Source organism: Streptomyces tricolor (assembly GCF_002155905.1).
In the GTDB taxonomy this organism is placed as follows: Bacteria; Actinomycetota; Actinomycetes; order Streptomycetales; family Streptomycetaceae; genus Streptomyces; species Streptomyces tricolor.
The window spans coordinates 1-43915 of sequence record NZ_MUMF01000144.1 but is presented as its reverse complement, the minus strand read 5'-3'; the positions used below and the strand labels follow the sequence as shown (position 1 = coordinate 43915).

The 43915-nt window shown below is 68.8% G+C and carries 38 protein-coding genes and 3 pseudogenes; 22 read left to right on the top strand and 19 right to left on the bottom strand.

Features of this window, described 5'->3' with window-relative positions; translation table 11 throughout:
- From CCN44_RS11845 to CCN44_RS11830, 4 genes are all read left to right on the top strand, one after another.
- A partial coding sequence (locus tag CCN44_RS11845; RefSeq protein ID WP_086697618.1) for a hypothetical protein occupies positions 1-495 on the top strand: 495 nt, incomplete at its 5' end.
- Positions 441-1745: a DNA cytosine methyltransferase gene (locus CCN44_RS11840; protein ID WP_167403971.1), complete on the top strand. Its 1305-nt coding sequence runs from the start codon at positions 441-443 to the stop codon at positions 1743-1745. The genes CCN44_RS11845 and CCN44_RS11840, both read left to right, overlap by 55 nt.
- Positions 1746-2876 carry a DnaB-like helicase N-terminal domain-containing protein gene (locus CCN44_RS11835; RefSeq protein ID WP_086697616.1) on the top strand — a complete coding sequence of 377 codons (1131 nt, stop codon included), beginning with the start codon at positions 1746-1748 and terminating at the stop codon, positions 2874-2876.
- 61 nt (positions 2877-2937) lie between these two features.
- Complete coding sequence (locus CCN44_RS11830) at positions 2938-4308, top strand: SPDY domain-containing protein (protein ID WP_086697615.1); 1371 nt, start codon at positions 2938-2940, stop codon at positions 4306-4308.
- A 154-nt stretch (positions 4309-4462) separates the two neighbouring features.
- On the opposite strand, the gene CCN44_RS11825 is transcribed toward CCN44_RS11830, so the two are convergent.
- Positions 4463-5359, bottom strand: a complete 897-nt coding sequence (locus CCN44_RS11825) for a DUF5655 domain-containing protein (RefSeq protein ID WP_107502064.1) — start codon at positions 5357-5359, stop codon at positions 4463-4465.
- A 751-nt stretch (positions 5360-6110) separates the two neighbouring features.
- Between CCN44_RS11825 and CCN44_RS11820 the strand changes: the two genes are divergently transcribed.
- Positions 6111-7334, top strand: coding sequence for a hypothetical protein (locus tag CCN44_RS11820; RefSeq protein ID WP_086697614.1), 1224 nt, complete (start codon positions 6111-6113; stop codon positions 7332-7334).
- Positions 7335-7615: 281 nt separating this feature from the next.
- On the opposite strand, the gene CCN44_RS11815 is transcribed toward CCN44_RS11820, so the two are convergent.
- The gene (locus CCN44_RS11815; RefSeq protein ID WP_086697613.1) at positions 7616-8299 is read right to left on the bottom strand and encodes a DUF6308 family protein; all 684 of its coding nucleotides are present in this window, start codon (positions 8297-8299) and stop codon (positions 7616-7618) included.
- Between the two features lie 709 nt (positions 8300-9008).
- Between CCN44_RS11815 and CCN44_RS46110 the strand changes: the two genes are divergently transcribed.
- Positions 9009-9263 (top strand): helix-turn-helix domain-containing protein, encoded by a 255-nt coding sequence (locus tag CCN44_RS46110; RefSeq protein ID WP_106974253.1) that lies wholly within the window; start codon positions 9009-9011, stop codon positions 9261-9263.
- A 567-nt stretch (positions 9264-9830) separates the two neighbouring features.
- On the opposite strand, the gene CCN44_RS11800 is transcribed toward CCN44_RS46110, so the two are convergent.
- Positions 9831-10928, bottom strand: a complete 1098-nt coding sequence (locus tag CCN44_RS11800; RefSeq protein ID WP_167403970.1) for an IS110 family RNA-guided transposase — start codon at positions 10926-10928, stop codon at positions 9831-9833.
- 428 nt (positions 10929-11356) lie between these two features.
- On the opposite strand from CCN44_RS11800, the pseudogene CCN44_RS48020 reads away from it, so the two are divergent.
- Together CCN44_RS48020 and CCN44_RS11785 are read left to right on the top strand one after the other, a co-directional pair.
- A pseudogene (locus CCN44_RS48020) lies at positions 11357-12430 on the top strand (IS630 family transposase).
- A gap of 385 nt (positions 12431-12815) precedes the next feature.
- Positions 12816-13652 carry a pentapeptide repeat-containing protein gene (locus CCN44_RS11785; protein ID WP_086697611.1) on the top strand — a complete coding sequence of 279 codons (837 nt, stop codon included), beginning with the start codon at positions 12816-12818 and terminating at the stop codon, positions 13650-13652.
- 26 nt (positions 13653-13678) lie between these two features.
- Here CCN44_RS11785 and CCN44_RS11780 read toward each other — a convergent pair whose 3' ends face one another.
- From CCN44_RS11780 to CCN44_RS11765, 4 genes are read right to left on the bottom strand one after another with little or no spacing between them, the layout of a single operon-like run.
- The gene (locus CCN44_RS11780; RefSeq protein WP_086697610.1) at positions 13679-14443 is read right to left on the bottom strand and encodes a TatD family hydrolase; all 765 of its coding nucleotides are present in this window, start codon (positions 14441-14443) and stop codon (positions 13679-13681) included.
- A complete protein-coding gene (locus CCN44_RS11775) occupies positions 14427-15698 on the bottom strand; it encodes an adenine nucleotide alpha hydrolase family protein (RefSeq protein ID WP_086697609.1) in 1272 nt (423 codons plus the stop codon). The genes CCN44_RS11780 and CCN44_RS11775 overlap by 17 nt, the downstream gene beginning before the upstream one ends.
- Positions 15695-16528 (bottom strand): hypothetical protein, encoded by an 834-nt coding sequence (locus CCN44_RS44400; RefSeq protein ID WP_086697608.1) that lies wholly within the window; start codon positions 16526-16528, stop codon positions 15695-15697. The genes CCN44_RS11775 and CCN44_RS44400 overlap by 4 nt, the downstream gene beginning before the upstream one ends.
- Positions 16528-18216, bottom strand: a complete 1689-nt coding sequence (locus tag CCN44_RS11765) for a KAP family P-loop NTPase fold protein (protein WP_158103094.1) — start codon at positions 18214-18216, stop codon at positions 16528-16530. Before CCN44_RS11765 ends, CCN44_RS44400 begins: the two co-directional genes overlap by 1 nt.
- Positions 18217-18715: 499 nt before the next feature.
- On the opposite strand from CCN44_RS11765, the gene CCN44_RS11760 reads away from it, so the two are divergent.
- The 3 genes from CCN44_RS11760 to CCN44_RS11750 all read left to right on the top strand — a co-directional run bounded on the left by CCN44_RS11760 (position 18716) and on the right by CCN44_RS11750 (position 23197).
- Positions 18716-20773: a serine/threonine-protein kinase gene (locus CCN44_RS11760; RefSeq protein WP_086697606.1), complete on the top strand. Its 2058-nt coding sequence runs from the start codon at positions 18716-18718 to the stop codon at positions 20771-20773.
- A gap of 223 nt (positions 20774-20996) precedes the next feature.
- Positions 20997-22247, top strand: a complete 1251-nt coding sequence (locus CCN44_RS11755) for an IS701 family transposase (protein WP_107502062.1) — start codon at positions 20997-20999, stop codon at positions 22245-22247.
- A gap of 132 nt (positions 22248-22379) precedes the next feature.
- A protein-coding gene (locus CCN44_RS11750; RefSeq protein ID WP_086020240.1) for an IS5 family transposase occupies positions 22380-23197 on the top strand; the annotation gives its coding sequence in 2 pieces (ribosomal slippage) (positions 22380-22722 and positions 22722-23197; 819 coding nt in all).
- Here CCN44_RS11750 and CCN44_RS46100 read toward each other — a convergent pair.
- The 3 genes and pseudogenes from CCN44_RS46100 to CCN44_RS47625 form a co-directional block, all read right to left on the bottom strand.
- Positions 23187-23402 (bottom strand): IS110 family transposase, encoded by a 216-nt coding sequence (locus tag CCN44_RS46100; RefSeq protein WP_237480860.1) that lies wholly within the window; start codon positions 23400-23402, stop codon positions 23187-23189. The genes CCN44_RS11750 and CCN44_RS46100 overlap by 11 nt on opposite strands.
- Positions 23403-23611: 209 nt before the next feature.
- Positions 23612-24067: a GNAT family N-acetyltransferase gene (locus tag CCN44_RS11740; RefSeq protein WP_086697605.1), complete on the bottom strand. Its 456-nt coding sequence runs from the start codon at positions 24065-24067 to the stop codon at positions 23612-23614.
- Positions 24068-24124: 57 nt separating this feature from the next.
- A pseudogene (locus CCN44_RS47625) lies at positions 24125-24289 on the bottom strand (VapC toxin family PIN domain ribonuclease); the annotation flags it as partial.
- A gap of 265 nt (positions 24290-24554) precedes the next feature.
- Here CCN44_RS47625 and CCN44_RS11730 point away from each other — a divergent pair.
- Entirely contained in the window at positions 24555-27932 is a 3378-nt protein-coding gene (locus tag CCN44_RS11730; RefSeq protein WP_158103093.1) for a type ISP restriction/modification enzyme, read from the top strand.
- A 930-nt stretch (positions 27933-28862) separates the two neighbouring features.
- Here the strand turns inward: CCN44_RS11730 and CCN44_RS11725 are convergent.
- Positions 28863-30086, bottom strand: a complete 1224-nt coding sequence (locus CCN44_RS11725) for a PP2C family protein-serine/threonine phosphatase (protein ID WP_086697603.1) — start codon at positions 30084-30086, stop codon at positions 28863-28865.
- A gap of 434 nt (positions 30087-30520) precedes the next feature.
- On the opposite strand from CCN44_RS11725, the gene CCN44_RS11720 reads away from it, so the two are divergent.
- The 3 genes and pseudogenes from CCN44_RS11720 to CCN44_RS44990 all read left to right on the top strand — a co-directional run.
- Positions 30521-30982, top strand: a complete 462-nt coding sequence (locus tag CCN44_RS11720; RefSeq protein ID WP_237480845.1) for an SPW repeat protein — start codon at positions 30521-30523, stop codon at positions 30980-30982.
- A 189-nt stretch (positions 30983-31171) separates the two neighbouring features.
- Positions 31172-31600, top strand: a complete 429-nt coding sequence (locus tag CCN44_RS11715) for a hypothetical protein (protein WP_086697601.1) — start codon at positions 31172-31174, stop codon at positions 31598-31600.
- Between the two features lie 86 nt (positions 31601-31686).
- Positions 31687-31827 (top strand): annotated as a pseudogene (locus tag CCN44_RS44990) (IS5/IS1182 family transposase); the annotation flags it as partial.
- 218 nt (positions 31828-32045) lie between these two features.
- On the opposite strand, the gene CCN44_RS46090 reads toward CCN44_RS44990, so the two are convergent.
- Complete coding sequence (locus CCN44_RS46090; protein WP_237480846.1) at positions 32046-32213, bottom strand: hypothetical protein; 168 nt, start codon at positions 32211-32213, stop codon at positions 32046-32048.
- 421 nt (positions 32214-32634) lie between these two features.
- Complete coding sequence (locus tag CCN44_RS11705; RefSeq protein WP_208639756.1) at positions 32635-33210, bottom strand: RNA polymerase sigma factor; 576 nt, start codon at positions 33208-33210, stop codon at positions 32635-32637.
- A gap of 153 nt (positions 33211-33363) precedes the next feature.
- Between CCN44_RS11705 and CCN44_RS11700 the strand changes: the two genes are divergently transcribed.
- From CCN44_RS11700 to CCN44_RS44985, 6 genes are all read left to right on the top strand, one after another.
- The gene (locus tag CCN44_RS11700) at positions 33364-33846 is read left to right on the top strand and encodes an Asp23/Gls24 family envelope stress response protein (RefSeq protein ID WP_086697623.1); all 483 of its coding nucleotides are present in this window, start codon (positions 33364-33366) and stop codon (positions 33844-33846) included.
- Between the two features lie 108 nt (positions 33847-33954).
- Complete coding sequence (locus CCN44_RS44395; RefSeq protein ID WP_158103092.1) at positions 33955-34125, top strand: hypothetical protein; 171 nt, start codon at positions 33955-33957, stop codon at positions 34123-34125.
- Complete coding sequence (locus CCN44_RS11690; RefSeq protein ID WP_086697599.1) at positions 34122-34529, top strand: Asp23/Gls24 family envelope stress response protein; 408 nt, start codon at positions 34122-34124, stop codon at positions 34527-34529. The genes CCN44_RS44395 and CCN44_RS11690 overlap by 4 nt, the downstream gene beginning before the upstream one ends.
- Positions 34530-34641: 112 nt before the next feature.
- Positions 34642-35268, top strand: coding sequence for a DUF6286 domain-containing protein (locus tag CCN44_RS11685; protein WP_237480848.1), 627 nt, complete (start codon positions 34642-34644; stop codon positions 35266-35268).
- Between the two features lie 21 nt (positions 35269-35289).
- A complete protein-coding gene (locus CCN44_RS11680; protein WP_086697598.1) occupies positions 35290-35898 on the top strand; it encodes an alkaline shock response membrane anchor protein AmaP in 609 nt (202 codons plus the stop codon).
- Between the two features lie 84 nt (positions 35899-35982).
- Positions 35983-36138 (top strand): DUF6131 family protein, encoded by a 156-nt coding sequence (locus CCN44_RS44985; protein WP_086697597.1) that lies wholly within the window; start codon positions 35983-35985, stop codon positions 36136-36138.
- Between the two features lie 199 nt (positions 36139-36337).
- Here the strand turns inward: CCN44_RS44985 and CCN44_RS11670 are convergent, their stop codons facing one another.
- The 6 genes from CCN44_RS11670 to CCN44_RS11645 all read right to left on the bottom strand — a co-directional run bounded on the left by CCN44_RS11670 (position 36338) and on the right by CCN44_RS11645 (position 42627).
- Positions 36338-36817 (bottom strand): DUF5994 family protein, encoded by a 480-nt coding sequence (locus CCN44_RS11670; protein WP_086697596.1) that lies wholly within the window; start codon positions 36815-36817, stop codon positions 36338-36340.
- 284 nt (positions 36818-37101) lie between these two features.
- Positions 37102-37629, bottom strand: a complete 528-nt coding sequence (locus CCN44_RS47620; protein WP_308406196.1) for a hypothetical protein — start codon at positions 37627-37629, stop codon at positions 37102-37104.
- On the bottom strand, positions 37626-38096 hold the full coding sequence (locus CCN44_RS11660; protein WP_308406197.1) for a DUF5994 family protein: 471 nt from the start codon (positions 38094-38096) through the stop codon (positions 37626-37628). The genes CCN44_RS47620 and CCN44_RS11660 overlap by 4 nt, the downstream gene beginning before the upstream one ends.
- A 484-nt stretch (positions 38097-38580) precedes the next feature.
- Positions 38581-39726, bottom strand: coding sequence for an SGNH/GDSL hydrolase family protein (locus CCN44_RS11655; RefSeq protein WP_086697620.1), 1146 nt, complete (start codon positions 39724-39726; stop codon positions 38581-38583).
- Between the two features lie 151 nt (positions 39727-39877).
- Complete coding sequence (locus CCN44_RS11650) at positions 39878-40897, bottom strand: CE1 family esterase (RefSeq protein ID WP_086697619.1); 1020 nt, start codon at positions 40895-40897, stop codon at positions 39878-39880.
- Positions 40898-40962: 65 nt separating this feature from the next.
- Positions 40963-42627: a glycoside hydrolase family 27 protein gene (locus CCN44_RS11645; protein ID WP_086697594.1), complete on the bottom strand. Its 1665-nt coding sequence runs from the start codon at positions 42625-42627 to the stop codon at positions 40963-40965.
- Between the two features lie 321 nt (positions 42628-42948).
- Here CCN44_RS11645 and CCN44_RS11640 point away from each other — a divergent pair.
- The coding region (locus tag CCN44_RS11640) for a glycoside hydrolase 43 family protein (protein WP_143649703.1) at positions 42949-43915 on the top strand (967 nt) is incomplete at its 3' end.

Sequence of the window (43915 nt, the reverse complement as noted above, 5' to 3'; positions counted from 1 at the left end):
ATCTCCACGGACGAATTCCACCGCGCCAAGGACGCAGACGTCAAGTACATGCGCAACCGGCATCCTCTTCTGGACCTCTCTTGGAGCAGGGCCGACTGCGTTCGTTACCTGACCTCGCTCGGGCTTGCCGATACGCCGAAATCAAGCTGCCTGGGATGTCCGTTCCACGGAAATGCGCAGTGGAGGCATATCAGGGACACATCGCCGTCCGAGTGGGCGGACGTCGTTGAATTCGACGCGGCCATCCGGCAAGGCAACGCCCGCGCCAACGCGGCGGGCAGCCGACTGCTCGGCGAGGCTTTCCTGCACCGCTCTCGCGTCCCGCTGAGCCAGGCGCCGATCGACCACGTCACCGCCGCGGAACGGGCCGCTCTGCGCATCGACGCGGACGAGGCCCACGCGCTGGAGAACGGCGTTGAGGACGGCTGCTCGCCCTGGACATGCCGCGGAGATGCGGATGCGTTGACGCAGGACGACTTCGGGCTAGCCACGTGATACTCGACCTCTTCGCAGGTCCGGGCGGCTGGAGCAGAGCACTGGGCGTCCTCGGCGTACGGGACGTGGGTCTGGAATGGGACGAGTGGGCCTGCAAAACCCGTGCCGCTGCCGGGCAGTTGACGATCCGGACCGACGTGGCGATGTATCCGACGTGGCCCTTCATCGGCCGCACGCGCGGGCTGATCGCTTCCCCTCCGTGCCAGGCGTGGAGCATGGCCGGCAAACGCCTCGGCCTGGTGGACCAGCCGCTGGTGCACGCCGCGGTCGAGGACCTGGCCGCCGGACGCGACACCCGCGAACGCCTCCTTGCCGCGTGCCGTGACGAGCGCTCCCTGCTCGCAGCCGAGCCGATGCGCTATCTGCACGCCCTCAACACGGTCGGCGAGCCCGACTGGGTCGCGATGGAGGAGGTGCCGGACGTCCTGCCCCTGTGGAAGCAGTACGCAGCGATCCTGCGCACCTGGGGCTACTCGGTATGGGCCGGGATCCTCAACGCCGCCGACTACGGCGTCCCCCAGACGAGAAGGCGGGCGATCCTGCTCGCGTCACGCACCCGTACCGCCGAACCTCCCCCGCCCACGCACGCCAAGACCGCCGAGCCGGAGAGCCTGTTCGGGCCGGGCCGCGCCCGGTGGGTGTCCATGGCCGAGGCCCTCGGCTGGGGCGCCACCGACCGCCCGGTGCCGACCGTGTGCGCCGGCGGCGGCCCCGGTGGAGGGCCCGAGCCATTCCCATCCGGCTCCCGCAAGACCCTCATCGACGCCCGCAACCGCGGCACCTGGACACCACAGCCCGGCCCGGACAACGTCCTGCAACGCCATCGCGACGGTACTGGCCGGGCACACCCGCATGGTCCCGGGGTGAACGGTCCGGCACCGGCGCCCACCTCCGCGAAGCACCGCTGGTCCTGGTCTCTGCGCAGCAACAACCAGTCCAACGCCACCATCCGCAGCGTGGACGAGCCTGCCGGCACCTTGTTCTTCGGACACCGCGCGAACGAGTGCACCTGGGTCGCCGAACCCACACTCGCCCCGGACGGCAACTCACCGGCACCGGATCCGATCCGGATCACCGCCCAGGAAGCCGGCCTCCTGCAGTCCTTTCCCGCCGACTACCCGTGGCAAGGCAACAAAGGCCAGGTCTTCAGCCAGATCGGCAACGCCGTCCCGCCACGGCTCGCAGCCCACCTGCTGGCCCCACACCTGGGCAAGACCCTCACCCCCGACGACTTCACCCTGGCCGCCTAGATGCCCCACCCCGCCGACCCGTACGAGGATGACGACCTCGACGACCTGCCCGACACTCATCCGCCGCAACCCGTGCGCTACGCCGAGCAGGCCCTCCTCGGTGCCCTCCTCCTCGATCCGCACCGCCTCGGCGAGGTGACCGGCATCGCCGCCGACTCGTTCTCCACCGCCGCACATGCCGCCCTGTTCGACGCGATCAGCACCCTGCCGCCGCCCGACCCTGCCGAGCACGCGAGGAACACCACCTGGCTCAACCAGGTGCTCGCCACGGGACGCGAGCAGGCGCGCGGGCTGACCGCCGCCTACCTGCACACCCTCATCCAGGTCTGCCCCTGGCCCCGCCACGCGTCGGCCTACGCGCGGATGGTCGAGGCCGAACGCGCCCGCCGCCGTCTGCAGAGTGCCGCCGAACACCTCGTCCAGACCGTCCACGACGCCTCTCTCCCTCACCCCGTCCAGACGGTGCTCGCCGCAGCCGACGCCCTTGCCGCGGTGGTGGACGACATCGCGAGCCGCTTCCCCCCGCGCGCCGGCGTCCTGCCCCGCACTGCGGCACCACCGCCGGCCCTCGCGCCCGACTACGCCGAGGCGGTCGAGGAGGAGCAACTGCTACTCGCGACCGCCACCGCCCACCCCACCGACATCGAGTCCGTCCGGTGGCTGCTCCCCGACGACTTCCACCTGCCCCTGCACGCCGGCCTTTGGCAATGCCTGACCGCCCTGGCCCGGCGCCGCGAGCCCGTCGATCCCGTCACCGTCCTGTGGGAGGCCCAACAGCGCGGCCTGCTGAACGGCGGCAGTGAACCGGGCGAAGTGCTGCGCATGCTGGCAGACCCGGCTGGTTCCGTGGAGCACTGGGGCGAGCGCGCCCTGAAGCGTTCCCTCCTGGCCACCGCCGATTACACCGGCCGGCGCATCGAGGCGTACGCCGGCGACCCGGCGAACACCCCGTTCCAACTCGTCGTCGGCGCCCGCCGCTCCCTCGCCGACATAGGCGCCATCCGCACCCGCTGGCAGCACGCCACCGGAGCAGTCCCGACGCCACGACTGCGCCCCGCGCCCACCACCCGCGCCGGCCCACCGACCACCACAGCCGCGCACACCGCCCGCACCGCGCGAGCAACCCGATAGCACCCCGCATACGCGGGTGGCCGGACCCGAAGGCCCGGCCACCGCCAGAGACGACACCCACATGACTCCCACCATCGACGCCCACGTATGCCTCGACACCCACCCCACCCATCCCAGCGCCGTGACCGCCGTCCTGACCGGCACCCAGGCACACGTTGCCCACCTGGGCCTGGAAGCAGCCGACTGGACCGTCATCGCCGACAACACCTTGGTCCTGGTCCGCATCGACCACGAGGAGACCTACTGGGCCAAGGACGCGGCCAAGCACCTGGCCGCCGAAGGCATCACCGTCGAGATCACCCCTCGGCTCCAGAAGGCCATGGACGAGGAATGGACCTGGGCGAACTACCCCATGCCCTGGTGCACCCGCAGCGAAATCCGCGAGGTCTCCAATCAGGCGCAGAAGATCCACGACGACATCCGCCACGGCCAGCTCCTCATCCACGCCCACGCCCACGACGGCCACACCACCGTCGCGGTCGGCACCTACCTCGGCCGCAGCGGCAAGTCCGTCTACCTCCACGGCGAGGACCACCTGCGCCAGGTCGCCGACACCTTCCACTCACCCGCTGGGGCCATGCTCGCCTTCGAGAAGCTCCACGGCTCAGAGATGCGCCCCGGCCCGGCGCCCCTGACCGACACCGAACGCGCCGCCGCCGAAGCCCGCGCCCCACTCGCCCTCCCCGCAGCCAAGCCCGAACCGGCCCGCCCCGAGCCGGAGACCGTCCCGGCCTACCTGGCCGATGCCGACGACCACGACGCCCTCCTCGACGCCTTCCTCGATGCACACGGCGATTGGGAGAAGTGGCGCACCTGGTCGGACGAGACGACCCACGCGATCCACGAGTCCCAGACCCTGCGCATCGAGCGCGCCCACGAAACCCCCGCGCACGAAACGGCATGGACCGTGGCCGCCTACGAGACACCCGTATCCGACCGCATGTGGGTCCTCACCGCGACCGGCGCCACCCCCGCCCCGGTGATAGAGGAGCTTCTGAATCACCTTGCCGACGGCGACGGCTGGGACACGGCCATCGGCGCCCCGGTGGACGAAAAGATGGTCACCGCGGCCACGCAGCCCCTCACCGACGCCGGATGGAAGCACACCGTGGACGGGCGATGGATCCGCTGGACGTCCCCCGGCGGAGACGCGGGCGTCCAGTTCGACGCCTTCACCGCCCAGCACCCGAGCCAGAACCTGGCCACCTGGACCGTCTGGGCCGGTCCCGACCCTGACCGGACCACCTGGGCCGTCACCGCGTCCCCGCACACCCCGAGTTCGCTGCTGGCCGATCTCTCCGAGACGCTCGCCTATGGAACCGGCCTTCGCCGCCCACAGCCCGCCAGCCCCGAACGCAGGACGAGCCTCATCACCAGCCCGCCGGCCCCTCCCGTGGACGCTGCCAACCCCGCTGTCAGCCGTTCACGCTGATCATCGGCACACAAGAGCGGGGCAACATAGCGCGGGATCGCCGGTTAGCCAAACCGGCGATCCCGCGCATCATTGGTAGTCCACCGCCACGCCCGACTCGCACGTCGAAAGGCATCACCCCACGACCACAGAGCAGCCAGAGGCCGGCAGGCGATCACGCCGCCGCGTAGCTGGCCCGGAACAGATCCTGCGCCCGCTCCACGTCCTTCGGAGTACGAAGCTGCACCTCCAGATCACCCGTCCCGTGGTGACCGAGACCGGACACGTCACGGGTGAATCCCGGAACCAGGTCGACGTCCTGCGGGTCTACCTTCAGGTAGACCAGCAGCTTGCTGCGCTGCGGCGGGCAGAGGCAGGCGAAGTTCCGCAACCGCTGATACGCCCGGTACTGCTTGCGCTCGACACGGTTCACACCGTCCCCGAGCCCGAGCAGCGCCTCGTCGACCGCGCCCGCCAGCTCCACCATCGACGCACCCTCGGCGTCGGCTGCCGCCCGAGCAACTGCCTGGCGGCGCGCCCGGCGTGCCACCTGCATGCCGCCACTCACGGACGCCACGGTCTCAAGCCCGAGCAGGTCGCTGCCGAAGAGTCGGTAGCGGACCAGGTCGATCGACCGCCGGTGCTCACGCACGGCATGCACGTCGTAGCGCGTGAAGTCGCCGGCGATACAGATCAGGCGCGGGCCGCTCCACAGCACCTGGGACGCGGCCGTCACCCCGAGCCGGTCGCGGACCAGGTGCTCGAACTCGGCGCGATGGTCCATCAGCCAGGCCAGGTAGAACAGGCCCTGGTTAATGACGCCGGCGTCGACACCGCGCTTGTACTCGACAATGACGGGCGATCCGTTCTCGTCCAGCCCGAGCGAATCGATTCGCCCCCCGTGGACTGGCCCAGTGCCGTACTCGCTCGCCAGGAACCGGACGCCCAACAGCGTCTCCATATGCGCCTCGACAAGGCCCTGCACATCTGCCTCGACCTCAGCAAGACGCGGCGTGACCTCGGTCACGCCGCTATTCGTCGTATCCGTGCGGAACAGCTTCAGGCCCGACACCTTCCCCTCCTCGGCTCGGAGATCGTCAACGCCGAGCCGGGGCAGGATTGTTTCCGCGAGGGGCTTCGGGAGAGTGAAGACGGTGTGAGAAGCTACCTCCGGGTCGCCGCGAGGAACCCGTCGTCCCACGGCTCCCAGGGATCGCCCAGATCCCACATACGTCCCACAGGATCGCGGGACGAGCGCCTGGAAGACTGCGTTTGCGCAGGTCAGCCCCCGTAGCTCAGTGGATAGAGCACGTGCCTTCTAAGTGCTTGGCCGCCCGTCCACGCAGCTGAAGAACGGGCGGCTAGCGGCCCCCTCCCTCCCCTCTTCCGCCTGCAGTTCGAAGCCGTAGCGAGAGGAAGAGGTGCCGCCGGCCACCTCGATTGACCATGTTCGCGCTCGGCCGAGGGCAGGCCATGGTCTCGGACCTAACGGCAAAATCGTCAGGTCGCTCGGTTCGGTCCGAACATCCTGTTCGGCGATCAGTGCCCTCGCCCCAGCGGAGCGGAGTCGCCGCCTTGAAAGGAGCAAGGACGCGAAGCGAATAGCGAACCGTCAGGGCGCCCGCCGGACCGATCCGTTCGATCAGCGAGTCGGACACGAGTAGAAGATCCGGAGGAAGCGCTGCGAGCTGTGCGGACCTGACCGCAGTAGGCCCACTGCCCCCGTGTCTCCCAGTACGCCCTGTTTCCGCAGGACAGCCCCGATTGTCAGACCCTCCCCGTAGCGTTGTGAGTCCTACTCGTGGCGGCTGCGGGGAGCACCAATGGACGACGAGATTCAGATCGACAGCGACGAAGACCTCTTCCGCAACCCCGTCTTCTACGAACCGGCCGGCCGCAACCTCGACCTGGACCGCCCCGACCTCGGCGTCCCGCAAGGCCAAGACCTCCTGAACGTGCTCCTGCGCATGCGAGGACGTGTCCCCGTCGAAAAGCGCGGGCTCATCTGCCCCGACTGCCGGGATCTCCGCGGCCGGCGCGTCCCCATGTACCTCGTCCAGCGTGACGGCGTATGGCGTGCCTCCCACTACCGGAAACCCGGGGAGAAGCCCATCAGCCACGAGTCCGACGAGCACCTCGCCCGCAAGGAACGCGTCGCGAAAGACTCCGAAGATCACGGCTTCCACGCCGACATCGAGTCGCAGACCGCCGACGGGCACGCGCGCCTCGATGTACGCATCAACGGCGCCAACGGCATCGTCCTGGGCTACGAGCCTCAGCTGAGCGCCCAGACAGCCCGCGGAATGCGTGCACGGGAGAGGTTCCGACGCCGCGGCGGTATTCAGTCGGTCTGGGACTTCGCCGACCCCGACCACGCAGGCATCGGCACCGTCCCTTACGTCCGCACGCCCAACCTGCCGGCCTCCGTCATCCGCGTGCAGAAGAACCCCATCGCGGTCCAGGACGGCAACTTCGTCCTGGAGGAGGGCCAGTGCAGCCAAAACGGCGCGCTCACCCGGTGCCCGGAGAAGCCCTACGACCCGGAGAACCCCACCGACGCCGGGTACTGCGGGGGCTGGCACCGCGTCCTCATGCCCGCCCATCAGTCGAGCGCCTTCACAGGGGAAGGCGGCCTGACCCTCACCCGGTTCATCGTGGAAGCTGCGGCCGGTGAGCGGATCCCGTTCCAACGGGGCGGCCACCACGGTTGGCTCCCCGCACAGCAGTGGCAGCAGTACCTTGAGGCGAACGGGCCCGCCCTGGACGACAAGGAGCGCCAGCCATCCGTACGACAGGGGGACCGGCGCGACAGGTGCACCGAGGACCGTCCGGCTTCGGAGGAGCGGGCTGAACCGAAGCAAAGACGTGGCAGCCGCGCGATCGTCCTTGAGTCCCGCCCCCGGGAAACCGAGGCCGCCAGGGTTCCGGTCGACGCTTCGGGTCGAGCGATCCCGCTCTGCCGCTTCGGCTGCGGTCAGCCCGCAAGCCTTCCAGGACCCGAAGGGCTGCCCGAGCACTTCTCGTGCCGCAGGAAGCATGAGGCGTGATCTATTGGCCACCGCTGACCGCCCCTCGCTGCGACACCTCGTGCCAAAGCCCCTATCCGGTTCAGGTGGGGTGTGTCGTGTTTCCGCCCGACACGTCAGTCCCCGGTGCCACAGTCGGCGCAGCACACCCAGCACCCCTTTCGTGGCAGCTCACCGCGCTGGCTGGTCTCTTCCGGAACATCTGACCTGCAGGGCTCAGTAGGTCTGCGCTCAGCGTCGCCCGCCCTCGGCGCCCCATCGGCCTCCGCATGCGCCTCCCCCGCCGTGCTCCACCTCCGAGCTCAGCTCCTCGCGACCTGACCCTGCCGGCCTTGGTGCATCCAGGCGACGACGTCGAACACACGCAGGACGCCGATGTCCTCACCGATACCCGCCTGATCGCGGAGATGGACCAACTGATCATAAAAAGCACCGTTGTCCACCCGCAGGGTCGCAGCCAGCGCGGTCCAGAAGGATTGGTCCGTCTTCGGTCGCTCGAACAGTTGCTTGATGCGGATGTCGTAGATGGGGATGAGGCGCGGCCGCTTGCGGGCCAGCAATTTGCCTGCGACAACCGGGCCGCTGCCGTCGGGTTTGCCGGGGTACTGCTTGGTGCCGGCCAGGCGTTCCCACAACTCCCATGCGGGTCCACCCTCCTCCATGAGCGCATCGCTTCCAGGATTCTCCAAGCGCGCGTCACGAGGGATGAGCGACAGCAGACGCGCCCAGTGCCCCTCAGGGTCGGTCAGCAAGTTCATCGCCCCGTGCGGCTCGAGGGACACACTGAGCGTGGTGATGGCCACCAGATCGTTGCTGTCAAAGGAGTCCGCGACGTGCTCAGCGTCCCCGCCCCCGCCCAGGCGCTCGAAGTGTGCGCCGGAATAGAACAGGTCACCGCGTGAGCGTCGTCGGGTGAAGTACTCAACCAGCAGGCTCACGGCGGCCTCGTCATCCCAGTAGATCTCCGGGATCTTCAATTCGATCACCGAGAGGCCCCCAACTCCCTTGCCGTCCAGCGATAAGTCGGTGGACTGTACACCAGCTGAGATCATGCAGTGGCTCGGGCGGAATGCGCCGCTAACACGCGCACCTGTGCTGCGCCGTTGAGATGTGGGCTGGCTCCTGGAGTTGGTCCAGGCATAGGCGTCGGTGTCGTTGCCGACGGAGCAGTGGAAGGCCGGACCGGTGGCGGAGCCAGCGCTGCAACAGTCGACTACACGAGCGGACGCACATTGCGCGGGCATGTTGCGAAGCGAAGCAACATAGCGCGGGATCGCCGGTTAGCCAAACCGGCGTCTCCCCGGATCATTGATGGTCCACCGCCACTACCTGCACCTACGTCGAAAGGAATCGCCAAGACGGCTGTCAATTCAAAGCGTCGCACGGCTGTCAGCTCTCTGCGCTGCCGCAGAGCTCCTGTGGAACAGGTGCCGTGGGCGCTCAAGATCCCGCGATGCGCGTAACGGCATCCCCACCTTTCCCGTACCGCACGGGACCGGTTTCTATCGCATCCGGGAGTGCACCCGGGAATGAAGTTGACATGCAGCTGTTTTGATCATTCGGGTCGGCACTCTACTGGCCCTGCCACAGGCATTGGCGCCAGACGTTTTCAGCAGCATCAAACGCCATCAGCTGCGCGCAAGCCGCACCGCCTTAGCAACTGGAGAATCCGAATTGCACGGACAGACCAACGAGGTGCAAGGCACCCGTTACAGCCCTACACACATCCGCGCCACCTGGGACGGAACGGGCAGCGTGGAAGACGCTTCCAGGGCGTTGGGGTTCTCTCGGGCGAAGGGCTACGACCTCGTGCGTCGCGGAGAGTTCCCGTGCCGCGTGCTACGCATCGGACGTACCACGCGTGTCGTCACTGCGTCCTTGCTCCGCGTGCTCGAAAGCGGAGAGCCGGAGTACAACGGTGCCCACACCAGCCGCTGCACTCCGTCGTAGCCCCTGCGCACAGAAGCCCCGCCGAGCCGGCGGGGCTTCGTCGTGTCATGAGCCCCTACAGCGAGCGCCTACAGGAAGCGGACCGCACTGTGGCACAACTGCCCTGACGTTCCAGGCCAGGTCCCGGGTTGCGGGCAGCGTTCGACAGCGGGCGACGTGTAGGGATGCCACCCGCTACAAGGCCAGCGGAGCGATGCGGCCGCGCGGTGAAGCGGGCAAAGTCCTCCGCGGTGACGCGTGACAGGCTGGCGACCGTCGCCTCCGGCAATGCCGTCGCGGTCGCTCCGGGCGGGCCGCGCAACATCGGAGGGAACAGACAGTGCCGCTGGCGCCTCCACAGGCGTTGGGCTTTGCAGACGTGAAGGCTACAACCTGATTGGGCGCGAAGAGTTCCCGGGTCGGATGCTGCGCGTCGACCGTAAGACGCGTGTCGTCACCGCGTCCTTGCTTCGGGTGCTCGAGAGAGGAGAACCCGAGTGCAACGGCGCCCACGACGGACACTGAATCCCACCTACTCAGAAGCCCCGCCGGGCCGCACCTGCGGGGCTTCTCGTCGCACGGACGCCCCTATAACGCGGGGGCGAGGGAGACCGGTCTGACCAGGTTGAAGACCTCTCGGGCGGCATACCGTTTGAGGCATCGGATGATCTCGCGTCGGGTCTTGCCTTCCTGGGTGCGGCGTTCGTAGTACGCCTGGGTGCGCGGGTCGTGACGCAGCCGGGTGAACACGATGCGGTGCAGGGCGGCGTTCGCCTGACGGTCGCCGCCGTAGTTGAGCCGGCGCGTGCTCCGACGGCCCGACGAATACTCGACGGGGCTGACTCCGCAAAGGGCAGCAAAGGATGCCTCCGTGTTCAGCCGCTCGGGGTTGTCCCCCATGGTGATCAGCAAGGTGACTGCGCTGTCCGGGCCGATGCCCACCGGGACGAGTAGCTGTGGGGCGTGGTGTTCGACGAGCTGGGTCAGGCGTTGGTTCAGCTCATTGATCTGCCCGGTGAGCTGTTCGATCCGCTCCGCGAGCATTCTCAGAGTCATATGGGTGGCCTGGACCACCGCGCTCTCGCCCTCCTCACCGTCGTCTGGCCCGAGGCGTGCGCAGGTGCGGAACAGCTCGCGGTTGCCCAGGCTGGACAGTCGTTCCCGCAGTACGGGATCGGCGATGACCAGGACGGCTTTGAGCTGGTTGATCGCCTGGGTACGGGCCTTGACCGCGGAGTCCTTGGCGAGCTTGAAGATCCGGGCGCTGTGCACCGGACCGTCGCCGGACTTGGCGCGGGCCCGGGCGCGGCCACTGAGCACGGCTCGCGCGGCGGCTTGCGCGTCGAGCGGGTCCGACTTCCCGAGCAGCCGGCGGGCCGAGCGGTCGGGCCGGTTCACTTCGTACACCTGGATCTGCTGGGCCAGCAGGTAGCGGGACAGGCCCGCGCCGAAGGTGCCGGTGCCCTCCACACCGGCCCGGCGCACCGTACCCCGCTTGCGGGCCCACACGAGCAACTGTCGGTAGCCGGCCGCCGTCGCGGGAAAGCACTCCGTTCCCAGGCTCTTCCCGAGCGGGGAGATCACGGCGGCAACATGCACCTCGCCGTGCGTGTCCACGCCCAGGACGACCTCGCGCCGAACGGGCGGATCCGTGCTCGAGGAGGTGCTGCGCTGTCGGGTCGTCATGATGGTTCGCCTCCCACGTGGCGTGCTGGCTAGGGTGAATGGCACCGGCCTGCTCGGGCGGTCTGAACCGTGATGGCGCCTGAAACTCGGCAAGGCCCCTATGGGGACACGCCCTGTGGCTCGGTGGCAGGCAGCATCCCGCAACGGCAGTCGACAGGTCCGTGACTGGACACTTCGGTCATAGATCTCACGAGTCAGACCCCGTCCGGGATGGCACTGCACAACCGTCCCATCGATCCCGGTACAGCGGCATGACTCGATCACTGCCGGAAGGCTTCGAACGAACCGGCCCTCAACCTGGCCATGACGCACTGAAACGGCGTTGACTCTCCGTCTACTCGTGACCGGCATTGACGGGCAGCCGTGTGGCCCGCCTTATCTTTGCGAAGCCTCTGATGGGTGTGGGTGGGCGGCTGTATCCGTGTGGTGTGCGATATGCGGATGGGGGCGGGCTGCCTCCTGCGGGACGTCGGCGCCGTGAGTCAGTACGGATGCAGGCGGCTGAGTGGTTCGAGCAGGAGATCAAACCGTCTGAGGTCGCGCGGCGGCTGCGGGTGAGCGTGAAGTCGGCTAACCACTGGCACCAGTTGTGGCGGGTCGGCGGTCGTGAAGCTCTTGCTTCCCGTGGCCCGAGCGGATTCCGTTGCCGGTTGTCCCCGCGCTGCCTGGAGAAACTGGCTGCGTACCTCGATGAGGGCCCCGGCTGCCCACGGCTGGGTGGAGGACCAGGTGTGGACCGCATCGAGGGTGGCCACGCTGATCGGCAGGAAGTTCCACGTCTCCTACAGCGTCTCCGGCGCGAGGAGGCTGATCCACCGGCTCGGCTTCAGCCCGCAGGTCCCCGCGCCGCGGGTCGCCAAGCGCGACGAGCAGGCCGTGACCGCGTGGAAGGAGGGGACCTGGGCGGAGGTAAATGGGCCCGGGCGGCCTGCGGGGGCTACATCTGCTTCGAGGACGAAGCCGGGTTCACCCGCCGGCCGCCCAAAAGACGAACCTGGGCTGGCGCGGTCACACCCCGGTCGTGACCGTCAGCGGGCGCCGCTCGGGGCGTCTGTCAGTGGCCGGGCTGATCGCGATACGGCCAGGCTCGCGCACCCGGCTGTGCCACCGTCTGCGCGTTCACCGGGCGGGCAGCAGCGCACGCCGCAACATGGGCGAGCGGGACTTCATCGCGCTCGCCGACGGCGTCCACCAGCTCGTCAAGGCACCGATCGTGCTGGTCTGGGCGTCTGAACACCCACGTCTCCCACGCCATGCGCGAGCTGATCGCCGAGCGTGAGTGCTGACGGTGTTCCTGCTGCCCGCCTATGACCCGACCTCAACCCCGTCGAGTGGGTACGGGCACACGTTACGCGCAGCCTGACCAACCTCGCCGTGGTCGCGCTCGACCGGCTCGAAGCCCTCGTCCGTAACCGGCTCAGCGCCTTCAGTACCGGCCCGGCACCCTTGACGGCTTCATAGCCGGTACCGGCCTGATCCTCGACGAACCCACGTCACCCTGACCAGCCGAAGTCAGTAACGGGCGGCGGTGCTTGCCGAACCCGTGCAGTGCCCCGGTGTTCTCCATGGGCTCTCCCGTCACAGGCTCGCTCCCTGGCAGTCACAAACCCGCCGCACGGAGACAGATCTTGCTGTAGCAGGCACGAGCGGGCCCAGCTCTCCGTCGACCTCGACATCGCGGGCGCCCACCCTAACTCGAACTCGCCCGCCCCCTGGATCTGCGCCTCCTGCTCGCCGACCGCCTCGACGCACTGCTGTACTTCTTCGGGACGAACGTCGACAAGGGCACGATCGCGTGGCGGCACGGGCACGGTAGTGACCACCTTCCGTATTCCGTACGCGGCTTGCAGTCGCCCCCGAGGGGGTGGGCGCGATAGAAACCGGGGCATGAGGTTGAAGAAGGTATGGTCGGCAGTGATTGTTGTGCTGGGCGCGGCCGGGCTGGCGGGGGTGCTGGCCCTGATGTTCACTCCGCTGAGCCAGCGCCTGGCACGCTGGCTGGCCGGGCAGGACTGGTCGTCGATGGATGCCACGGCCCGGTCTGCGGCGCTGGGGCAGGTCCGGCTGGCCGTGGTGCAGGCCGTTGCGGGCGTTGGTGCCGGCATCGCCTTGGTCTATACGGCCCGGTCCTACCGGTTGAGCCGTCGCGGGCAGGTGACAGACCGTTTCACGAAGGCGCTGGAGCGGCTCAGTTCGGCTGAGCCGTATGTGTGCATCGGGGGCGTTCTAGCACTGGAACAGATCGTCCAGGATGCCCCTGACCAGGGAAGGCATGCCGCGCGGGTGCTGAATGCGTTCGTGCGCCGCCATACGCAGCCTGCCGGTGCGCCGGGCGGTCTGGCGTCCGTGCAGCTTCCGGAGGAACCCGACGAGATGGTTCAGGAGGCGCTGCGGGCGCTCACCGCACCTGGTTCACGGCGTCGAGGAGGTTCCTGGCCTCCGGTCGATCTCGCGGGGCGTCATCTCGCGAAGGCCCGGCTGCCGGGGGCTGACCTGCGGGGCGCCCTTCTTCGAGGGTCAACGCTCAGGGGCGCCGTTCTGTGTCGGGCGCGGCTCGACGGTGCGGACCTGGCGGATGCCGATCTGGTGCGGGCGGACTTGTCCGATGTGCGGGGGCTGAGGGTCGAGCAGGTTCTCGCAGCCCGCGGTCTGCACAACTGTGTGCTGCCGGAGCCCGTGCGCAGTGATTCCCGGGTCGTGGAGCGTGTCAGCCGGGGTGAGTGACGTCGGTGGCTTACGAAAGCTGTGTGTCAGGCTTCAAGAGCCCAGTCCGCGACGTGTTCGGGAAGCCTATCCAGGACGTGGGTGCGGGTGGTCAGTTCGCGCAGGTTCTGCCAGAAGCGCCGTCTGACGTCTTCTGGTGTCATGCCGTGGAGTTGGGCGAGCCGCTGTTCGAGCCGGTCGACGTGGCCGGGGCGTGATGCGCCGGTGGCGCGCCGGCTAGCCGGGAAGTCGGTCTCCGGTAGCACGCGCGTCAGGGGCAGGGAGGTCAGGATGTCGTCGGGCATGGCGGCGTTGACGGAGAAGTAGGCGCCCAGGTCGATAGCATGTTGCCGCTCGGGGGGGTTGCCGAGGAACCAGTGCAGAATCATTCCGGGGTGCGGCTGGTCCGTCAGCAGGTCGAGGAGGGGACCGGTGCGTCCGGTGCTGTGCAACGACAGCAGAACGGCCTCGTCCTGTGCGGCATGGAGGATCTGGGCGAGTACGGTGCGTTGCCGCTCGAGGTTGCCTCGGCGGTCGAGGCCGACTTCCCCGATAAGGCAGCTGTTCCGCAAGGTAGCGCGGAACAGCTGCCGATCGAAGGCATCGAGCGCTTCGGGTACTCCGGGGTGTACGCCGGATCCCCACACCAGGCGCGCGTCACGGCGCCGGCCGACGCGGTGTGCTTCGGCCGGGGTGCGGGTGACGGCGAAGACGACGGCTCCCTGTAGGGCCCCGATCTGCGCGGGGGTCACATCGGGTGCGATGTGGGCGTGGCAGTCGAGCGGTGGCAAATCGTCAGGGAAGGGGGACATGGTTCAGCTCCTGCAGACCTCGTCGGCACATGTCCACGACGGCGTCGAGGTCAGTGTCGGGGGGGAGTTCACCGACGGCGAGGATGTCGGTGTCGTCGATGCCGCGGGCGATGGCCTGCCGCACGTCGTGGACGTCTTTACGACGGCGGTCCAGCAGCAGCTGGTGTGCTGCGCCGGTGAGGTGGTGGACAAGGTAGGTGGTGGCGTCGTGGTGGGGGGTTGCGGTGAATGATCCCCTGCGTACCAGGCAGGCCAGGCACAGGCCGCAGTTGAGGGTGGGGTCCCCGCCGGAGTACCAATTGCCGTCGAGTTTGCTACACGAGAGAGTTTCCGCCCCCGCCAGCAGCAGGGACTGGCCCGCACGGTCCAAGGCTCGCGCCAGGAGCTGTCCCTTGGTGAGGTAGGCGTAGGGGTTGGCCACCGTCACGGGGATGTCCAGGCTCGCCAGGAGCTCGTTGATGCGAGCGAACGTGCCCGGGTGGGTCGAGCGGGTGGACAGGGCGCCGCCCCGCGCTGCGGTCAGGGGCGGGTTGATGCTGGTGAAGCCGTTCTCGGGCACGGTCACCTGCGGGCTCGAAGCGCCAGCGGCGACCGCTGAGGCCAGGGCGGCGAACAACAGGCTGCGGCTGCGCGAGGAGGATTCCGCGGCGGAATGGGTCTGGCAGAGCTTCACGCTGAGGTGGTGCAGCGGCTGCCGCCCACGGCCGTTGAGCCAGGCACTGGTCTGTTGCTGGGCGTGGCGGATGACGGTGCTGCCGTCGTAGTGGCTGAGGTGGATTCGCTCTGCCGTGTCACCGAGGTGGTCCGCGGCGCCGCACAAGGAGTCCAGTCCGCCGCTGAGGAGCATCACGTCGTCGGCATCGGGAATTGGTGCCGGACGGTGGCCGCCGGGAACGGCGGGTACGGCGTGCAGGTGCCAGGCATCGCCGGTGAGCCAGGACAGCAAGTCTTCGGCGAGCCGGCCGGATGAGGCGGTCCAGGGGTCGGGGTCGACGGTGTGGACGGTGAGGTCGATGGTGCGCGCGAAGGTGGTGGGGCGGCGGGCGCTGCGGTCAGCGAGGTAGGCGGAGGCGGCGATCCGGACGAGGTCGGCGGCAGCGGCCGGTGCGGGGCCCAGGAGGTCGAGGTCCCAGCCGAGTGTGCAGGTGACGGTCGGCGTGGGGCTGTGGGCTCGGGTGCGGGGCCAGTGCAGGGCGGTGGCGGAGGGCTCGTGCTGCTGTCCGTCGTGCGGCAGTACTTCATAGGCGGTCGTCATGAGCGTCCTGCGCGCAGAATGCGCAGTGCCTCCCTCGTCACTCTCGCTGCTGTGGCGGTGAATTCCTTGACGGTCATGCGTCGTGTGTCGGGCACGGAGATGTGGCGCACTCGGCGTTGCAGCCAGGACCGCAGCCAGCCCTGTTTGCGGACGGCTTCCTCCGGGGTGAGGTTGTCGCTGGCCTTTTGGGACTGGAGCTCGACCAGGCCGAGTTCATAGATCCATTCGGCGACGAGGCCCCGCAGGCTGTCTTCCGGCGTGGGCGGCTCGACCGCGAGGAGGACATCTTTGACGTGCTTGACGGTGGCCCTGCGCAAGGCCGCCTCGTCGGGGTGTCCGGCGTCACCGAGGACGGCCTGCAGGATGCGGGAAATCTGAGTGCGCCGTGGCAAGCTGCTCAGCTCGCGGAAGTCCAGGCCGAGTTCCCGCAGTTGCGCGGCGTCACCGTTACGCAGTGCGTAGGCTCCCGCGAGGGCTGCGGCACCGCGGGAGGAGCCTTTGAGCACCTGGCGCTGCGATCCGCCGCCGATACGGCCGGGGCCGGCCGCGCCCCCGGCTCCTCCTCCCCCGCCGCCACCGCCGCTGCCGCGGGCAGTGGCGATCAGGGCAGAAAGGGGATAGCCACCGGCCGGCACCGTTCCGTGGTCCGCATCGTCCTTGCTCAGCGCGGTGGCCAGCGCCTGCACGACATCGTCGAGGAACTGCTGGCCGTCCGGCAGATCCAGAGTGTCCGCAGGTCCCGTTCCTACGCCGGGCAGGGCGTCGAAAGCGTCATGCGCCGCGCTCCACTCCGCGGAGCCGCTGCCTCCGTAAGAGCCCGATGTCCCCATCAGCGGCCCTCCTGTTCCACCTTGGCTGCTTCCTGCACCATCGGGTCAATGTCGGTGGCGCCTGCCAAGCGTGCCGCCAGGTCGCGCAGTTCCTCGCTGTCGCTGTCGGCGATGTCCAGGGCGGAACCGGGGGTGAGGTTGTGGCGCATATTCCACAGGCCGTCGGCGATGCGGCGGCGTAGGTCCTCGGTGGCCTTCGCGATGTACAGGAGGGACTCCACGAGCGGCTCACTCTCCTGTTCCCGGCGGCCGCGCTCCAACAGGGCCTCGACGACGGCCTGCTGCTCCGTGACCGGGCGTGCCGTCACTTCCTGCTGCGCGCTGCGCCGGTGCGGCTCGGCCTGACCGGCGAGGTGGGAGACCCAGGTGACCTGCTCCTGGGTGAGGGACGCAGCCGCAGTGAGGCTCACGAGAGAAGCGGCCAGGCTGAGATAGGGGCCGATCGGGGCCGTGGTGAGGTCGGGTTCGGAAGCGGCCCAGTGCCTGCTCGCCTCACTGACCTGGTCCGGCCTGTCGTCACGTTCCCCCTTCCCCCATGCCTGCCAATGCTCAAGGAGTTCACTGCGCGGGACGTCCTGGAGTTTGACGAGGGTCTCGAAGTCCTTGCCGGGGCTGTCTTCCAGCAGCATGAGCTTGACGATCACCGAGGGGTCGATGCTGATGCCCTGGCTCTCCGCGATCCGGGTCCGCAGGGCGAACGCGTTGAGAAAGCGTTTGATGCTGCGCGGGCTTCCGGACCGGTCGGCAGACAGACCGGTGGCCAGCCGGCTGGCCAGAGCGAGCGAGGCCCCGTCGGGCTGCCACGGAAGACTCTGTAGATCCGACAGAACCGGCGACTGCCCAGCGGCCCGCCGCTGCTGGGCGTGCTCAACCAGCCGTGTGTAGTGCTCCGGCGAGCACTGGTGGGCCGAAAGCAGCAGAGTGATGAAGGTGGCCGCCTCGTCGGCGCCGATCCGCGGCAGCGACAGGGGCACCTGGACGATCTTCTCCAGATAGCGGTGGGCGAACCGCTCCCCCCTGCCCGTGGCGTCCAGACTGGCCGCGATCGACTCGCGCACCATGTCCTGGTCCGCCGCTAGGACGAACGCGACCTTCTCGACGGACAGGAACAGCTTGATGGCCTCCAGCGTGGCCATCACCGCGTCGGGCAAACAGCGGTCCAGATCGTCGACCAGCACGACCAGACGCTTCAGCTGCGTCAAGTCCCTGAGCAGGCAGGCGAACTCCTCCCGGAAGCCCGCCAGGCTCCTGGCATCGCTCTTCGAACGCGGCGTGAGGGCCTCGACCAAGTCCTCGGACTGGGCGACCAGCGATCCCCTCGCCATACTGACCGCAACACGTGACCAGCTCACACGCTCAAGAAGCCCATTGATCTTCTCTGGCAGGCCCTCCTGCGCCCCGTAGGCCGACAGAATATCCTGCAGGACTTCACCGATGACGCCACCGCGCACATCGAACTGGTCGTCGAACTCCCAGGGATCGAGACGGATCACCCGGTACCCGTCTCGCCCGTCCAGCTCCTCATGCAAAAGCCGCAGCACCGTCGACTTCCCGCCGCCCCAGGGCGCAGCGATCCCGATCGTCACCGGGTCCAGATACGGGATTTCGAGCGTGGCCACCACCGTGTGGACGATGGATGCGAAGCCCAGCAGGTCCACACCCGTGGGATTGTCGTCCCACAGTCTCATGTCGCTCATCACACGCCCCCCAGCCCGCTGCAATGCTCCGCCGACGCCGCGCGCACAGCGCAATCGGTGATCGGGCGGTCGGCCAAACGGCCGCTGCATGTACCGTCGGCCCCGGGCCGTCAACGCCCCAGCGTCACCCGAGAGCGGACACCCCGACCGCATCGCGCGGCGACTCCCCTTCGACCGTCATACTTACCACAACAGTAGCAATGACCACAGCAGCTGACATACTGCAACAAACACTTCCCCCTGTCACAGGATCACTCCGTACCCTCCCGGCGCCGACACCATAAGCGCCACATCGCGTCCCCCACTTCACGCACCGGCACCCAGGGCCTTCGACGTGGTACGGCACTATCGCAGGTGTGTCGCGTCAGGTAAGGGCGAACCTGCGCCCGCCTGGAAGCGGCACCGAACTGCCGAGCGACCGGACTTCCAGTGGACGCCCCGGCGATACGCTGGAGAGCCACAACCAGCCTCTCGCGTAGGAGACTTACCCTTGCCGCAGCTCGCCTTCGTGCACACTTTCTGGACCGACTACGAGCAGTTGGACAAGCCCGTCCGGGCCGCGGTTCGCAAGGCGATGGCCAAGTTCCAGTCGCTGACGGTGGCCGAGCTGTACGCGGACAAGGGGCTGGGGTTGTCCGTCGCGCGCACGGCCCGTGATCCGCGGATGAGGACGATGCGCATCACGGCCTTCTGGAGGGGCGTGCTCCTCGCGCCCGACGACGGAAGTGAGACCTTTCTCCTCCTCAAGGTGTTGCCGCACGACGAGGCCCTGCAGTGGGCCGCCACCAGACTCGCCTCTGTGAACTCCGCGATGGGAAAACTGGAGTTGCGGAACGTCGCGGCCATGGAGCAGCTGGTCACTTCGCGGCCCGCTTCCCACGCTCCGACGACTCTCTTCGCTCGGTTCTCCGCCACCGAACTCGCAAAGCTGGGTATCGACGGCCAGACCCTGGAGGCCATCCGCACCATCGCGGACAGGGCACAGTTCGACGCCTTCCAGCCACTACTTCCCGAGGACCAGAGCGAGGTGCTCCAGTACCTCGCGGAGGGGTTCGATCCTGCGGAGGTCTTCCAGAACGTCGTCGCTCCCCGGCAACCGGCTGACGCTAACTCGAAGGCTTCGACGAGCATCGCGGACGCCATCGCCCACACGAGCGACCGGATCACCCTCTTCTCGGAAGCCGGGGAGCTGGAGGAGCTCGCTGGCAAGCCGCTGGTCGCGCCAACGAGAGAGCTGGTAGGCCCATCCAGGCGGGGCGAGCGCCAGGATTACCGGTGTGAACGGCTGCCCCTCGCCGATGGCGGCCAGGCGGACGTCTTCAAGGCGGTGCATAAGCCGAGCGGCGAGGTCGTCATCCTCAAGAAGCTTAAGGACAAGTACCCGCCCAGACGTCAAGTGGCCCGCATGCGACGGGAGATTGAATGCGGGCGCAGTCTGGTCGGGAATCCGCACGCGATGCCAGTCCTGGACTTCGATCCCAAGCACACCTGGTTCGTCATGCCGTACGCAGAGGCCACCGCCGAAAGCTGCCTAAAGGAATTCTCTGATGATGCGGCCCTGCGAGAGCTATTGGAATCCCTATGCTCGGTCCTCGCGGTGGCGCACCGTATCGGATGGATCCATCGGGACATCAAGCCGGCCAACGTCCTACGCCTGAACGGCCGCTGGGTTCTGGCGGACTGGGGGATCGTACGGCGGCCCCTGGGGCAGACAACCGATCCGCAGCGGACCCGCGTGGGGGTCTTCCTCGGCTCCGAGGGGTTCGCGGCACCTGAGCACTACAGCGACGCCCATCACGTGGGCCCCGCTGCCGACATCTACAGCCTGGGACAGCTCATCGGGTGGGCCGTAACGGGCGAGACACCCCTCGTGAACGTCCCATTGCTCCCCAAGTCGGGACCCTGGCGTGCGATCGTCCGGGAGGCGACCCAGAGGGACCCAGAGCGACGCCCAGCCACGGTGTCCGCCTTCCTCGACTTCGTCGCACATGAGCTGGACGGGCCGACGGAGCCCGTCGCCCTACGCGGCGAGCACCTCCAGGAGGAACTGTTCGCCGGGTCGACGGAAGCGGGGGCCGACCTCCTGACGCTGGCCGCTACGCATCCCGATGACACGGCTCTCTACTTCGACGTGCTGATCAAAATCCCCGTCGCCTCGATAATGACGGATCTGCTGGCCGACGCCGCTCGCGCGGTCGAGGTCGTGTCCGCGATGGCGACACTCTTCGGTTCGGACGTCTCCCACGGTTTCGAGCAACTCGACGCTACCGTCAGGTGGCTGGCCGGAATCGCCGAGGAGGCGGCCCGCGTAAGGGAGCTCGATCTCCTGGAAGCGTGCTGCGGTGGCGCGTTCGAATGGATCCCTCTCCTGGACGACCAGAGCGGCCAGGCCGAGGTCTTCTCCTGGTGGACGACCCTGAGCGCGGACGCCGCCAGCTCGGTGGCGGCGATGCTTCGACAGCATCCGGAGTGCGTGACGTACTTCGGTCACCTGGCGCACGACATCCGCGTCGACCACCGGATTCGCGCGGCCATCGCCCAGCAGTAGACCGGTACGGCAGTGCCCAGGATCTTCCAAGCAGATCTCGTAGTAGTGGCGAGCGAGAGTGAGCGTCGGCACCAGACTCGTTTGGGGCCGATAGGGTTTCGGGGCAGGTTGGGAGGCTCCGACTCTTGCGTCCGCGATGTTGCGTTGTCGGCCTCCAGGCAGCGACGGCTTAGTACTCCAGCAGCGGATCGTGTCCTGAGCTGGCGATTGTCGTTGACCTGGTATGGAGGGCATGACTGAAGTCAGTTGCTGGGCTGCGGAGTTGGAGTCGGTGTTCGCCCGGGTGGCGGGCCGGTTCGCTCGGGCGGATCTGCGGTGGCGGATGCGGGACTACGTCCGCGGTCTGCTGGGCCAAGCGGCACGGAAGAACGGCTGGCAGCTCGCGGAATGGGCAGGTCACCGCACGCCGGACGGCTTCCAGCGGCTGCTGAACAGCAGCGTCTGGGACGCGGACGCCCTGCGCGACGATGTCCGTGCCTACGTCGCCGAGCGGCTCGGACCGGACGGAGTGCTGATCATCGACGACACCGGGTTCATCAAGAAGGGCACCACTTCGGCCGGGGTGGGCCGGCAGTACACCGGTACCTCGGGGAAGATCGACAACTGTCAGATCGGGGTGTTCGCCGCCTATGCCACTCGTTCGGGCCGGGCCCTGGTGGACCGGGAGCTCTACCTGCCCAAGGCCTGGACGTCCGATCGTGACCGCTGCCGGGCGGCGAAGATCCCCGACGAACGCGGCTTCGCGACCAAGGGAGAGCTGGCCCGGGACATCGTCCGCCGGTGCCTGGCCGCTGGCCTGCCCGCCACGTGGGTCACCGCGGACGAGGCCTACGGGCAGGACTGGCACTTCCGCCGCCTGCTCGAGCAGCTCGAGATCGGCTATGTAGTGGCGGTGCCCAAGTCGCAGCAGATCAAGTCGCTGGCCGGCATCTGGCGCATCGACCAGCTCATCGAGGACGCACCTGCCGATGCCTGGCAACGGCTCTCCTGCGGCGACGGGGCCAAGGGCCCGCGCGTCTACGACTGGGCCGCGGCCAAGCTGCCCGCCAACCTCATCTTCGACCCCGACCCGCCCACCCACCACCGCTGGGTGATGGCCCGCCGCAGCATCTCCGACCCCGGCGAACTTGCCTACTACCTCGCCTACGCACCCGTGGGTGTCGAGATCGCCGAGCTGGCCCGCATCGCCGGCTCCCGCTGGGCGATCGAGGAGTGCTTCCAGGCCGCGAAGAACGAGTGCGGCCTCGACCAGTACGAGGTCCGCCGCTATATCGGCTGGTACCGGCATATCACCCTGGCCATGCTCGCCCACGCGGTCCTGACCGCACTCGCCGCCCAGGCCGCCGCGTCCGCAAAGGGGGTTGCAGAAACGGATCAGCCCTCGTCCCGCTCACCGTGGCAGAGATCCGGAGACTCCTGGACGCTCTCCTGCCCCACCCACGAGCCGACCGCGACCCCGTCACCCATGCACTGAACTGGTCGGCCTGGAGAAGACACCACCAAGCCGTCGCCCGCCGCTGCCACTACCGAAAACGCAGCTCAGGACACGATCCGCTGCTGAAGTATTAGACCGTGTCCTACGTGGTGAGGCGTCGTTGTTTCGTTCATGGGGCGGGGTACGTGGAGTTGGATTGTTCCGGACGGGTTGTGGGAGATCGCGAAGCCGCTGATCCCGCCGTCGAAGGTGCGGCCGCAGGGCGGCGGAACACAGGACACGCCTGATGAGACGCTGTTCGCCGCGATCATCTACGTCCTGGTGTCCGGCTGCGCCTGGCGTGCGTTGCCGCCCTGCTTCGGCGTCTCGAAGTCGACCGCCCATCGGCGGTTCCTGATCTGGTCGAGAGCCGGTGTCTGGGGGCGGTTGCACGAGGCCGTGCTGCATCGGCTCGACGACGCCGGCCTCCTCGACGTCACCCGCGTCGTGCTCGACACCGCCCACGTGAGGGCGAAAAAGGGGGCGAACACACAGGTCCGAGCCCCGTGGATCGGGGCAAGCCGGGTTCCAAGATGCACATCCTGTCGGACACGAACGGACTGCCCCTCCTCGTCGGCGTCTCGGCCGGCAACATCCACGACAGCGAAGGTCTGAAGCCGATGGTGGAGGGTCACCAAACGAGACACGACCCCTACCGCGGCCGGTACTTCAAGCCCCAGCGCCTGCATGCGGACAAAGCCTACGACCGGGCCGACCTGCGCAGATGGCTCCGGGGCAAGCGGATCGGCGTGCGCATCGCCCGCAAGGGCATCGAGTCCAGCGAACGATTAGGGCGTCGCCGCTGGGTCATCGAGCGGACGATGTCCTGGCTGTCCGGCTACCGCCGCCTGAGTCCTCGCTACGAGCGAGATCCCCGCAACTACCTGGCCTTTCTCGGACTCGCCGCCACCCTGTGCTGCTACAAGCGGCTCGTCCGCCTCACCACGTAGGACACGGTCTTAGTACGCCTGGGCTGCGGGGATCGACGCGTAGGCGAGTGAACACGATGCGGTGCAGGGCGGCGTTGGCCCGATGGTCGCCGCCGTAGTTAAGCCGACGCGTACTCCGCCGGCCGGAGGAGCACTCGATGGGGCTGGCTCCGTAAAGGGCAGCAAAAGACGCCTCGGTGCTCAGTCGCTCGTGATTATCCCGCATGGTCATCAGGAGAGTGACGGCGCTGTCCGAACACATGCCCGCCGGCGCGAGCAGCTGTGGGGCGTGACGTTCGACGAGCCGGGTCAGGCGTCGATTTCTCCGCCACCGTCGAGTGGGCCGAGGGTCGCGCAGGTGCGGAAAAGCTCGGCATTTCCCAGGCTGGACATTCGTTCCCGCAGGAAGGAGTCTGCACGACGATGCCTGATTCTTCAGGACGAAGCTTCTACCGGTGGGCGCACCATGTCACCGGGGTAACTGTGATCCTCTGAAATTTCGTCGGATTCAGGGACGTATGTAAATCCGAGCTTAAGCCAGACTCCGTACAGCTCCCGGTCCCACGCAGACAAGATGATCTCTTGATCGGGCACCCGAGCGAACAACTCATCGACCAAGGCTCGTGCCACGCCCCTTTGTCGGAACTCGGGAGAAACGTGGAGCTTATAAAGCCTGACGTAGCCGGGCTCGCCGCCTGCCGCGCGCTGCAGACTTGAGTGAAGCCATCCCATACGCACGCCTTGGTCGAAATCCTCTGCGATCAGAGCGTGCAGCGCCTCAGCCAGGGAGGCGGCCCCCTCCTGCTTCTCGACGGTGACCGTCCAGCCCTCGGTGTTGTTGCTCATCCATTTGACGTCCGCTGGATGAGCGTCCCGGACCCTGATCTTCATGCTTCGTAGCCTACGACTGCATTTTTAGTGGGCATCATGGCCGTGTGAGCCTGACCTCAGATGATCATCCGTGGTCTCGGACAGAACGGCACGGCCTCGTCGCACCCAATGTCGGATGTCGTCGATCGCGCTGAGCGCCGCTTCACGGCCGAGCTCGCGCGTGGCGACGTGGTCGATCTCCGAGAGCAGCGGCGGGGACATCACCAGGAGCCCCGCAGCCATGATGGCTTCGTTTGACGCACGCACGCTGCCCCCCGCGATCGCCCCAGCGTGCCTGCGGTATCGCCGTACCGTCCACCGATTGCGCTCCGCCCGTTGACGCACGCCCGGGACGCACTCCCGGCTCACGGCTCCAACCCAGCTCCGTACGCGCAGCCTTGCCAGCTTGTCACCAATCTACCTACATCCACTGGTGTTTGCTGCTTGAGATGTCATGGGCATTCTTTATGGGTCTGATCGTCGGCGTGGGTGCAACCTTGGGGGGCCGATGGCAAGAGGGGACGTCTGGGCGGGAAAGGGCACGACCGGATCGGTCGCGGACCTCGTCGCCCAGTTCGGCGAGGAGGTCAGGGCCAAGCTGCAAGGTCCCGCAGGGGCGGTCAGCAGTAAGGAGGACAGCCTGACCGCGCCGGTGGAGCATCTGCTGCGCGGCATGGCCTCACGGCAACGCCTCAAGCTCATCGTCCACGGTCAGAGTCGCATCAAGGAACTCGGGATCCGGCCCGACTTCGCCATCGCCTGCGGCGGCAGGACCCTAGGGCACGTCGAGCTGAAGCAGCCGGGCTCGGGGGCCGATCCGGAGAAGTGGTCTGTGAGGAGCCACGACCGCAAGCAGTGGGAGAAGATCAAGGCACTCCACAATGTGCTGTACACCGACGGATACCAGTGGGCGGTCTACCGTTTCGGCGTACAGGTCGGCCCGACCGGAATCCTGGTCGGAGACCTCGATTCCGGTAGTCGGCAACTCGTCGTCGCGGACACCGGGTTCGAGCGTGCCCTCACGCACTTCTTCCTGCCGGCGCCCATCGTCCACGACAGCATCAACGAACTGGTCAAGCGCATCGCAGGAATCTGCGCCCTGTTGCGTGACGAGGTCACCGAGCGTCTCACCCGCGAGGAGCACGGGGAGGCTGACGCTGCGTTCTCGATCCTGGCCGACAACTGGAAGGACCTGCTCTTTCCCGATGCTCGCCCGGAGGAGTTCGCGGACCAATACAGTCAGACGCTGACGTTTGCCATGCTGCTGGCTCGCCTTGAGCACATTGATCTGGGCAGGCTCACGCTTCCCGAGGTCGCGATCCGACTGGGCAAGCGGCATTCCTTGATGGGCAAGGCGCTCGCGGTGCTGACGGACGACGCCCTCGACGATCTGCGGGGCATCATCGACCCGCTGATCGACGTCTTATCGGCCGTCGACCCCGAGATGTTCAAGGACGAGACCGGAGACGCCTATCTCCACCTGTACGAGGGCTTTCTGGGCGCCTACGACCCGGAACTGCGACGGCGGACGGGTACTTACTACACGGCCGGCGAGGTCGTCCGCTTCATGGTCGGCTTCACCGACGAGGTGCTGCGTGACCGGCTCGGCCAGGAGGACGGCTACGGAAGCGAGGACGTCACCGTCGTCGATCCTGCCATGGGCACAGGGACCTTCCTCATCAACATCATCGACCATGTCGCCAAGTCCCTGTCACTGAAGCACGGAAGCACGCTCAAGTCCGGGCTTCTCCGGGAACTCTCGGGCCGACTGGTCGGGCTGGAGAAACAGACCGGGCCGTACGCCGTCGCCGAACTCCGTGTGCACCACGCCTTCCGGTCCCACGACGCCGACATCACGCGCCGCCCGCCAAGGCTTCTGGTGGCCGACACACTCGACGATCCCGCCGTCGAGCACCACCTCGGCTTCATGTACGAGGCTATCGCCCGCCACCGCCGAATGGCGAACAAGATCAAGGCGGACGAGAAGGTGATGGTGGTCATCGGCAATCCGCCCTACCTGCGGGGCGCGAGACAGTCGGGCGTCGGACGCTGGGTCACCGAGGGCAACCCGAACGGCCAGGGCCCGATCCTCGCCCGCTTCCACCCAGAGGACAACGGACGCGTCGGATACGCCCTCGACAACCTCTACGTCTACTTCTGGGCGTGGTCCACCTGGAAGGTCTTCGACCAGTTGACCGCCTCGGGAACACCGAAGGCCCCCAGCGGGATCGTCGCCCTCATCACCAACTCCGGATACCTGGACAGCGAGGGCACGGCCGGCATGCGCCATTACCTTCGCGAGGCCGCCGACGAGGGCTGGGTCATCGGTCTCTCCCCCGAGGGCGCCTACTCCGACACGCGCACCCGAGTCTTCCAGGATGTCAAGCGGGAGATCTGCATCGCCGTCTTCGTCCGCCATGGCGCCCCGGACGCGGGTACACCGGCGCGCGTCTGGCGACTCGACGTCCCCGCGGGCACACGCGAGGAGAAATTCAACTGGCTGGAAGGGCTTGGCCTCGACGGTCATCGCGACGGAACCTCCTGGCAACTATGCCGCACACAGTGGACCGCGCCTTTTCACGTCCTGTCCGACTCCGAGTGGTCGGCAATGCCACCGGTGGACGCCCTGCTGCCCTGGACGAGTTCCGGCAACAAGAACAACCGCAGCTGGCCCGTCTCACCCAGCCGGGACGTCCTGGAGAAACGGTGGCGTAGGCTCATCCAGGCTCCGGCAGACGCCAAAGCGGAGCTGATGAAGAGCACCGGAGACCGCCGTCCGGACAAGCTGGAACCACCACTGCCCGGCCAGCAGGAGACGGGCAGTCTTGCCGCAGAGAAAGAGAGGGTTCCAGTCATCGTCAAGTACGGACGGATGACGTTCGACCGGCAGTACATCATCGCGGACCGAAGAGTAATCGACCGACCTCGGCCGGCCTTGTGGTTCGCCCACAACGACCAGCGCCAGATCTACCTGTCCGAACTCCACACGGAATCAGGCCGTCCGGGGCCGGCGGTGAGTTTCACCGCCCTTCTGCCCGACATTCATCACTTCAAAGGCACCGAAGGCGGCCGCGTCGCCCCTCTTTACCGTCACCCCCACCAGGCTGAACCAAACGTCACCCCTGGCCTGCTGCGGCTGCTCACCAAGACGCACGGCGTGACGGTCACCGCCGAGGACCTCTTCGCGTACATCGCGGGAACAGCCGGCCACAGCGGCTACACCCGCCGCTTCGCCGCGAACCTCGCCGAGCGCGGTGTCCGTATCCCTATAACACGCGACCCGGCTCTGTGGGCGGAGCTCGTGGAAGTGGGCAGGCGCACGGTGTGGATTCACACGTACGGCCAGCGCTTCGCATCCCACCACGACAGTTCACCTGGCTCGTCCCCGAGGCTTCCCCCGGAGGAACAACCGGAATGCGTCGTCGTGATCGGAGAGGACGACGGGTTACCTGCGGACATCTCTTACGACGCGTCCACGCGAACCCTCACGGTGGGTACGGGCTGCATACGTCCCGTGGCGCCGGAAGTCTGGGACTATCGGATCGGCGGGGTGCAGGTGATCCGCAAGTGGTTCAGCTTCCGCAAGCGGAAGCCAGACGTGGAACGACAGACCCCGTTGAACGACATCCTGCCCCCGACCTGGCCTGCCCGGTGGACCGTTGACCTGCTTGACCTCATCAACGCGCTCGGGCTCCTCGTAGCCCTCGAACCCCGACAGGCCCGGCTGCTGGACGCCGTGAGCAGCGGCCCGCTCATCACCACCGACGACCTACGGGGCGAGGGCATCCTGCCCGTACCTGCCTACGCAACCAAGGAACCGAAACCGCCGCGGAAGTCTCGACGCGCCCCCGGCCCTGGTCAGGAGAGCCTCGACTTCTCGGACTGACACCCGCCCGGCCTGAGTGCCTGACGCCCGCAACATTAACGGAATACTGGCACGATGACGCCCCGCCGCAGCAGGCCAGCGGGGCGTCGTTGTATCAGGTCCCCGCCTACGCAGGCCCCCCGCCGGAGCGATCCGACGGGAATCCTCACCACCCGATTGGGCAGATCCGTGCTCGAGGAGGTGCTGTGCTCTCTGACGGAACCGGCTCTTTCGACGCATGTGCGAGTGCAATCGCAAAGTAGGCGCACCCCAGAACGTCACAGAGACACGGGCCGCATGAGACGCCGACCGCATCGTGCCCGACAGCGCAGCCGATTTCACGACGAGGCGCGCCGGAGCTCTCTGGTGCGGCTTCGTCGTCTCGCGGCCCACGCATAGCCCCCAGGCGGGGCCCACGCCGTATCACTCGTCTATCACACTGCAATCACTAACTGGGCGGACCCTCCGAGACCAGCAGGACCTGACCTGCTATTTCATGCCCGCGCTGGACTGGCGTAGACGCCCCTGGACGGTCTCTACAACCTGTGCCAGGTGGTACCCAGTGAGGGACCCAGGATCAGGACCGGAGCGTCTTCTGGCCCGTCGAAGCGGTATTGCAGGGTGTTCGGGGGTGTCTCACTCACGCCCCAGACCTTCTCACGTCTCACGAAATCTCACACGGCCAGGGCAAGCCGGCTGCTCTTGCCCCTGGCGGCGCGGCACGCCCGGCACTGCCGAGACTCGTACCGGAAGACTCGTACGTGGACCCACGAGGACGCCTGACCGTCGCGGCACCCAGGGAGGGGCTGTCGAGTGCCTGGTCGACGCCGGTGAGCTACAACATCTTCAGCACCGGCCGGCTCGGCGCGATCAGTGCGAGGCGGACGCCGGTGCTGCGGGCGGTGCGGTAGGCGGCGATCAGACATGTCAGTCCGTCCTGGCTGGTGCGCCTCACGGGGTGAGTTCGTCCTGGTGCCCGCCGCGCCACTCGGTGAGCAGGACGGTGGCGTCGTCGGCGAGCCGCCCGGCGTTGTGTTCCATGACGGCCGCCATGAGCCGGCGCAGGGTCTCGTGCAGGGTGTGCCGACCCGCGTGGTGACGGCGGATGAAGCTGACGAACCGGTCCCGGCCGAACTCGTCACCGCAGGTGTCGCGGGCTTCGACGATCCCGTCGGTATACAGCAGCAGGCGGTCACCGGGTTGCAGGTGTTCGGTGCGCTGGGTCACCGGCAGGCCCAGAGCGGTACCCAGGGGACCGGCCGGCGGGCAGGCCAGCTCGATGGCCCAGCGGTTGTCGCGGATGAGCAGGGGGAGGGGATGACCACGGTTGATCCAGGTCAGCCGCCCGCTGACCATGTCGAGGTCGGCCAGGATGGCGGTGACGTAGCGGCTGGTGCTGAACTGCTCCAGCAGCACCTGCTCCACCTGCTCGCTGGTCTCGGTCAGCGACGCGCCCTGGCGGCGGGCGTTGCGGCAGGCGGCCACGGCGACGTTCGCAGTGATACCGGCGGTCGTGTCATGGCCCATGGCGTCGAAGACGCCCAGATGCAGCGTCGTGTCGGCAACGGCGTAGTCGAAGGCGTCACCGCCGACCTGGTACGCCGGTTCCATCACCGCCCCCACGGTGACGTCATGTCCGGCATAAGCGGGCGGCGGGGTGAGGTTCCACTGCATTTCGGCGGCGACGTTCATCGGCTCGGTGCGCACCAGCCGCGCGTAGGAGTCGCTGAAGGAACGCTTGCTGAGCAGCAGCAATGCCGTGGTCGAGGCGAGATCGCGCAGGATGTCACGGGTCGGTTCGTCGTCGGTTTCGCTGTCGGCGCGGAGCACGCCCAGACGCTCCACGCCGTCGGTGACAGCCACCCACCACCGCCGCCGCCCGCCCGGTGAGGCGGCCGATGCGGGCTCGGCGAGCACATCCACACGCTGGTACGCCTGGCCTGGCAGACTGCCCTGGACGGTGAACTCCTGTCCTCCCCCGGCGGCGTCATTCCTCTTGCCGGTGAGCCGACGCAGCACCGTCTCACGGATGTCGACGACGTAGACGACCGTGTCGTACAGTCCGGCCTCTGCGGCGTGCGCGGCGACCAGGTCCGGAAGCTGCTTCAACGTGACGGTGTGACCGGCCTGGAGCATCCGCACCAGTGACAGGGCCGCTGCGGCCCTGTCAGCCATGACCGATCCTGTTCGGCCGCCGGAGTCCGGTCGAGGCCATGGCGACCTGCACCGGGGTACGGGAGGGACATCGCATGGGACGACCCCTTTCCGGCCCTCGTACGAGCGGTGATCACTACCGCGGCCGGCGCCGCCCGGCGCCGCCGGGACACACCACCGACGGGTCAGGGCCCGAGAACTGATCTCAACATACTCCGTCGGCTCCGTCGGCGCCGACGGATCGGTCATCAGCACAGCCCTGGCCGCTTGCGACACCCGCGCATCGGGGACGCCGGTCACGTTCCCGGCGTCAGGTACGGACAGGGAGGCACCGCCCGGGTCGAGCCGGCGGCCGGCGCCCTTGGGGCACCCGTACCCGACCGGGCGGCTGGTTGCGATTCCCCACGTGGGTACTCGCAGAAGTCCGAACGCACGTCCTCGCGAAGGTGAAGAAAATGACCACTTCTCCCCGGCCGTCGATGGAAACGCACCCGGACATACTCGACATGCGACTCAGGCACGAGATGGCCGAGCGCACCACGAGCACGCCCAGGGGACAGGCCATCGAGACCCTGGCCCTCCTCACCGGTCTGTACCTCGCGGCATCGCCGTGGATCACGGGCTTCAACACTCTGTCGACACTGGCCGTCAGCAACCTGCTCACCGGCATCGCCTACGCGGTCCTGATGAGCGGAGGATTCGGACGCGCCTACGAACGCACGCACGGCATGGCGTGGGCATGCTGCGCCCTGGGCGTGTGGGCCATCATCGCCCCGTGGGTGGTCGCCGGTAACGTCGACACGACGAAGACGATCGTGAACAACGTCATCACCGGCATACTGGCCTTCCTGCTGACCATGGCCGCAAGCGCAGCGGTCCGCGCAGCGGAGTCGTCCCGCGCGCGCGGCGGCATGTAGACGCCCTGCACCGACACCTCCGGCCGCGTCTGAGCCCGCCCCCTCTCCAGTTCGAGTTCGGCGTCTGCCTCCGGACGCGGCGGGAGCGGGCCCCGGCTGGTCCGGACAGCCGTGTCGTGGCCTGCCTTTCGCCGTGCGCCGGGGAACGTCGTCCCGGGATCCGATGCAGCTCGCGTCGAACTGGCCGCGATGGCGGCATCGGGAGCCACCACCCTGGTCTCCCTCATGGTCACTGATTCCTGGGCTCACGCCCGGGCACTGATGGGCCGGTTCCTGGCACGTGCGGGCGCGGACACCACCGCGATCACCGGCCTTGACGACGCGCGTACGCGACTGCTCCTCACCGGCACCGCGGCGGACGAGCGCGCCACGTCCGGTATCGCGGCCGAGTGGCAGACCCGTCTCGGTCGGCTGGTGGAAACCGGGGCGCTCACCGGCGAGGACCTGAGTGCTCTCGGAGCGTCGCTGCGCCGACTGGCGGTCGCTGCACCGGGCCACCCGGCAACGGTGCACAACACCGTCTCCGGCGGCACCCAGCACGGCCCGATCGTGCAGGCCGGCACCGTCACCGGCCTGGCCTTCCCCCCGGATCCGTCCCCACGCCGGGAACAGGACTGAAGGCCGGCCCGGGTGTCCTGTCGACGCCGGGCTCCCGGTCTCGTACGCCGCGTGCCGTCTTCCGCTGGTAGTCCGCGAATCGGACGGCCCGCCGCGGTATCCCGACCATCGCCGAAGACGGCGACCAGGGCACCGGCCTGCTCATCCCGCACCGCAGACGACGGGGCCAGACCCGCCTCGGTCCGCAACGGGAAGCCGAGCACGCCGCCGTTTGGCGTCCCGCGCGACGGCCGTCCGGATCATGATCGGCTGGCTGATCGGGGAAGTGCGTGAACTCATCGGGAGGGTACTTCGCACCAAGCGGTGCCTTCTTGCGGCGGGTCGGCAGCTCGGGCCGGCGTTCCTTGCACCACACCGGGGAACCGCTCACCCAGGACCCCGCCGCCGCAGTCAGCGCGGGAGGCGAAGGAGCGACGGTTCGCGGGGCCCGTGCCCGCGCCTTCGCTCATGCCGCGTCGTTCCGGACGGCGATACCGGTCACCGTGACCGCGACGGTGACCGGCTCCGCGACACCGTGGGTGGCGAGGTGGGCGACGACGGCGGCAGACACCCGGTCGTGGACGTTCCGGGCGATGTCCAGCACCCGCCGTCCCTCGGTCAGGACGCAGCGCACCTCGATGTGTCATCCCGAACCGTCCGGCGCCCGGTCGGCGCTCATGCCGGCCGCGGGCGGCGTGCGGTGCGGCCTGGTGTTCGCCCGAGTGGGCGCGGCGGCTGCCGCGAGGCGGTTTGCGAGGCGGGGTTGCAGGCCGGCCACGCCAGGGACCGCGAGGACCGCCTCGGCCGCGACGCCGGGGAGCGCGGTGGTGCCGGTGGCGGTCATTCACGTATCACCGCCGGTCGCGAGGCCGGGGCCGGGGGGGGCGGCCACGGCTCCAGTACGTCGACCACGGTGATGTCGACGGCCCTCACCGCGAGCCCCAGGGCATGCCCGGCCGAGTGGAGGACCTCATCGAACGGGGACACGTCGACGGCTGAGCCGGTGCGGGGCCGGTCGGCTCCCGGTGGTTCGGAAGGCCGCTTGGGCGGGTCGTCTAGTGCCATGGGCCCATCGCCTCCTGCAGGGACCGGCGTGCCCTGAACAGTCTGCCGCGTACCGTCTGCTCGCTGGTACGCGTCACGTGGGCTATCTCCTTGTAGGGCAGGCTCTGCAGTTCCCGCAGGATCCAGCAGACCCGCTGGCCGGCGTCCAGCTCGGCGAGCGCGCGGGACAGGGCGGCCGTGGCTGCGTCCTGCTCGGCGGTCCGGGCGGGCTGGCTCCACGCGTCGTCCGTCGCAGGTTCGGCGACGATGTCCAGGGGAAGGGGCGGCGGTCGGCGGCGGCGCATGGTCAGGCAGCGGTTGACGGTGATCCGGTACATCCACGTGCGGAACTCCGCGCTGTGACGGTATTCCGGCAGTCGCCGCCAGGCGCTGACGAAGGCGTCCTGAACGGCCTCCTCGGCGTCCTGGGGGTTGCCCAGCATGCAGCGGGCCAGAGCCAGGAGGGGCCGGCTGTGCCGCTGAACGAGAAGGGCGAAGGAGTCATCGTCCCCCTCGGCCGCCCGTACGACCAGCAATCGGTCGGGCAGGTCGGCTCCCAGTCGTGGAGAAGCAGTGTGTTCGGTCATGACGCTCCCACGCAGCTCGGAACGAGCGTGTACCCCCACACAGAGATGTGATGCATATCACATGACATGGGCGTGAGACGTACGCCGCGCCGTGTGTCCAACCCTCTGACGGGCACCACTCCGGTGTCCGGCCGACCGATCGAGGCGACCGTCATGACGGAGAACAACACCAGCGTCGGCGGGGGCGGCCGGTCCGATACAGGCGTGAGCGCGCTGAAGGGCCGGGCCGGGGCCGGAGCTCCGGCCGAGACACGAGGGAAGACCACCATCGCCGACGGCGTCGTAGCCAAGATCGCGGGTATGGCCGCCCGCGAGGTACCGGGCATCTACAACCTGGGAGCGGGAATGGCCCGCGCTTTGGGCGCCATGCGGGAACGCGTCCCCGGCGGAGGCGCAGGCGTCACGCGCGGGGTGAAGGTGGAGGTCGGCGAGCGCCAGGCCGCCGTGGACCTGGACGTCGTCGTCGCGTACGGCGTCCCCATCGTCGACGTCGCCGGCGACGTCCGCACCAGTGTCATCAGCGCCGTGGAGCGGATGACGGGCCTGGAGGTCGTCGAGGTGAACATCGCCGTCGACGACGTTCACCTGCCCGACGAGGAGGAAGAGGCCGAACCGGACGAGGGCCGGGTGCGGTGATCGACCGCCGCGCCTTCGGGGCCTGCGCGGGTGACGACCGCCGCGCCCTCAGGGCCTGCGCGAGTGATCACGCGGACGGCGACGTACGTACGCGAGACGGGTGAGTGCATGATGAACGCAGCAACGACGGGCCTCGCGGCCGGCATGGCCTTGGGCTTCGCCGGTTATTTCGGCGGCTTCTGGGCTTTTCTGCTGGTTCTGGTCCTCGGTGCGGCAGGGCTGATCGCCGGCCTCGTCGTCCAGGGCGACCTCGACCTCCCGGCACGGAGGCAGCGGTGAAGAACCGGCCCGGTTCCCCCGGCGAGGGATCGGGCCCACCGGCCTCGGCCGCCGGCCTGCCGCCGCCGGCCGAGCGGGGCGCCACCGTCATCCCGGACAGGGTGGTCGCCCGTATCGCCACGCAGGCCGCACGCACGGCCCAGTCCCGGCGTGCCGCCGTACCGCCGGACCGGGGCGGGCCGACGGCACCCAGCGTCTCCGCCGCCGTCCATCCCGGATCGGTGCGCCTGCATCTGGCCCTGGACCTGCCCTACCCCACCGACATCCCCCATGTCTGTGAGCGGATCCAGCAGGACGTCGCCGAACGAGTGGCCCAGCTGACCGGCTTGCGGGTGGGAGAGGTCCTCCTCACGGTACGGCGGCTGGTGACCGCCGCCGAGGGGAGCCGGGGGCGGGTCCAGTGAGCGGCCACGTGGCCCGTGTCGCCGGGCACCCCGTGGAGGAAGGGCGATCACGATGACACCCGATCCCGGCCCTCCGGGCCGCAGCCCCGCGTCGCCCGCGCACCGTGGCGCCGTGCCGCTGACGAAGGAACCCGACCCGCGCGAGCGCGACGTGTTCACCGCGGATCTCCCACCCGGTGAGCCCGACAGAGGGCACCGGACCCACCGCAAGTGGTCGACGCGCCGCATCGCGGCGGCTCTGGTCGCGACGGCGATCCTCGTGGCTGCGGTCGCGGCGCTGGTCGACGTCATCGCCGTACGGGCGGGACGTCCGGCAGCGGCCTGGCGACGGCATCTGGCCGACGAACTGGCCACCCGTCCCGTGGACGACGTGTGGATGCTCACGGGAGCCGCCGTGGCCGCAGCCGTCGGTGTCTGGCTGATCGTCCTGGCCCTCACGCCCGGTCAGCGCCGCTGGCTGCCCCTGCGCTCACCCGCCGACTGCCCCCGGTTGCGGGCCTTCCTGGCCCGCGACGGCGCCGCCGACCTGCTGCGTGACGCCGCGATGCGGGTCCCCGGAGTCGGCGCGGCGCACGTCCGGGTAGGGCGCCACCGCATCAAAGCCCGCGCGGACGTCCGCTTCCGCGACCCCCGGCGGGTGAAGGACGACCTCACCGCCGTCCTCGACGAGGAGCGCGACCGGCTGGCCCTCGCCCGTCCGCCCCGCATCGTCGTACGGGTGCGGCAACGCACCGACTGACTCAGCACCGGAGCCCGCACCATGACGCCGCGATCCACGCTCAACCGCAGTCTGCTGGCCCTCGTCGGCCTGGTCCTGCTCGGCGGCGGACTGCTGATCCTCTTCGCCGGGCTGGACCTCTACCGGCGACATGATCTGGTCCCGCCCGCGGGCTGGCCCCTGACCACCCCGGACGACGTCCTGCTCGGCTCCGCCGACCGGGTTCGCTGGAGCAGCCGGGGCTGGTGGTGGTGGCCCGCGGTCATCGCCGCCCTCGCCCTCACCGCCCTGCTCGCCCTGTGGTGGCTGCTCGACCAGCTGAGCCGACGCCGTCCCGGCTCACTGCCCGTCGGCGGCACATCCCTGCAGGGGGGCGTCGAACTGCGCGACCGCGCACTCGGTGACGCGATCGCGGCCGAAGCCGGTGCCCTGCCGACGGTCGAGCATGCGGCCGTGCGCGTCACCGGGCGGCCTGCCCACCACCGCACCCGCGTCAGGCTCACCCTCACCCCCGAGGGCACGCCCGGCGCCACTCTCGGCGCCCTCTGCGAAGGCCCGCTCCGCACCGCCCGCCGGTCCACCGGCCTTGCTGACATGCCCACTGAGGTCCGCCTGCAGGTCGCCCGCCACAAACCACACCGGGTGGAGTAAGGAAGGGACCGACCGTTCCCACCTCGACGCGCTTGCATTCCCTCGCAGTTGGCGGGGAATCGGCACCCCCCAAGGGAGAAAACCATGATCATCCTGGGCATCATTCTGCTTGTCGTCGGCTTCCTCACCGGGATATCCATCCTGTGGACCATCGGGATCATCCTGGTGGTCGTCGGAGCCATCCTGTGGGTCCTCGGCGCGATGGGACACGCTGTCGCCGGTCGGCGCCACTACTGGTGATCGCTCCCGCGCAGCTGGTCGCCGCCGCACGGCTGGCCACCGATCCCCCGGCCCGCTGGCCACGCGGATGCCCGTAGAGCAGAGCCAGCGGCCACAGGTCGGCGGCCCCGTCGTGGCGACGGGTACGGAACGGACGCTCGCCGATCAGGTGGCAGCGGGAGGGAGTTCACAGGCTCACGGGGAGTCGGTCCCGTGGCTGTCAGGTCGGCGCAGGCGGCGTGTCGCTACCGGTGTCGAGAAGGATCTGGCCGGCCCCGGTGACGTTGTCGGCCCGTACGGCCCGGGCCATCGCGGCGCGCGCCGCGTCGGGCGACGTGTCCGGAGGGACCAGCAACAGAGAGAAGAGGTCCCGCTCGCCCCGGGTGATGAGGACGGTGTCGTCACCGACCGGGAAGGAATCGATGTGGACGACCCGGCCGTCGACCACCACCCGGGTCGGCAGTCCGTCCCACGCACTGCCGTCCAGACCGACCCGGGTGACAGGCCCGAGATGCTCGGTCAACGCGGAGATCAGCGAGGGGAGCTCGGCACCGATGTCCCGGGACCGTGGCCACCAGGCACCGTCCAGGATTCCCTCGCGTGCATGTGTCGTCTCCAGTCGCAGCAGGGCCGTCCCCGGTCTCACCGACCGGTGAACGGCGTCCGGCAGGAACCTGGCGAAGTCGGGGGTGTCGGCCATGATGTCCGCCCGTCCGCGGAGAGCAGTGCGACCGCAGAGCATGCGACCGCGATACGACCCTGCTACCTCACCGTACTCCGCACGACGCCCGCACGAGCGTCCCGCCGCAGAACGCGGTCAGGGAAACAGGCAACGGCTCCGGCGTGAACCCGCCGGAGCCGCCCTTCCGGGTCATTGCACGTGAGAGTGCGCCGACCCGCTTTCCAGGTTACGCCAAAGGGATTAATCCGACATGAACCATCCTTGTGCAGGTTCGCTTCGGCCGGAGCAGCCGGCGCGGCGGCTCAGCCACGCCCTTCCTCTTCCGTCTCCATCTGCCGGATCCCCCGGTGCGTCAGTGTGATCATCGCGGGCGTATTGCCCCTCCCCCAGTCCACGACGACCCAGCCTTCGTCCGCCAGGTACATACAGGCAGCGGCCATGTCCTGCTCAGGGATACCGAGGTCGGTGCGGAGCTTCACCCCATCGACGCCCAGGAGCCGATTGCCCTCGGCGGCTTGGTACAGGGCCTGCATGATCCTCTCGCGGTACGTCTTCCGATCTCGCAGAATCGACATGACGCGCCTTCCTCTCCTGCCCATGGTCGGGCCGACGACGATGTCATCCGCGGTCGCCGTCGCGGCGGGGCGCGTCGGAACGCTCGCGTCCACCGCCGGCCGACGGTGCCTCCGGGGTCGGCGCCCGACCCCCGGCAGAACATCGCTGTAGTGGAAGGCAGCGATCCGTTGGGCGTGCTGACCGTTGAGCTGGTGGATCAGAACGACTCCGACGGCGATCAGGACGAGCAGTACGGCCACGGCGATGACAGTCATGGTTCTCTCACCTCCGGGGCCTTCGCCCGCCGGTCGGGGGGCCGGCGCAGGGACGACGGTTGGCCTGCTCCGCCGTCGGTCTCCCACGCTTGTTCCCTGTTTCGGGCATCTATCCTGTCTGCTGCCTCCTCCGCGGCCGGGGCATCGATGCCGTCGCCGGCCATCAGCCGGGCGGCGGCGTCCGCACCGGTTTCCGGCGGGATCACCAGCACGTCCCGGCGGCCGTCGGCGGAGGAGAGAGTGAGTCTGTGCGGATCCTGCCCCTCGATGGACCAGCCCACCTGCACGGTGCGCCCGGCGGCGGACACCCAGTGCGGCAGGACGGGCCAGTAGGCCGGGTGCACGGTGACACCCGTGATACGACCCCAGAGATCGCCCAATGCGGCCGTCAAGGACGGCAGCTCGCGGGTGAGGGCACGCGAGCGAGGCCACCACATGCCGTCCAGCCCGCCCGGCATGGGCGCCACGGACAAACGAGCCGTCGGCGGCGGTGCGCGCCTGCTCGATGTCGTACGGTCAATGGTCACGGGCATGGCGCGGACCTGTCCCCGGGCTCGTGGGTGCGGCCCGGCGTTGTCGATCACCGGGAACGGCACCCGCAGCGGAGCCGGTGCGCGAAAAACTCCCGGTGTCTTCACACTACTCCGCTCACCGGCCCGAAAAGCCGGTGATGACCACGTAGCTTCCTGCCTTCCGGAACTCGTGGGCTCCGGACCGACGACGGTGACCACCACGGCACATCCACGGAACGGCCGGCGTACCACTGGGCTCGACCGAGCAGGGCACACCGCATCGGCCTCCCTCACATGGCTGTCACGAACTGAGCGCACACCCGCGAACCACAAGGGCCGGACCTGTGCGCGCCCCAGAGCGGCTGGTGGAAGGACGTAGGGCAGTGCCACCTGCTGTGCGACGAGGGTGCGCACATCGGCTCCCGGCCGGGCGCCGTGCTCACCAGTTCAGGCGCAGACCCGAGATGAAGGACGTGAGGCGGTCGGCGATGAGTCGGTCGTCGTGGGCCGAGTAGTGCCAGTGGCAGCCCTGGAAGTCCAGTCCCGTGTCGTCGAGGAACCAGTAGCGCACCCCACGGTCGCCGGCGTCGTTGCGGGCCTTGACCACCTGCTGGACGTGGGCGGCGAACTGGCCGGTGCCGACGGCCACGAGGATGGTGCCGGTCCCGTAGCGTGTCCGCAGTTTCTGGAGGAAGTCGCGGTAGGCGGTGCGGTAGGCCGCCGCGAGGCTGTCCGGCGTCCATGGCTCATCGGGGCGCACGGGGGTCGAGAAGTCGTTGGTGCCGAGGTTGACCACCACGAGCCGCGGGCGCCAGGTGCCCGGGTTCTGCCAGACGTCGCCGGGCACGTTCAGCAGGGCGCGGTCGTAGAAGGTCCGGTACGTGACGTCCGGCGAGCCGCCGTTGTAGTTGCGCACCATGCCGAGCCCCGAGTAGCCGTTGATCTGGTAGTCGGCGTTCAGTCGCCGAGCGGTGAGGGCGCCGTAGCCGACGTCGGCGTTGGTGGTCCGTCTGACCTGGTCCGAGGTGCACTCGCGGGAGGTGGAGAGGTTGCCGTAGCCCACGGTCAGGGAGTCTCCGATGAACTCGATCTGGCGGTCGCGGGCCGCCGGTCTGCTCAGCACGGCACCGCCGGGCGCGGCGAGGAAGCCGCCGAAGGTGCTGGTGTCGCCGGGGCTGTCGGTGCGCTTGACGAGCCGGACGGTGTGCGTGGTGTCGGACAGGCCGTTGATCCAGTGCGTGGTGTCACCGGGTGCGACCAGCGTGGCGATGGTGGTTCCGTCGATCCGGACGTCGTAGTCGGCGGCCGGGTCGTCGAGCACGATGCCGACGCCGGTGCCCCTGACGATGCCCTCGAAGTACACGCCGGGCCAGCTGTACCGCACCGTTTCTCCCGCGTCCTGGACCCGCCCCGCGGTGTGCACCTGCGCCAGCACTCCCGTGGCAGGGACCGGTCGGTCCGCGGTGGCCGCCTGCGCCGTGCCCGCCGTGCCCCAGGCGGACGACAGCACCGCCGAGAGGGAGACCACCGCGGTCAGCACCGCCCTCGGCCTGCCGCGCCACTGCCACGGCGCCCTGCGTGTCATCGACGTTCCCTTCATCCGTGTCTCCTTGCTCGGTCCTCGTGGCGGAAGCCGGTCATCGCGCGCTTGCTCGTCGGCGGCGGGGTCGCGCAGGGCGCAAGGGCAGCCGGACGGCGGGCAAGCGCGCGGAGATGGTCTCCGGGGGGCACCGCGCTCAGTCGCGGTGGGTGCCGTCCAGCGGGGAGGAGCCGGGCGGGGCGGTGGTGCCGGGGCGGACGGCCCGGGAGCCGGTGTCGGTCTGGGCGCCGGTTGCGACGGTGGCCTGGTGGGAGGCGTTCCTGGCCGTCAGGGTGAAGAACGTCCAGATCTCACCCGGCAGCCAGGTCCTGGAGCCGCTGTCACCGGGGGCGCCGTCCTGCGGGGCGGCGATGTGTCCTTCGTCGAACGCGGCCCAGGCCACCGGATGCCCGGCCGAGCAGCCGGAGTAGGCGGTGATCCGGTGCGTCAGGCTGCCCTGTGCCGGCTCCGGCGGGTTCTGGGGGGTGCAGCCGTTGTTCCTGACGAACCTGTCCCGCATCGCCCGTCCGCCGGAGATGCCGAGGACGCTGTCCCGGAGGCCGTGCACGCCGAAATAGGCGATGGGCTGGGTGCCGCCGCTGCATCCGCTGAGCTGCCCGCCGCTCTGGATCGCGACCGCGCGGAAGACCGTCGCGCGGGAACACGCGAGGGCGTACGACATGGCGGCGCCGTAGCTGAATCCCAGGGCGAACCGCTGTGTGGTGTCGACGCACAGGTCCGACTCGATCCGCCGGAGCATGTCGTCGACGAAGGTGACGTCCTCCCCGCCGGCGTTGGCCCAGCCGTTGTCGAGTCCTTGGGGTGCGACGAAGACGGCGCTGTCGTTCGCCAGGCGCTGGAGTCCGTAGTAGGCCCAGGTGCCTGTTTCCACGGTGCGGCCCGTGGCGACGTCGGTGGAGGTGCCGCCCCACCAGTGGAACCCGAGGATCAGCCGGTAGGGGCGGCTGCGGTCGTAGCCGCCGGGGATCCGCAGGATGAAGGTGCGGTTCTTGCCGCCGCTCCGGATCGTGTGCGTACCGCTCGTCAGGGTGGGGGTCTTGCCGCATCCGGAGCTGGGAGCGGCGGTCGCGGCAGCTGTGCGGGGGGCCGTGGGCGGGGTGTTCCCGCTCAGGTCCCGGCCCAGTGCCGTGCCGCCCGTGCTCAGGACGATCAGCATCGCGGTCACGGCGGCCCATAAAGGCCATGAGAAGGACGCCGTCCTTTTCCCGGTTCCGTTCCTTGTCATCGTGCGACTCCCTTTCCGACGCGATTCCACTTCTGGCTGTCCCGGCCGTTGCAGGTCCACAGGACCAGCGGGGTCCCGTTGGCGGTGCCGGCCCCGCCGGCGTCGAGACACAGTCCGGCGTGGGTGTTGCGGATCGACCCGTCGGAGCGGACCGTCCACTTCTGGTTGTCCTGGCCGTTGCAGGGCCAGGTGATCACCCGGGTGCCGTCGACGGTGCCCCGCTCGTAGGCGTCCAGGCACTTGTCGCCGTAGACGCGGATCTCGCCGCCGGCCCAGGTGGTCCACAGCTGGTTGGCGGCGGTGTGGCAGTCCCAGAGCAGCACCGTGGCACCGGCGGCGGTGGAGGCGTTGTCCACGTCCGCGCAGCGGCCGGACGCGGTGCCCCGCAGACGCGAGGTGGTGGCGGCCAGCGGGCTGCCGCCGGTCACCCGGAACACGGCCACGCCGTGCGCGGGGACGCTCGCCGAGATCTGCCCGGACGTGCTCGACGTGCCGCCGGTCCACAGGTCGGTGAGGGTGAACGGTCCGCCCGACAGGCCCACTTGTGCGGCCGTGGTGGTGAGTGTCGCGGTCCCGTCGCCGCGGTTGAACAGGCCCACCGCGACCGAACCGTCCGCCAGGGGTTTGGCGAAGACCTCGGTGGCGCCGTCGTCGCGCACCCGGCGCCCGCCCGCGCCCAGCGCGTCCTGGTTCACCGCCAGCAGACGCGGGTTGCGCAGGATCGCGCTCACGTCGGCGGACATGGTGCGGATGTCGTTGCCGGCCATGAGCGGAGCAGCCATCAGGGCCCACAGGGCGAAATGGGAGCGGGACTCGGTCAGTGACAGGCCTGGGCGGCCGACGACCAGCATGTCGGGGTCGTTCCAGTGGCCGGGACCCGACTGCGCGGCCAGGGGCGCGGTGACGTCCAGGACGTTGCCGACGCCCATCGGATAGCTGTTGGTGTTGTTGTTCTGCCAGATGTCGAGCAGGTCCTCGGTCGTCCGCCACAGGTCGGCGACCTCGCCCCAGTCGTAGGTGGCGCCGGTGATGGCGTGGAAGCTGTTGGGGTTGATGCTGTAGACGATCGGCCGCCCGGTGGCACGCAGGGCGTCGCGCATGAGCGTGAACCGCGCGACCTGCTCGTCGCGCGTGCCGCTGGAGGAACACCAGTCGTACTTGAGGTAGTCGACGCCCCACGAGGCGAAGGTGGCGGCGTCCTGGGCCTCGTGGCCCTTGCTGCCCGTGGATCCCGGGTAGGTTCCCACGGTCTGGGCGCAGGTGCGTTCGCCCGGCACCTGGTAGATGCCGAATTTCAGGCCCTTGCCGTGGATGTAGTCCCCGAGCGCCTTCATGCCGCTGGGGAACTTGGTCGGGTTGGCCCGCAGGTTGCCCGCCGGGTCGCGCTGGGGGTCGAACCAGCAGTCGTCGACCACCACGTACCGGTAGCCGGCGTCCCGCATGCCCGAGGACACCATCGCGTCGGCGGCCTGACGCACCTGGGCCTCGGTGATCCCGCACCCGAAGCTGTTCCAGCTGTTCCAGCCCAGCGGTGGGGTGAGGGCCGGACTGCCCGGCGCGGCGGAGGCGGCGGAGGGGGCCGAGGCCGTCGCGGAGGCGGTGACCGTGAGCGCCGCGGCGGCGAGGAGGCGGAGCAGCCGTCCGCCTGATCGTCGGGGCATCAGGGCTCCTTTTCTGGGAGGGCGCCCGAGACAGAGGGTCCGAAATTTCGAATGCCATTCGGAAACTTACGGCCCCCCGGATGTTAGAGAGTCGCCCGGACATGTCAACCCTCTGCGCGGCCGGGCCGGCCGAGGGACGGACCTGCGGCGACACGAGCATGCCACCTCGAATGTTTCGATGACCCTGCCGATTCATGCGGGAGGGATTGACGGCCTCGGCAAGCTCTCTATCATCCCATCTGCTCGACAAGTCGATCCACATTCGAAATCCCGAACACACAGAGCCGCTCCACTCACCCCCGCCCCGGAGGGACGCCACTCATGGACCTGTCATGTTCTGATCAAAGCGATCACCCGTCGCGTCGTCGCGCGCTGGCGGTCGCCACCGGCCTGGCCGCCGGCGCGCTCCTCCCTCCGGCCGCAGCCACCCCCAGCGCCGCCGCCCCGGCCACAGGCCCGGCCGGCGCAGCCGCGGCGTCGTACACCAACCCGGTGATCTGGCAGGACTTCGCGGACCTCGACGTCATCCGGGTCGGCGACACCTACTACGCCTCGGCCTCCACCATGCACTACTCGCCGGGCGCGCCCGTCCTGCGCTCCTACGACCTGGTGAACTGGGAGATCGCCGGTCACTCGGTGCCCGTCCTCGACTTCGGCGCCAAGTACGACCTGAACGGTGCGCGCGGCTACGTCCGGGGCATCTGGGCCTCGTCACTGGCCTACCGGCCGAGCAACAGGACGTTCTACTGGCTGGGCCAGATCGACTTCGCCCGGACCTACATCTACACCGCCACCGCCGTCGAGGGCCCGTGGAACCGGCTGACGACGCTCAGCACGCCGTACTACGACGCGGGGCTGCTCGTCGACACCGACGACACCCTCTACGTCGCGTACGGCAACACCACCATCCACGTGGCCCAGTTGTCGCCCGACGGCCGCACCCAGGTCCGCACCCAGCAGGTGTTCACGACCCCGTCCAGTGTCGGCACCCTGGAGGGCTCCCGCTTCTACAAGATCAACGGGCAGTACTACATCTTCCTGACCCGGCCGGCGAACGGGCAGTACATCCTGAAGTCGTCCAGCGGTCCCTTCGGGCCGTACACGATGCGGCAGGTGCTCCTCGACCTGCCCGGTCCGATCCCCGGCGGTGGCGTCCCGCACCAGGGCGGGCTGGTGCGGACGCAGAACGGCGCCTGGTACTACCTGGCCTTCGTCGACGCCTATCCCGGCGGCCGGATGCCCGCTCTGGCGCCGGTCTCCTGGACCTCGGACGGCTGGCCCGTCGTCC

Coding starts and splice junctions, on each gene's coding strand:
- CCN44_RS11840 (WP_167403971.1), top strand. CDS start 441: ATGCCGCGGAGATGCGGATGCGTTGACGCAGGACGACTTCGGGCTAGC.
- CCN44_RS11835 (WP_086697616.1), top strand. CDS start 1,746: ATGCCCCACCCCGCCGACCCGTACGAGGATGACGACCTCGACGACCTG.
- CCN44_RS11830 (WP_086697615.1), top strand. CDS start 2,938: ATGACTCCCACCATCGACGCCCACGTATGCCTCGACACCCACCCCACC.
- CCN44_RS11820 (WP_086697614.1), top strand. CDS start 6,111: ATGGACGACGAGATTCAGATCGACAGCGACGAAGACCTCTTCCGCAAC.
- CCN44_RS11800 (WP_167403970.1), bottom strand. CDS start 10,928: ATGACGACCCGACAGCGCAGCACCTCCTCGAGCACGGATCCGCCCGTT.
- CCN44_RS11785 (WP_086697611.1), top strand. CDS start 12,816: ATGAGGTTGAAGAAGGTATGGTCGGCAGTGATTGTTGTGCTGGGCGCG.
- CCN44_RS11780 (WP_086697610.1), bottom strand. CDS start 14,443: ATGTCCCCCTTCCCTGACGATTTGCCACCGCTCGACTGCCACGCCCAC.
- CCN44_RS11775 (WP_086697609.1), bottom strand. CDS start 15,698: ATGACGACCGCCTATGAAGTACTGCCGCACGACGGACAGCAGCACGAG.
- CCN44_RS44400 (WP_086697608.1), bottom strand. CDS start 16,528: ATGGGGACATCGGGCTCTTACGGAGGCAGCGGCTCCGCGGAGTGGAGC.
- CCN44_RS11765 (WP_158103094.1), bottom strand. CDS start 18,216: ATGAGACTGTGGGACGACAATCCCACGGGTGTGGACCTGCTGGGCTTC.
- CCN44_RS11755 (WP_107502062.1), top strand. CDS start 20,997: ATGGAGGGCATGACTGAAGTCAGTTGCTGGGCTGCGGAGTTGGAGTCG.
- CCN44_RS46100 (WP_237480860.1), bottom strand. CDS start 23,402: ATGCGGGATAATCACGAGCGACTGAGCACCGAGGCGTCTTTTGCTGCC.
- CCN44_RS11740 (WP_086697605.1), bottom strand. CDS start 24,067: ATGAAGATCAGGGTCCGGGACGCTCATCCAGCGGACGTCAAATGGATG.
- CCN44_RS11730 (WP_158103093.1), top strand. CDS start 24,555: ATGGCAAGAGGGGACGTCTGGGCGGGAAAGGGCACGACCGGATCGGTC.
- CCN44_RS11725 (WP_086697603.1), bottom strand. CDS start 30,086: ATGGCTGACAGGGCCGCAGCGGCCCTGTCACTGGTGCGGATGCTCCAG.
- CCN44_RS11720 (WP_237480845.1), top strand. CDS start 30,521: ATGACCACTTCTCCCCGGCCGTCGATGGAAACGCACCCGGACATACTC.
- CCN44_RS11715 (WP_086697601.1), top strand. CDS start 31,172: ATGGCGGCATCGGGAGCCACCACCCTGGTCTCCCTCATGGTCACTGAT.
- CCN44_RS11705 (WP_208639756.1), bottom strand. CDS start 33,210: ATGACCGAACACACTGCTTCTCCACGACTGGGAGCCGACCTGCCCGAC.
- CCN44_RS11700 (WP_086697623.1), top strand. CDS start 33,364: ATGACGGAGAACAACACCAGCGTCGGCGGGGGCGGCCGGTCCGATACA.
- CCN44_RS44395 (WP_158103092.1), top strand. CDS start 33,955: ATGATGAACGCAGCAACGACGGGCCTCGCGGCCGGCATGGCCTTGGGC.
- CCN44_RS11680 (WP_086697598.1), top strand. CDS start 35,290: ATGACGCCGCGATCCACGCTCAACCGCAGTCTGCTGGCCCTCGTCGGC.
- CCN44_RS44985 (WP_086697597.1), top strand. CDS start 35,983: ATGATCATCCTGGGCATCATTCTGCTTGTCGTCGGCTTCCTCACCGGG.
- CCN44_RS11670 (WP_086697596.1), bottom strand. CDS start 36,817: ATGGCCGACACCCCCGACTTCGCCAGGTTCCTGCCGGACGCCGTTCAC.
- CCN44_RS47620 (WP_308406196.1), bottom strand. CDS start 37,629: ATGACTGTCATCGCCGTGGCCGTACTGCTCGTCCTGATCGCCGTCGGA.
- CCN44_RS11655 (WP_086697620.1), bottom strand. CDS start 39,726: ATGACACGCAGGGCGCCGTGGCAGTGGCGCGGCAGGCCGAGGGCGGTG.
- CCN44_RS11650 (WP_086697619.1), bottom strand. CDS start 40,897: ATGCTGATCGTCCTGAGCACGGGCGGCACGGCACTGGGCCGGGACCTG.
- CCN44_RS11645 (WP_086697594.1), bottom strand. CDS start 42,627: ATGCCCCGACGATCAGGCGGACGGCTGCTCCGCCTCCTCGCCGCCGCG.